The organism is Achromobacter sp. 1012554356 (assembly GCF_059760815.1).
Window position 1 is genome coordinate 1 of record NZ_JCBANC010000015.1, and the last position, 56112, is coordinate 56112.

The window sequence follows — 56112 nt, forward strand, 5'->3', positions numbered from 1 at the left end:
TCTCGTGCCAGTTGTCCAGCGCGAGCCAGAACGAATATTCGCGCGCGCGGACGGGCAACAGGCCTGGCGCAGCGAAGAAGCGGACGCGAACGCGTCTGCCTGAAATCGCCCGGCGCAAGGCCGTCAGGCGAAAAAAACGCGGCGCTGCCCCCGAAGGGTAAGACGCCGCGCTAAAACAACACGTGAACCCGGAGTCATCGGCCGGCACCGATGCCTTCTACCTGGATCACGCGATTCCAACATTCGTGCCTCATACTACTCACGCACGGTCCGACCGTGGCCCGCGCCGGGTCTCTAGTCCCTGCACTGGCTGCAACGTGATCAACGCCTGGCAGTGCGTCCACCCTTGCTGCTGGGAGTGCGTTACTGCCATATCGGCGGTGTTCCTTCCGGATAGCCGCCTGATGAGGAAAGTTTAGGACCTCGGACGCGTTTCCAGTAATTCTTTGTTGATAGTCTTCCATACCAGATTGATATAGGAAGCCCGTGCCTTCCATGCCCCTGCCCCAGCCAACCCTGCGCCATCGCCTCCGTAAGATCCTGGCGTTTTTCCCGCCGAACTGGTGCCTTGCCATCCTGGTGGCCCTCGACGGATACGCCTTCATGCACCCGGTGCTGCGCGAAGTCCGCGCGCGCGAATATTCGTTCTGGCTCGCGCTGGACAACTGGCACGAGATCATGCGCGTGGTCGGCCTGCTGGAGATTCCGCGCCTGGTGCTCGGCGTGGGTCTGCAGGTGATTGCGCTGGGCTTGATACTCAAGGCGCGCATCGCCTGGGCGTTCTCGCTGGTGCTGCTGATCGGCATCGGCACGTTCGCCATATTGGGCGATGGCGGCCGCGCGGGACTGGGCATCTACACGCTGGTCCTGGTGATCGCGCTGGTGGCGTACTGGCGGCGCTTCGATCGCGCCAGCGTGACGGCCGGCTCGCTGTTTGCGCTGGTCAGCGTGCTGTCGCTGATGATCTACGCGGTGTTCGGCACGCTGTACCTGGGCAACGAATTCAATCCGCCCATCCTCGACGCCGGCACCGCGCTGTACTTCTCGATCGTCTCGATGTCCACGGTGGGCTACGGCGACATCGTGCCGCATAGCGGCACGGCGCGCCTGTTCACGGCGTCGATTATCATCCTCGGCATTACCGTGTTCGCCACCTCCGTCAGCGCGATCGCCGGACCGGTGATCGGCGGCAATCTGAAACGGCTCGTCAAAGGCAGGTTTTCTTCGGCCATGAGAAAGAACCACATCATCATCGCGGGCGCGACGCCCCTCGCGCTGAGCGTCTACCAGGGCCTGCGCAGCCGAAACGAAGAAGTCACCGTCATCGTGCCAACGGGCATGGCGCACGACTATCCCGCAGCCGCCGACCTGATCGAAGGCGATCCCTCGAGCGTCGACGTGCTGCACGTGGCGGGTGTCGCGCGGGCGCGCTATGTGCTGGCGCTGCGGGACGACGACGCGGAAAACGCATTCATCGTGCTGGCCGCGAAGGAAGCCACCGGCACGGACGGCGCCAAGACCGTGGCGCTGGTCAACACCAGCAAGCATCTGGAAAAGATCCGCCGGGTGCAGCCCGACCTGGTGTTTTCGGTGCAACTGCTGGGTGCGGAAATGCTGACGCGCGCGATCAACGGCGAACCCATGGACAGCCAGGCCATCACGGACCTGTTCTTTGCCAAGCCGTCAGCCAACGCCAAAACCACTTGAACGCGATTGGGGCTCGCCCACCGGTTCGCCCGGCGGCGCGTGCTCGGCATACCACGTCACGAACTGATCCGACGGCATGGGCCGCGCAAACAGGTAGCCCTGGATGAACGCGACGCCGCGCCCGGTGAGATAGCGGAACTGCAGGTCGGTTTCGACGCCTTCGGCCAGCACCGCCAGGCCCAGGCGATGCGCCAGCGTGATGATGACGTCCAGCACCGGCGCGTCTTCGCCGGTGGGTTCGATGGCATGCACGAAGCCCTTGTCGATCTTCAGGTAATCCACCGGAAAGCGCTGCAGATACGACAGCGAGCAGTGGCCGGTGCCGAAGTCGTCGATGGCCACGCGCACGCCTTGCGCGCGCAGCGCGTCGATGTTGCGCCGGGCCTGGCCGTCGTCGGTGATCAGGCTGCGCTCGGTGATCTCCAATACCAGGGTCGGCTCACGCTGGGCGATGTTGGCCGAGAAGCGCTCGATGTCGACCGCGAACTCGGCGCACGACAGATGCTCGGCGGCAATATTGACCCCGACATGAAAGCCCGGCGGCGTGGCCCAGCCGCGCATGTCGCGCTCGATCAGCGCGAACAGATGGCGCGTCAGCGGGACGATCATGCCATCGGCCTCGGCCGCGGCAATAAAGATGTCGGGCCGCACAAAGCCCACACCGGGCCGCTCCCAGCGCAGCAGCGCCTCGACGCCGCTGCACTGGCCCGTTGCATGACCGTACACGGGTTGGTAATGCACCCTGAATTCATCAGCCCTGATCGCGCGGCGCAACTGCTCCTTGAAGGAACGGCGGTTCGCCTGCTGGCGGTACGCAACCACGGCCAGGCCGAATCCGAGCAGCGCGGCGGCGGGCAGGTAGGTCATCATCAATTGCTGCCACGCCTGCACGACCGCTTCGGGCGGTGCATTGACGCGGATGATCAGGGGCGCGCCCCCATCGGGGTTTATGGTCTCGCTGAAGACGAGTTCTCGGGACGGCCCGTTCGCGCCGTTGGAATCATTGTGGATGGGTGTGCCGCCTTCGCCCACCTGCAGATCGATCCGGTAATCGCGCAGGCTGGCCACGGCGTTCAGCAGGTCCTGCACGTAGCGGCCGTCGACCACCACCACGCCGCTATGGCCTTCGATGCCGGGCCGGCCCAGAAGGATCGCCGGACGCTCGGGCGCGAGCGGCGTGCCGGCAACGGTGAAGAGCCAGCGGTCGGGTGACACGCCGGACGCCCACTTGCGAAAATCCGAGACCGGGAAATCGGACCTGCCGACCGCCGACGAGCAATAGATGCGATCGCCACGAACCAGGATGAGCGATCGGATATACGGATTGAGCGTGCCCCAGCGCTGCAGGTCGGGCAGCGCCTCTTCGCAGGTCAGGGCGGTCAGCGGGGCCATCCGGTCCAGCAGCTGCCAGGCCTGCGCCAGGATGTGCTGCGTCTGCACCCGCACGATGCGCGCGGCCGACTCGGCTTCGAAGCGCTGCTCTTTCTGCGCGTGCCACCACGTCCAGGCGACGCAGGCGATCACCGGCAGCACCAGCGCCAAGGCCACGGGCAGATAACGCCACGAGGGAACGCGTTCCATCAGGCCTGATGTCGGCAAGGGGTCTCCGCGGCAGTTGGGGGCCATTAGTGCAGGTGCATCGTTGCGATGGGACACCATGTGCGGCGCTGCGTCAAGAACTGCGTGTGTGCGTGCGCCTTGCGCAAGGATCGGGTCCGCAACGCTGGCCGTACCACCGCCCGCTGGGCTATCGTTGACTGGCAAGCCCCTCTGCCGACGGCATGAGGCTCGTGTGTATTCGTTTCCCCTTAGCACGCCATTTACAAGGACGGATGATGAAGAAAGCAAATGCCTCCCTGCCCGCCGGCCTGACCGGCGCCAACGTCGCCTTCTGCCAGCGCCTGGCCCAGCTTGCGCAGGAAAGCCAGCAGCGCTGGCTTGAAATGGGCCAGCGTCTGGCCGGCGACACCACCGGCCAATACCTGGCCACCCTCTCCCCCTTGAAACCCGCCGCCAACTGGCAGGACGTTGCGCCCGCCATGGGCGAGCTGGCGCGAAAGCGCTGGCAGACGCAACTGGAAGCCAGCCAGGCGCTTACCCACGCCGCGCTGCAGGAGCAGGCCACCCTGGCCGCCGGCGTGGGCGAAGCGATGTGCGAATGGTTCAAGCAGGCCAACAGCGCGGCGGCCGACAGCTCGCCCTTCGCGCAGATGTGGTCCACGATGACCAACCAGATGGCGGCCGCCTGCGCCGCCATGCAGGACGCCCACCAGCAGGGAGGCCGCCATGACCGTTAAACGAACCGCCCTCATCACGGGCGGGACGGGCTGCCTGGGCCGCGCCATCGCCGTCGCGCTGCACGATGCGGGCCACGACGTCATCGTCACCTACCATTCCAGCGAAAGCGCCACGCGCGAATGGATCAAGGAAGAGGCCGCCAAAGGCCGGACCTTCGCCATGTACAAGGTCAACGTGGCGGACTTCGACGCCTGCCAGGCGCTGGCCCGCAAGCTTGAAGAAGACGGGCGCCAGATCGACATCCTGGTCAACAACGCCGGCATCACGCGCGACGCCAGCCTGCGCAAGATGAGCGCGCAGAACTGGGCCGACGTCATGCACAGCAACCTGGATTCCATGTTCAACATGACGCAGCCGCTGTGCGGCCCGATGGCGGATCGGGGCTGGGGCCGCATCGTGAACATCTCGTCGGTGAACGGCAGCAAGGGCGCGTTCGGGCAGACCAACTACGCGGCTTCCAAGGCGGGCATCCACGGCTTCACCAAGTCGCTGGCGCTGGAAGTCGCCCGCAAGGGCGTGACGGTGAACACGGTGTCGCCCGGCTATCTGGCCACGCGCATGGTGCAGGCCGTGCCGCCGGAAGTCATGCAGGAAAAAATCCTGCCGCAGATCCCCGTGGGACGGCTGGGCGAGCCCGATGAGATCGGCGCGTTGATCGCGTTCATCTGCAGCGATGCGGCGGGATTCATGACAGGCAGCAATGTGGCCATGAACGGCGGCCAGCATATGTATTGATGGCGGTTTGCCGGCGCTGCACGCGCCGCGCCGGCAAACCGCATTTCCTTGATTCATGTCCCGCAACACCGACCTCTTCCTGACCGCGCTGGCCCCCGCCATCTGGGGCAGCACCTATGTAGTCACCACGCTGATGCTGCCGCCGGGCTATCCGCTGACGGTCGCCATGCTGCGCGCCCTGCCTGCGGGGATTCTGCTGCTGTTGTGGGCCCGTGCGCTGCCGCACGGCGTCTGGTGGCTGCGCGTGTTCGTGCTTGGAGCGCTGAATTTTTCGGTGTTCTGGGCGCTGCTGTTCGTCGCCGCCTATCGCCTGCCGGGCGGCGTGGCGGCCACGCTCGGCGCGATCCAGCCGCTGGTCGTGATCGCGCTGGCCCGGCTGCTGTTGGGGTTTCCGGTGCGCGGGCTGTCCGTCTTGGCGGCATTGGCCGGCCTGGCCGGCGTGGCGCTGCTGGTGCTGACGCCGAAGGCGGCGCTCGACCCCGTGGGCGTTGGGGCGGGACTGGCCAGCGCCGTGTCGATGGCGCTGGGCACCGTGCTGAGCCGCCGATGGCAGCCGCCCGTCTCCGCGCTGGCGTTCACGTCGTGGCAGTTGACGGCGGGCGGCATCCTGCTGATTCCCGTCGCGCTGCTGGCCGAGTCGCCCCTGCCGCATTTCACGCTGGTCAACGTCATGGGCATCGCCTGGCTGGGGCTGATCGGCGCGGCGCTGACCTATGTGCTGTGGTTCCGCGGCGTGGCGCGGCTGGCACCTGCGGCGGTGTCGTCACTGGGCTTTCTGAGTCCGCTTTCCGCCACGGTGCTGGGCTGGGCGATCCTGGGCCAAAGCCTGTCGCCGCTGCAATTGGCGGGCATGGCGGTCGTGGTGGGCAGCGTCTGGCTGAGCCAGCGCGCGCAACGCCAAACCGAAGCGCCGATGGTGTCGCGGGCGACGCGCTGAGCTGGGTCCCTTGAAAGCGGGCGGCTGGCGTGTTGTCTTGCGCGGCGATCCAAGTTATAAATAAGAGTTATTCCCATTAACAATCTCGCCGCGCCGCCCGTCCATGGATTCCCCCGCGTACCAGAACATTCAACGGCTTTACGCGGAACACCACGACTGGCTGCTGGGCTGGCTGAACCGTCGCGTGAACAATCGCGCGGACGCCGCCGACCTGACGCAGGACACATTCTGCCGCGTGCTGACGTCGCCGTCGGCCACGCCCATTGCCGAACCCCGCGCCTACCTGCTGACGCTGGCGCGCCGCCTGACCATCGACCTGTGGCGCGCGCGCGACGTCGAGGCCCGCTATCTGGACGCGCTGGGGCACGAGCAGGAACCGGTTGCGGCCTCGCCCGAATTGCTGATGATGCTGAAGCAGGCCGTGCAGGAGATCGATGCCCTGCTCGACGGCCTGCCCGTTCCGGTCAAGCACGCATTCCTGCTGAACCGGCTGGATGGCATGACGCATCCCGCCATTGCCCAGGTGCTTGGGCTGTCGCTGGCGACGGTCGAGCGTCACGTGAAGCGCGCCTTTCTGCACTGCCTGGCCGCGCGCCGCGCCGCGGACGCGCCATGAAGACGCTGTCCGCCGGTGACGCGCTGACCGATCGCGCGGTCGACTGGATCGTGCTGCTGACCTCGGGGCGGGCCTCCGACCGCGACCGACAGCGCTTCGAACACTGGCTGGCCAGCCATCCCGACAACGCGCGCGCCTGGGCCGAGGTCGACGGCCTGATGCAGCAACCCCTGTCCCGGCTGCGTGACGCCACGCGCGACGCCCCGGGCCCGGCACGCGCGGCCCGCACCGCGCTGTTGCAGGCCAACGGGGTGAATCGCCGGCGCGTCTTGAAGCTGGCCATGCTGATGGCGGGCGTCGGCGTGGGCGCGCTGGTCACCGACCGCTACGTGCCGCTGGCCGGCCTGTCCGCCACCTATTCCACCCGCACGGGCGAACGCCGCACTTATGCGCTGGCCGACGGGTCCGTGCTGACGCTGAACGCGCGCTCTGCCGCCGACGTGCATTACGACGACGCGCAGCGCACGGTCGTGTTGCGCCAGGGGGGGCTGTACGCAGACGCGCATGCCGATGCGCGGCCGTTTGTGGTGCGCACGCGGCATGGCGAGGTCACCGCCGCGGCAGCCCGCCTGAGCATCAGCCAGTTCGACGGCTACTCCGTCGCGTGCGCCCTCCAGGACGCGCTGACGCTGCGGCCCCGGCGCGGCGATGCCATGGAATTACTGCAAGGCGCCTCGGCCGCGTTTGACGGCGACCGCGCCTGGGCGCGCGAAGATACCGCGCAGGCCGGTTGGCGCAGCGGCATCCTGAGCGTGCGCGATACGCGGCTGGAAGAGGTGGTGGAACAGTTGCGCGCCTATCAGGCCGGTCTGATCCGGGTCTCTCCCGAGGTGGCGGCGCTGCGCGTCTTTGGCGTGTTTCCGCTGGACGATCCGCGCCGCGCGCTGGAAGCGCTGGGCGACACGCTGCCCATCCGGATACATCGCTACGGGCCCTGGATGACGCTGGTGGACGCCGCCTGAAAAAAATTGGCCAGCAATGAGGGGATTGCAGATCGGTAGCCGTCATGACTTGTGACGCAACCGAAATCCTCTCACTGCTTCCTCTGCCAACATGAAATTTCCCCTGCCCCCCGGCGCCGCGCTCGTCGCCTGCGCGTTGAGCGCCTGCGTGCTGACCCGACCAGTCCACGCCCAGACCACGCCGGCCGCCGCGCAACAAGCCACCCTGGCGTACGACCTTCCGGCCGCGCCCCTGGCCGACACCCTCAGCCGCATCTCGCTGCAAAGCGGCAAGCCCATTTCCGCCGGCGCCGAACTGGTGGCGGGCAAGCAGGCCGCACCCGTGCGCGGCGTGCTGAGCGCCGAAGCAGCCGCCAGACAGGCGCTGGCCGGCACCGGGCTGGAACTCGTCGTCACCCGCAGCGGCGTGTTGACTGTGCGGCCGCTGCCAGCAGCCAGCGCGGTGACCGCGCTGGAACCCGTGGTGGTCACCGCCAACGGCGTGATTCCGCCCAGCGAAGGCACCGGCTCGTACACGATGCCGGAATCGTCGTCAGCCACGCGCATGCGCCTGACGATGCGCGAAACGCCGCAATCGGTCAGCGTCATCACGCGCCAGCAGATGGACGACCAAGGCATCGTGAGCGTCGCGGGCGCGCTGGAACAGACGCCAGGCATCACCGTCGTCCAGGACAACTCGGAAGGCTACAGCTTCTATTCGCGCGGCTTCCAGCTGCAGAACTTCCAGTTCGACGGGCTGCCCAGCCTGTCCAGCGACGGCGGCAACGTCCGCGACAACTACAGCATCACGAACACGGTCATCTATGACCGCATTGAAATCCTGAAAGGCGCAACCGGCCTGGTGAACGGCGCGGGCTATCCGTCCGGCGTCGTCAACTTCATCCGCAAGCGGCCCACGCAGGAGTTTCAAGGCAGCCTGAGCGCGGGCGCCGGCTCGTGGGACCGCTACCGCAGCGAAGTCGACCTGGGCGGACCGCTAAGCGAAAACGGCAAGATCCGCGGCCGCGTGGTCGGCGCGGCCGAAACCCGCGGCAGCTTCATGGATTACGCCAGCGGCAAGGAGTATGTCGGTTACGGCATCCTGGAAGCCGACCTGACGCCGCGCACCAAGGCGTCCATCGGCGTGGACTATCAGCAGAACAAGAACGACGGCACCAGCAACACCCATCTGCCGGCATTCTTCTCGGACGGATCGCAGGTCAGGTTCTCGCGGTCGACCAACCCCGCGGATAAATGGGCGTGGCGCAACCAGGACACGACCCGCGTCTTCGCGGACATCGACCACCAATTCGACAGCGGCTGGCGCGTCAAGCTGGCCGCGGCCCATCGCAACTACAGTTCGCGCGAATTGATCTCCGGCATGAGCAGCGCGCTCATCGACGTGGACACCCACAGCATCGACCACGGCTTCTACACGGGCGGCGCAGCCCGTTTCAACACCGACTCGCGCGAGAACACCATCGACTTCCAGGCGTCCGGTCCCTACACCCTGTTCGGCCGCCAGCACGAACTGGTGCTGGGCTACAACGCCGCGCGCACGCACTCGCAATCGAACCGCTACGACGGCAACACCGATTCGCTGATCGACGACGCCTTCAACTGGAACAACAACGCCGTCGAGCCCGACATGTACGAATGGTGGCTGACGCACAATATTCTGGTGAACCAGAAGATCCTGTACGGCGCGACCGTGCTGCGTCCCACGGATCGGCTTGGTGTCATCCTGGGCGGCCGCTGGACGGATTACGAATGGAGCCTGGACGGCAGTCTGGGTAACGGCCGCAGCTCGCATTACGCCACCACCGTCGACAACAAGTTCATCCCCTACGCGGGCATCACCTATGACCTGGATAGCCGGCACACGGTGTATGCCAGCTATACCGACGTGTTCAAGCCGCAGGCGTATAACTTCGACGCCAACGACCGCCAGTTGGACCCGCTGACCGGCAAGAGCTACGAAATCGGCGCCAAGGGCGAATATCTGGACGGCCGGTTGAATGCCAGCATCGCGCTGTTCCAGCTCAAGCAGGACAACGTCGCCGAACTGGATCCCAGCGGCGCGTCCACGCCGTCGGGCGGCACCGCCTACATCGCGATTCCGGGCGTGACGACGCGCGGCGTCGAACTGGAGGTGTCCGGCGAAGTCATGCCGGGCTGGCAGGTGAATGCGGGCTACACGTACAGCCGCTCGCGCGACCGTGACGGCAAGCGCGTCAGCACCACGCAGCCCGAACACCTGTTCAAACTGGCCACCGCGTACCGCCTGCCGGGCGACTGGCACCGTCTGACCGTCGGCGCGAACATGCTTTGGCAGAGCAATACGTATTTCTCGCAGGAAATCGGCGAGAACAATCATCGGTTCACGCAGGACGCTTTCGGCGTGCTGGGGCTGATGGCGGGCTATGACTTCAGCAAGGACCTGCGCCTGACCGTGAACCTGAACAACGTGCTGGACAAGCACTATTACTCGGGCATGGGCAGCTATAACTCGGTCTTCTATGGCGCGCCGCGCAACGTGTACGCGCAGCTGCGCTACAAGTTCTAAGGCTGATCACGTGGGCGAGGCACGCCGCGTGCGGCCTCCATCTCGGCCCGCAACGACATCGCATCCGGCCGCATGGGCAGCGCCAGCCGCCCCTCGCGGTCGATGGCGCCCCATTCTCCGCCCGTGACGTAACTGTGTTCGCCGTCGCGCGTGCGTTCGATGCGGCAACCCTTGCACACCGCGGCCAGGCCGCCCTCGAAGCGGTCGACCCAATCGTAGGGCGTGGCCAGCACGCGGTTGAGCTGCTTGTCGTAGTAGGCCATGCCGCCGGCCCACGGACCGCGCGTCAGGCCATCCTCGAAATCGTCCGCGCCGTTGTCGTACGTGACCACTGGCACGGCGCGGCCGTCGGGGCGCACCCAGTGCCACGAGCCGTTGGCCGTTGCGGGCGACAGGCCGTCATCGCCGAAATCCATGCGCGCCATCACCGCGGGGCGGAACTCGACACTGTCGTTCGTGGCGCGGGCGCAGTGCTCGACGCGTTCCAGAGAGCCTTCTGCTTCCTTGTCCGCGAAGAAGCAGGAAAGGTCGTATTCGACGGCATGGCCCGAGGTCAAGGCCAGCGAGGTAAGCAGGGCGGCGATCAGCATGCGGGGCATCCTAGCATGGCGGTTGCCAGGCCTTTACCGGCCTGACGCCCCGCAGGCAATGCGATCCCGAAGGACCGCCTGCCGCATCAATTGGTCGTGGCGCCCGAGTCCTTGACCGCCTTGGCCCACGCCGCGATCTCAGTCTGGATGAACTTGCCGAATTCGGCGGTGTTCACGCTGGAGGCGCGCGCGCCCTCTTCCAGCAGGCGCTGCTTGACCTCGGGCGAGGCCAGCGCACCCGTCAACGCCTGATTCAGCGTGGCCACCACCGCGTCCGGCGTGCCGGCCGGCGCAACGATGCCGTGCCAGGACACCGCCTGGAATCCGGGCAAGCCGGATTCAGCCATCGTCGGCACGTCGGGCATCGCGGACGAACGCTCGGGCGAAGTCACGGCCAATGCGCGCAGCGTGCCGGCCTTCACATGGGGCAGGACGCCCGGGATCGTGGTGAACATGAAGTCGATCTGCCCCCCGATCAGATCCGTGATCGCGGGGCTGCCGCCCTTGTAGGGCACGTGCGTGAATTGCAGCTTGGCTTCGCTCTTGAACATCTCGCCCGCCAGGTGCCCCGGCGTGCCGGCGCCCGCCGAGCCCATGTTGGTCTTGTCGCCTTGCGAACGGATGTACGCGATCAGCTCCTGCACGTTCTTGGCCTTGACGTTGGGGCCGACGACCAGCACGTTCGGCACGGTGGCCAGCAGCGTGACGGGTGTGAAGTCCTTGACCGCATCGTAGGAAATTCGCGAGTACAGCGACGGATTGATGCCGTGCGTGCTGGCGGTTGCCAGCAGCAGCGTGTAGCCGTCCGGCGCGGCCGATGCCACCTGCTTGGCGGCGATGGTGCCGTTGGCGCCGCCCTTGTTGTCGATCACGATCGTCTGGCCGAGCGTCTTGGCGGCTTCGGCGGCCACGGTGCGCGCCAGGATGTCGGACGTGCCGCCCGCCGAATGCGGAACGGCCAGCGTGATCGGTTTGGCGGGAAAGGTCTGGGCGTGCGCCGCCGGCAGGGCTGGCGTCAGACAGGCGGCCAGCGCGCAGCGCGCCAGCAAACGAGTGCGGAACATGGATGTCTCCAGGGTTGTAGCCGGCTGCGGCGCCTCGCTCGGGCGCCGTCCGCAGGCAAAAGGGCTGGTCCGGTCAGTCCGAACCGAGCTGCAGCTTGTTGGGCTGGCGCTTTTCGATGGACCACTTCAAGAGCGCGGCCGAACGATAGATGCCATGGGCGAACTTGCCGTAGGGCAAGGTCAAAAACAGCGCCATCACGACGCCAAGATGGATCGCCAGCAGCAGCGCCATCGCGCTGCCGTCGCGGCCGGCCAGCAGCGCCAGACCCGTCGCGCTGGTGAGGAACAACAGGACGATGAAGCCCCGGTCCATCGGCTTTTGCGCCGCGTCGCCCTGCAGGGGATGGCGCTTGAAATTCAGCCACAGCAACCCGGCCGGTCCGATCAGGAGCCCGATGCCGCCCGCGGTGCCCAGCAGCACCGGCGCGCTCAGGATCGGATACGGCGCCTGCTGGTTCAGCAGATAGTGGTAAAGCGTGGCGACACACGTGGCCGCGAAACACAGCATGAAGCCGTAGAACGTGAAATGGTGAAACCGCCTGCGCCACAGCGTGAAGGCGTCGTCGGCGTTGTTGCAACCCTTGCCGTGGCCGCCGTCCAGATAGCGCAGGCGCAGCGCGTCGTGCGCCGCCTCGGCCACCGCCGCGCCCGATGCCGCCCCCGGGCTGACGTTGCGCCAGAAGCGCGTCACGCCCACCGCCAGCGCCAGCATCGAAAAGCCGAACACCACGCCAAACATCAGCGCCAGCGTGTTGTGCGGGAACACGGCGTAGAAGTTGCCCGCCATCGGCTCATGGAAGAGGCCGCCCGCCATCACCACCGCCAGCACCAGGAACAGCGCCAATCCCGCAGCCGTGGCCAGCGACAGCGCGAGGCCATTGCGCTTGTACAGCGTGCCCAGCGCGGCGGGCCACGCGTAGTCGGTGTATGTCTGCACCCGCACCTTGGCCATGGCCTGCGGCACGTTGACGGCAAACTCGTGCGGCGGCGCGTATTGGCACGCGTGCAGACAGGCGCCGCAGTTGTGACACAGGTTGGCCAGGTAGTTCAGGTCGGCCTTGCCGAATTCCAGACGGCGCGTCATGGCGGGGAACACCGCGCAGAAGCCTTCGCAGTAGCGGCAGGCGTTGCAGATCTGCATGACGCGCGCCACTTCGGTCTCGTCATCGGTCAGCGTTTCGGTCAGCGGCTTGACGCCCCTTGCATGAAAATGCACCGGTTGCTCGGAGGGAGCCGGAGCCGGGCTGGACTGACTGGTGGAAAAGGACTGCGCCTCGCGGGCCAGGGCTTCAAGCTGCTTCACGTTGTGCTCCCGCAGGATTCTGGCCGAGCGCCGCAGCGGCGGCGCGGGTGCCGGCAATACGGCCGAAGGCGGTGCCGATGGACATGCCCACGCCCGCCGTATAACCCTTGCCCAGCACGTTGCCGGCCATCATTTCGCCTGCGACAAAGAGGTTGGCGCTGGGCGTATCGTTGAACCGGACGGCGGCGGTGTCGTCCACCTTCAGGCCCAGGTAGGTGAAGGTGATGCCGGGCCGCAGCGCATAGCCGTAGAACGGCGCGGTGTCGATCGGCCGCGCCCAGTGCGTCTTGGCGGGCGTCACGCCTTCGGTATGGCAGTCGTCCAGCGCGGTGTGGTCGAACGTGCCCACGCGGCAGGCCGCGTTGTAGTCCCCGACCGTCTTCTCGAAGGTGGCCGGGTCCAGGCCCAGTTTTTGCGCCAGCTCGGGCAGAGAGCCGGCCTGCACGCCCGGGAAGACCGGCGGCATGAACCGGCCGATCGCCTTGGCGTCGATGATGGAATAGGCGATCTGGCCGGGCTGCATGGCGGTCAGGCGCCCCCAGATCGCGTAACGCTTGGGCCAGAAGTCCTCGCCCTCGTCGTAGAAGCGTTCGGCGTCGCGGTTGACGACCACGCCCAGCGACACGCAATCGATGCGCGTGCAGATGCCGCCGTCGTACAGCGGCGCGCGGGCGTCGATGGCCACACAATGCGATTGGGACGGGTCGCCGATGCCGTCGGCGCCGGCGTCCAGCATGAATTTCAGCAGCACGCCCATGTTGAAGCGCGTGCCGCGGATCAAAAAGTTGTCGGCCGGCCATTCGCCGCGCTCGTTCTGGCCCCAGGCCTCGCGCAGCCATTCGCGGTTGGATTCGAAGCCGCCCGCGGCCAGCACGCAGGCGCGGGCCTCGATGCGTTCTTCGCCGATGCGCGCGGCCACAAAGCGGCCGTCTTCCAGTTCCAGCGCATCGACCGGCGCGTTGTAGCGGATCTGCACGCCCAGCGCTTCGGCGCTGCGGTAATAGGCGTTGACCAGCGCCTTGCCGCCGCCCATGAAGAACGCGTTGGTGCGCGCCACGTGCAGCGCGCCCGACAGCGGCGGCTGAAAGTTCACGCCGTGGCGGCGCATCCAGTCGCGACAGGTGGAGGACTCGCGAATGACCAGCCGCGCCAGGTGTTCATTGGTCAGCCCGCCCGTCACCTTGAGCAGGTCCTGCCAGTATTCTTCCTCGGGATACGCGTCGATCAGCACGTCCTGCGGCGCATCGTGCATGCAGCGCAGGTTGCGCGTGTGCTGGGAGTTTCCGCCCCGCCATTCCTTTGGCGCCGCTTCCAGCAGCAGCACGCTGGCGCCGGCTTCGCGCGCCATCAGGGCCGCGCATAGCGCCGCGTTGCCCCCACCAATCACCAAGACGTCAACCATGCCATCTTCCCCAGTTCAAGGGGCAGACTCTACGCAGCGGCGCGCCGCTGCGATATCAGGCAGGCGTCAACGGGTATTCACGATTCGTGAAGAGCGACCACGGCCCACTTGCCCTCACGGGCCAGGGTGCGGGACACGTCCGCCAGGACCAGCCGGGCCGCCAGCGCCGCGGGCGACAGTTCCTCGTCCGACAGGCTCGCCAGCAGGTTGGAGCGGAACAAGTGCGCATCGTCGATGCGCGCCATCTGCAACTGGCCCGGCGCGATGCGCGCGGTGGCCGAGCTGGGCTGGATCGTCGCCGCGACGCCCTGCTGCACCACGTCCATCAGCAGCGACAGGCCGTCGACCTCGGCCACCACCCGGGGCGTGCGCCCCAGTTGCAGGAAGGCGTTGTTGACCAGCGCGCGCAGGCCGTGGCGGCCGCTGGGCAGCACCAGCGGCAGGTCCGCAATGGCCTCCAGCCGCGTCGTGCCGCCCGGCGGCACGCCCGGCATGCCGGGCCGGGCAAAGAGAAACAGGGGTTCGTCCAGCAGCGGCATCACGCTCCAGCGGCGCGCGGACTCGGCATGGAACACGATGGCCAGGTCCAGCAGGCGGCCGTTGAGCATGTCGGTCAGGTGCCCCGACAGCGCTTCGACCAGATGCAGCCGGATGTCGGGGTAACGCTCGTTCATGGCCTGCAGGAAGGGCGCGCCCAGCACCGCCGCCGTCGTGGACGGCAGGCCGACGCTGACGTGGCCGGCCAGCCGCGCCTGCTGGGCGGCCTGGACGGCGTCGTCGGCGTGGCGCAGGGCCAGCTGCGCCTGCCGGAAAAACGCCAACCCCGCGTCCGTGGGCACCACGCCGCTGGCGCTGCGCTGCAACAGCCGCGTGGACAGTTCGCCTTCAAGGCGGCTGATCTGCTGGCTGAGCGCTGACGTGACCATGCCGATCGACATGGCCGCCCGGCCGATGCTGCCGGCCTCGACCACGCGCACGAAGTAACGGAGCTGGCGCAGTTCCATTGGTCAGCCCGGAATGGTCAATCCCTTGGCGACAGCGGGCCGCGCGACGAACGCGTCCAGCACGCGCGCGACATTCTTGAACGACGAGAAGCCGACGAGGTCGCCGGCGTCGTAAAAGCCCACCAGGTTGCGCACCCACGGGAAGATGGCGATGTCGGCGATGGTGTACTGGTCGCCCATCACCCAGTCACGCCCTTCCAGGCGCTGGTCCAGCACGGCGAGCAGGCGCTTGGACTCGTCCACGTAACGGTCGCGCGGACGCTTGTCTTCGTAGTCCTTGCCGGCAAACCGATGGAAAAAGCCCAGTTGGCCGAACATCGGTCCGATGCCACCCATCTGGAACATCACCCATTGCAGCGTCTCGAAGCGCCCTGCCGTATCCGCCGGGATGAACTGGCCGGTCTTGCTGGCCAGGTAGACCAGGATCGCGCCGGACTCGAACAGGCCCAGCGGCTTGCCGTCCGGCCCGTTCGGGTCGAGGATGGCCGGGATTTTGTTGTTCGGGCTGAGCGACAGGAATTCGGGCGTGAACTGGTCCTTGGTATCGAAGGCGACGCGGTGGACCTCATAGGGCAGCCCGGTCTCCTCCAGCATGATCGAGGCCTTCACGCCATTGGGCGTCGGCAGCGAATAGAGCTGGATGCGGTCGGGATGCTGAGCGGGCCACTTCTTGGTGATGGCAAAGGCGTCTAGGGAGGACATGCGGGGTTTCTCCGGGGAGGCGGGTTGGGTGACGACAATCCTAGCGCAAAACCCGGTGCAAACCCCACCGCAGCGCGGTTGCCGCAAGCGCAATCGGCAGCACCATGCGCCATTGCGCCAGGAACAGTTCCCGCGTGGCTTCGCCGGGCGCCCAGGTATTGCCGAACACCTGCGGCGACGGCGGCGCCAGATACAGGGCCAGGAGCGCGGCGGCGAAGGTCGCAAGAAGGCGCCATGGCAACGATAGCCGCAGCCTGGCCGGGCGCTCGGCCAGCGTCAGCGCGATCACGCCGGCCAGCCCCGCCATGACGGCCTGGGCGTAGAAATCGCGGGGTTCGTAGATATAGGGCGCGTCCGGAATCATCCAGCCGTACGCGCCGGTCGACAGCACGGACGTCAGGCACGCGCCGAAAAGCGCGGCGGCGAAGGACAGGAGGAGCAGGTCCAGGGTACGCAGAAGGAGTTTGAGCATTCGGGGATGACGGGCATGGAAGGTGGCGGGAGGATGCCATAGGTTGACGCGGGGGGTGGGCAGCACGGCGCGCTTTCCGTTTGTGATGCACAATCCGCCTCGCGCCTGCAACGCGGCGCCCTGCCCTGGTGCAGGTCCTTCCCATTACCGACGTGGCGGCCCGCCGCGCCTGGCATCACCGGCAGTCCCCATGAAGCACTCGCAGCAACGTTCCGGGCAATCCGCCGCCCCCGATCTCGCTCACACGACGTCGCACGCAACCTGGCGCGCCTCGGCCTCGGCGCTATGCCTGACGGCCGCGCTGGGATTGACCGCCCCCGCCGCGCACGCCGCGGTCCAGGACACGGCGGCTGACGCAGACGCCCCGAGCCGCACGCGCAGCCTCACCCTGACCCTCATGGATGGCAAGGGCCCCGCCCCCGCGCCCAACATGCCGTACCGCGTCTTCGTGACCGGCTCGAACGACGAGATTCTGGACACGCCCTCCGGCGATGGCATCCTGCACGGCGTCACCGACGCCGAGGGCCGCACGGCGCAGTTCCAGACCTCGCTCCCGCATCTGGAAGAGGACTTCACCCTGATCCGCCGCATCGGCGACGGCCCCTGGGGTCACTTCTTCCAATTGCAAAGAAGCGGCACCACCGAACCCTTGCCCGCCTGGCCATACATCATGACCATGCACCAGCGCTGGGGCGAACAATGGGTGGACCTGGGTTACACCACCCGCCAGGGCGCGACGGCCTACTTCAGCCACGATGTGCCGGCGGGCTCGATTTCGCTGCACATCGACGCGCCGGTCACGCGTGAGGACACGTGCTTTGCCGAGCTGGACGCCGTCAACCGCAAGTTCGCGCAGCAGGACGCTGATGGCGCCCGCGCGCTGATCGGCGCCATGCGCTGCAATCGCAGCGCCGAGCAAAAGCTGGATCTGGCGCGGCTGCTGCTGGCCGCCGGCCAGACCGATCTGGCGCGCCACTGGGTGCTGCAGACCCGCCAGCGGCCGTTTCCGGACATGTTCAAGCCTGTAGCGCCGGCCGACCGGCGCAAGCGGCTGGAGGTGGAACGCCTGCTCGGCATGCCCGATCTGGTGCTGGAGGACTCCAACGCGCTGCAGGCCCGGCAATCTCAAAAACGCGCCGCCGATGCCGCGGACCTGGCGAACAACACCGCCTACTACCTGGCGGACTTTCCGGACTACCTGCCGCAGGCGGAGGAACAGGCCCGCCGCTCGCTGGAGCGCGTTGGCCCGCGTCCGTACAACCAGGGCACGCTGGGCTGGATCCTGGCCCTGCGCGGTCAGACCGACGAAGGCCTGCGTTTGATGCACATCGCCTACCGCGACCTGCCGCGCGACGAAGAAATGGTGGCCGACTACGGCCTGGCGCTGTGGCGCAGCGGCCAAACAGCCCAGGCGACGCGACTGTGGGACGAGGCGCAGCGCGAATGCGTGTGGGGCGTGCGCATGCACGCAGCATTGCGCGAAGCGGGATACCCCCACCCGTACTTTCAGCCCGCGGATTCCGACCCCGTGAATGAATATCGCGCGCGCTGCGCCAAACCACGCATCAAGGCCAAAACCGCAGGCCTATAATCCGCCCATACGCTGCGAGCCACGCGCCTGCTTAGGGGCAGACGCAGGAGACCTCCATGACATCCTCCCTGAAGCGCCTGCTTTCCCTTCTTGCCGCCACCCTGCTTCTGGCCGGCTGCGGCGCCGGCCCCGGCGGCCCGCCGCACCCCGGCGCGGCCAATCCATACAGCAACGGCGGTTTTCATGATGCCGGCCCCAACTATCCCAATACGGGACGCTGACGCCGGCGCTGCGGCGTCCCCAACCGCATAACAGCTTTGCGCTCGCGGGCCCCTCCCGCAGCGCCCGCCAACTCCTAGACTGCCTGCACATACCGCAGTCAAGGAGAAGGCTTTGCAGCCGCTGTTATCGAATCTCAAAGTGCTGGACCTGAGCCGCATCCTGGCCGGTCCCTGGGCCAGCCAGATCCTGGCCGACCTGGGCGCTGACGTCATCAAGGTCGAGCGGCCGGGCCAAGGCGACGACACCCGCACCTGGGGTCCGCCCTTCCTGAAGGATGAAGACGGCCAGGACACCCGCGACGGCGCCTACTTCATCGCCACCAACCGCGGCAAGCGCTCCATCACGATCGACCTGCAGACGCCCGAAGGCCAGGCGCTGGTCAAGGACCTGTGCCGCGACGCGGACGTGGTGCTGGAGAACTACAAGGTCGGCACGCTGGCGCGCATGGGGCTGGATTACGACGCGCTTTCCAAGATCAATCCGCGCCTGGTGTATTGCTCGGTCACTGGCTTCGGCCAGACCGGACCGCGCGCCGCCGAACCCGCGTACGACTTCCTGATCCAGGCGATGGGCGGCCTGATGAGCGTCACGGGCGAACGCGACGACCGGCCCGGCGGCGGTCCCCAGAAGGTGGGCGTGCCGATCGTGGACCTGACCACCGGGGTGTATGCCGCGCTGGGCATCGTGGCCGCGCTGCTGCGCCGCGCGCAGACCGGCAAGGGCGAATACATCGACGTTGCGATGCTGGACGTGCAGGTGGGCCTGCTGGCCAACCAGGCCATGAACTTCCTGCTGGGCAACAAGGTGCCGCGCCGCACAGGCACCGCGCACCCGAACATCCAGCCGCAGCGCACGTTCGCCTGCGCCGACGGCGACATCGTCATCGTGGTGGGCAACGACGGGCAGTTCGCCACGCTGTGCGGCATGCTGGGCAAGCCCGAACTGGCCCAGGACCCGCGCTACCTCACCAACAGCCAGCGCGTGAGAAACCAGGAAACGCTGGATCCCATCCTGGACGCGATCTTCGCCACCGAACCGCGCGCCCACTGGCTGGCGGCGCTGAAGGCGGCGGGCGTGCCGGCGGGATCGATCAATACCGTGCCCGAAGTGTTCGAAGACCCGCAGGTCGTGCACCGCGCCATGCTGCGGCGCCTGCCGCATCCGGCCGCGGGCTCGGTGCCGCAGGTGATGAACCCGTTGCGCTTCGGCAGCTCGGCGCTGCGCGCCGACGCCGCGCCACCGCTCCTGGGCCAGCACACCGCCGACGTGCTGGCGGAGCTGGGACTGTCCGCCGAGCAGATCCAGGACTACCGCGACCGCAAGATCATCTGAACAACAAAGGAGAGAGACATGAGCATGCCGGAGAACCTGGCCGGGCCCTATACGGCGCTGGACGTCACGATCGCCGACGGCGTCGCCACCATCCTGCTGGCCAACCCGCCCGTCAACGCGCTCAGCACCGAGATGATGAACGAGCTGTGCTGGGTGCTGGACCGCATTTCGGAGACGCCCGAGGTGCGCGCGGTGGTGCTATCGGGCCAGGGCAAGACCTTCTGCGCGGGCGCCGACCTGAAGAACCGCTCGGCCACCATCAAGGGCCCCGGTGATCTGCCGCAACACTCGCGCCGCACGCGGGAGTGCTTTCATGCGATCCGCGAATGCGCCAAGCCCGTGGTGGGCGCAATCAATGGCGCGGCGCTGGGCGCGGGACTGGCCATCGTGGCCTCCTGCGACATCCTGCTCGCCGCCTCCACCGCCGTCGTGGGTCTGCCGGAGATCAACGTTGGACTGCTGGGCGGCGGCCGCCACGGCATGCGGCTCTTTGGCCACTCGCGCCTGCGCCGGATGATGCTGACGGGTCTGCGCGTGGACGGCGACGAGCTCTACCGGCTGGGCATCGTCGAAGCCAGCGTGCCCGCCGACGCACTGATGGACCATGCCATGGAACTGGCGCGCGAGCTGGCCTCCAAGAGTCCGCTGGCGACCGTGCTGGCCAAGCAGACGCTGAACGCCATCGAAGACATGAGCCTGCGTGACGGCTACCGCTACGAACAGGACATGACGGCGGCCATCGCCAAGACCGCGGATGCGCAGGAAGCGCGCCAGGCGTTCCTGGAAAAGCGCGCGCCTGTGTTCCAGGGCAAATAAGGAGGCCGACATGACTCGTGCATTGGAAGGCGTGAGGGTACTGGACCTAAGCCGCGTGTTTTCCGGGCCGTGGGCCGCGCAAATGCTGGCCGACTTCGGCGCCGACGTCATCAAGGTGGAGCGCCCGGGACGCGGCGACGACGTGCGGCACCAGGGCTATCCCATGCCGGACCGCGACGGCAAGCCCAGCCGCGAAACCTCTTCCTTCGTCGCGATGAATCGCGGCAAGAAGTCCCTGACGCTGGACATCTCGCGGCCCGAGGGCCAGGAGTTGGTTCGCCAGCTGGCGCAGAAGGCCGACATCGTCATCGAGAACTTCAAGGCGGGCGATCTGCGGCGCTACGGGCTGGACTACGCCTCGCTGTCCGCCCTGAATCCGCGGCTGGTGTATTGCTCCATCACCGGCTTCGGCCAAACCGGCCCCTACAGCCACCTGCCGGGCTACGACCCGATCTTCCAGTCGATGAGCGGCCTGATGAGCGTGACGGGTGTGCCGGACGGTGAGCCGGGCGCGGGGCCGGTCAAGGCCGGCTATTCCGTGTCCGACCTGACCGCGGGCTTTTACGCGGTGTCGGCCATCCTTGCCGCGCTGCGCCACCGCGACCAGATTTCGGGCGTGGGCCAGCACATCGATCTGGCGTTGCTCGATGCGCAGATCGCGGCCATCTCGCACATCGGCATGAACTACCTGGCCAGCGGCAAGCTGCCCGCACGCATGGGCTCGGCCTCGCAGATCACCGCGCCGTTTCGCGCCTTTGCCTGCCGCGACGGGCACCTGATGGTGGCCGTGGGCAATGACTCGCAGTTCCGCAGCTTCTGCAACGTGATCGGTTTGCCCGCGCTGGCGGACGACCCGCGCTTTGACACCAACCCCAAGCGCGCGGCGGCGCAGGCCGACCTGTCGCGGCTGATCGAGCCGGCGATGCTGGCGCGCACGGTCACCGATTGGAACCAGGCCCTGGCGGCCGCCAACGTGCCCTGCGGTCCGATCTACACCATGGATCAGGTGTTCGAGGACCCGCAGGTGCGGCACCGCGAGGTGCTGGGCAGCGTCGACCATCCCGCGCTGGGCGCCATGCCTGTCGTCCGGAACCCGATTCACTTCTCCGCCACACCGATCGCCATCGGCCTGCCGCCGCCCATGCTGGGCGAACACACGGCCGACATCCTGCGTGGCGAGCTGGGCCTGTCCGATGCGGCCATCGAACGCCTGCATGCCGAGGGCATCGTATGAACGCCATCGACCACGAACTGATTGAAGAAATCCGCGACAGCGCGCGCGATTTCCTGCAGCGCCGCGACCAGCGGCAACGCAAGCGTCGCGCCGCGGGCGGCGATCGCGCCTACTGGCAGGAAATCGCCGCGGTCGGCTGGCTGGGGATGAGCGTGCCGGAGGCGCTGGGCGGCCTGGGACTGGGCTGGCATGCGATGGCGGGCGTGCTGGAGGAAGCGGGCCGCGCCCAGCTCCCCGAACAGCTCGTCGGCGCAGGGGTGCTGAGCACGGCGCTGTTGGCTCGTATCACGCCGGCGGACGACACCGCCTTCCGTGACCGGCTGCTGGCGGACGTGTGCAGTGGCGAGCGAAGGGTGGGCGTCGCGTGGCAGGAAACGGAAGGCCAGCTCGAAGCCGGAGAATCGGCAGGCGCCTTTGGCGTCACCGCGACCGCCCGCGAAGGCGCCTATGTGCTCAACGGCGAAAAGCGCCACGTCGTTGCGGGCGCAGACGTGGACGGCTGGCTGGTCACGGCCGACGGCGAAGCGGGTTCCGCCCTGTTCTATCTGCCGGCCGGCACGCCGGGCGTGACTGTGCATGCGCACGAGCGCGCGGACAGTACACCCGCATGCCACCTAGCGATCGAATCCGCCGTGGTGGCGCAGGACGCGCTGCTGGCGCGCGAGGGCGTGCTGGACGCTGTCGACGAAGCCCTCGACTACGGCCGCCTGATGCAATCCGCCGAGCTGGTGGGCATCGCGCGGCAGGTGCTGGCGGACTCGGTCGCCTACCTGAACACGCGCAAGCAATTCGGCCAGACGCTGTCGTCGTTCCAGGCCCTGCAGCACCGGCTGGTGGACGCCACGATGCAGGTGGAACTGGCGTCCAACAGCCTGCTCGATGCGCTGAACACCCTGGCGGCGGCGCCGGATGACGTGAAGGCGCGCAAGGCAGCGGCCAGCCGGGTCAAGGCCCGCGCGGCGCGCGCCGGCATCGGGGCGTCGCGCCTGGCCATCCAGTTTCATGGCGCCATCGGCTACACCGACGAATGCGATGTCAGCCTGTACTTTCGCAGTGCGTTGCACCTGGGCGCCTGGCTGGGCAACGCCACGGCGCATCGCCAGCGCTACGCCGCGCTGGCGGCCGATCCCGCGCCCGAGGCGGACGATTCGATGGACCAGGCGTGCGGCACGGACTTCCCGCGCGATGCGGACTGGAACGCCATGCCGGAAGCAGAATTCCGCGCGCTGCTGCGCCGCTTCTTCCGCGCGCACTATCCCGACCACCTGCGGCACGTCCCCTGGCGGCTGCATTGGGATGAGATCAAGGCGTGGTACTTCACGTTGTCGCGCCAGGGATGGATTGCGCCGTCATGGCCGCGCGAGCACGGCGGCATGGCGCTGTCGCCGGCCCGGCAGATCGCGTTCATCGAGGAAGCCGAACGCTACGGCGTGGCGCGCGCGCCGGACCAGGGCCTCGTCATGCTGGGCCCCATCCTCATCCGCTACGGCACCGAGGCGCAGCGCGCGCGCTTTCTGCCCGGCATCCTGTCCGGCGAGGCGGTCTGGGCGCAGGGCTACTCCGAGCCCGACGCCGGCTCGGACCTGGCCGCATTGCGCTGCGAGGCGGTGATCGAGGGCGACGAGCTGGTCGTCACGGGCCAGAAGACCTGGTCGACACTGGCGCAGGACGCGACGCACATGTTCATGCTGGTTCGCACCGACAAGACCGTCAAGAAACAGGCGGGCATCAGCTTCCTGCTGGTCGATCTGAACAGCCCCGGCGTCAGCCGCCGGCCGATCCGCACGCTATCGGGCCACGAGGAGTTCTGCGAGGTGTTCTTCGATCAGGTCCGCGTGCCGCGCGGCAACCTGGTGGGGGAACTGAACGCGGGGTGGGGCATCGCCAAGGCGCTGCTCGGCTTCGAGCGCCTGTTCAGCGGCAGCCCCAAGCATGCCAGCCATGCCTTGCAGCAGATCTTCAGCCTTGCACGGCAACGCGGACTGCTGGCCGATCCGGCGTTCACGGACCGGCTGGCCGAGTTGCGGCTCGATAGCGCCGACCTCACCGCCATGTACCGCGTCTTTGCGGACATGGCCAAGGCCGGACGCCCGCTGCCGCCGGAACTTTCGCTGCTGAAGATCTGGGCGACCGAAACGCACGAGCGGCTGGGCGCCCTGCTGATTCAGATCGCCGAGGAATATGGCGGCGCGGCGATGCACCTGGGCTATGGCAACGGCAACGTGCAGGCGCTGGCGCCTTACGTCAACGCGCTGGCGGCCACCATCTTCAGCGGCACCAACGAGATCCAGCGCAACATCTACGCCAAGCAGGTCCTGGGCCTGCAAGGCGCCTGACAACGACAACGCGCCGGCCCCGAGCCGGCGCACCCGGAGAGAGACACATGAAGCAAGCAACCGCACTGACGGTGGCGGCAATGATCCTGGGCGGCGTCGCCGCGCCCGCCACGCACGCCGCGCAGCCCTGGCCCAGCCAGCCGATCCGCCTGATCGTGCCCTACCCGCCCGGCGGCTCGGTGGACAACCTGGCGCGCCTGCTGGCCCCATCGCTCGGCGAGCGCCTTGGCCAGACCATCGTCATCGAGAACAAGGCCGGCGCCAGCGGCACCATCGGTGTCGACGCCACCGTGCGTGCCGCGCCCGACGGCAATACCTTCGGCTTTGGCGTGCCGGGCGCGATCACCGGGTTGCCTCACGTCATGAAGGTGCCGTATGACGTCTCCAAGATCCAGTACGTGTCGCTGGTGGCGCGTATTCCGCAGGTCATCATGGTCAATCCGTCGTTGCCGGATACCACCCTGGCCGCCTTTGTCGAAAGCGCCAAAAAGCAGCCCGGCAAATACAACTACGGCTCGGCTGGCAATGTGACCACCCCGCATCTGGGCGGGGAACTGCTCAAGCAGCAGACCGGCATCGACATCATGCACGTGCCCTACAAGGGCGCCGCGCCCGCAGTGACGGCGCTGCTGTCCAACGAGGTGCAGATGTTCCCCGGCGACGCATCGGCCGCGCTGGGCTTCATCAAGGCGGGCAAGCTGCGCGCGCTGGCCGTGGCCAGCCCGGAACGATTCGAGGGCCTGCCCGACGTGCCCACCACCAAGGAGGCGGGCTTTCCCGGCATCATCGTGGAATCCAATTACGGCGTCATCGCGCCCACCGGCACGCCCAAGGACATCGTGGACAAGATGTCGGACGCGATCGCGAAATCGCTGGCCGACCCCGTGCTGCGGCAGAAGATGATCGACCAGGGCGCCATCCCGGTCGCGACGACGCCCGATGCCTATCGCGCCTTGATGGAGGCGGAATCGAAGAAGTGGGGCGAGGTGATCAAGCGCGGCAAGCTGGGACTGCAATAACGCCATGCCCGCGCGCTTTTGCCGTACGCTTATGCCGATTCCCACGACCGCCGACCGCCGCCATCGACCATGCCATCAGCAAAAGCCACGGGCCTGAGCCTGGATCTGACCGCCGACCTGCACAAATGGCGAGCCTTCCTGGCCATCGCGGAACTGGGCAGCATCACACGGGCGGCGCTGTACCTGGACCAGGACCAGTCGGTGCTGAGCCGCCGCATCAATGCGCTTGAACGCGAGTGCAATGCGCGGCTCTTCAACCGCACCGGGCGCGGCGTGAACCTGTCCGAGGTGGGCGAGCGTCTGTTCCCGCTGGTGCAGACGCTGCTGGGCGACGCCGAACGGCTGGAGCTGGAACTGAACGGCGAGGCCCGCGAACCGGCTGGCGAGGTCACGCTGGGCCTGTTGCCCTCGACCGCGCACCCGCTCATCCGCCGGCTGTTTTCCCGGCTGCGCCAGCAATTTCCCAAGGTGCATCTGAAGATCCTTGAAGGCTCCAGCGGCCAAATCGAGGAATGGCTGACCGACAGCCGCGTGGACATCGCCATCCTGTACCGCTACGGCGACAAATGCCCGGCCGGCGAACAGGCGTTGGCCTCTGTGGATTCATACCTGGTCGGCGCGGCAGGCGACGCGCGCACGCAGGCCGGCGAAGTGACGTTTGATCAACTGGACGGTCTGCCCTTCATCCTGCCTGGCGCGCCCAACGGTCTGCGCAATGCCCTGGACGGCCTGGCGCGGGCGCGCAAGATCACGATCGCGCCCCTCATCGAGGCCGACTCGCTTCCGCTGATGAAATCCATCGTGGAGCACGAAAAGATGTACACCGTGCTGCCGCTGCACGCCGTCTGGCAGGAGGTTCAGGAGGGCCGCCTGAGCATCGCCGCGCTGCGCGATCCCACGGTGAGCCGCATCATCTCGATGGCGTTCTCGCGCACAAAGGGACCCGGACGCACGGTTACGGAAGTCGCCACGCAGATCGAGGCGCTGGTGCGCGAGATCGGCGGTGAAGGCGTCTGGCACGCCAGCCCATAAAGGGCCCGGCGTGCGCGTGCCGTCGGCTATTCGAAGCCGTACAGGCGCGCCGGATTATCCACCCAGACCTTCCTGCGCAGCGCATCGTTGCCCAGCCAGTCGTGCGCCAGGTCGACCAGCGCATCGGCCGACGGCGCCGCCGCGCCCATGCGCACGAAGGGCCAGTCCGAGCCCCACAGCACCTGATCCGGATTGGCCGCCGCATAGGCATCGTGGATGCCGCGCGCGTTGTCGTAGTCGGGTGCTGCGCCCACGCGGCATACCGTCAGCTTCATCCAGATCCGGCCCTCGGCCAGCAGCCCGCGCAGCATCTGAAACACCGGATCCTGCTCGCCGCGCGCGGGGATCACGCTGCCCATGTGGTCGATCACCAGCGGCAGGTCCAGCTGCGCAAGCGCGGGCAGGTGACGCAAATAGGTGTCGCACGGCGCCCATAGCTGCGCGTGCAGGCCGAACTGCTTCATGCGCGGCGCAAGCGCTGCGACCTGGTCAAAACCCACACTGCCGGGAAACAGGTTGCCGGCGGGATCGCGCGCCTCGACAAAGCGCAGGCCGCGCACGCCGCCTTCGTACAGGGTCCGCAACTGCGCGTCGGTGACGCCCGGGTCCGCCACGGCGATGCCACGCAGCCGCCCCCCGCCTTGCGCCACGGCATCCAGCAACGCATCCGGGTTCGTACCGTAAGGCGCCGGCTGCACCAGCACGCCCCGCGCCGCGCCCAACGTGTCCAGCATGCGCAGATAGCGCGCGGCGGGCGCGTCCGGCGCGGCATAGGACGAGGGATGCTGCAGGGGAAATCGGTCATAGGGACCAAAAACGTGGCAATGCGTGTCGCACGCCCCCGCCGGCAGCGCATGACGGGGCGTCACGGGCATCCGCGGCGTCTCCACGTTGTCCGGCACGTAGGCGCGCGCCTGAGCGCCCGCTTTTGAATTGCCGGCGGCGCTCATGATGGGCTCCCGGCCAGCGGCGCCAGGCGGCTGAGCGCCGGCGCTCCGTCCTGTTGCGGCGTATCGAGCGGCGGCGGCGCATCGTCCGGCATCGGGATCTCGTGCGCGTTCAGCGTCATGGACACCATCGTGTAATAGCCGATCACGGCGGTCAGCTCCACCACGCCCACGGCGGCCCAGCGTTCCACGGCCTGCGCATACAGCTTCGGATCAACCTGTCCCGTTTCCTGGATCTGGCGGGCGAATTCGTAGACGATCTCGTCGTCGCGGTTGTCGAACACGGGCGTCGTGCGGGCCTGGATGGCATCCAGAACGGCATCCGCAACGCCGGCGGCACGAGCCGCCTGCGCATGGATGTGCCATTCGATCTGGCTGTTCCAGCGGCGCGCCGTCACCACGATGGCAAGCTCGCTGACGCGCGCGGGCAGGCTCGTGCCAAAGCGCAGCAGCGCGCCCAGCGCCTGCCAGCGTTCGGCAAGCTCAGGGCTGTGCAGCGCGGCGCGCAAGGGGCCGACCAGGCGGCCGCGCGGACCGGAGACGATCTTCTCGTACACGCGCTTCTGGTCGTCGGTCATGCTGTCGGGCGTGGGCAGCGGGATACGGCTCATCATCGTCCTCTCTCTAGGGGGTTTCGTCGGGCTGCGTGCGCATCACGGACGGCCGCGCGGCAAATCGCGCATGCCAGGCCGCCAACGCCGGATGATCGTCGCGCCAGGCGATGTCCGGGAAACGATAGTCCATGTAGGACAGCGCGCAGCCAATGGCGATCAGGCCCAGGTCGAAGCGGCTGGCCTGCAACGCCGGCGCTTCCGCTTCCAGCGCGGCCAGCACGGCTTTGGTCTTCAGCGCGAAGGCGTCCAGCCAGGCGGGCGTCTGGCGCTCGGCGGGCTTGTTGCGTTCCTGGCGGAACAGCAGCAGCGCGTCCAGGAAACCGTCTCCCAGGGCCTGGCGGCGTTCGGCGGTCAGGCGCGCCTGAGCATCGTCCGGCAACAGCCCGCAGCCCGTCAGCGCGTCCAGGTAGGCGCAGATGACGCGCGAATCGTACAGCGCCGTGCCGGCGTCCAGGACCAGCGTCGGCAGCTTGATCAGCGGATTGTCGGGCACCAAATCCAGGTTGGGCTTGTCCATCGCGACCGGCGTGCGCACCAGCGCCACGCGGTCCTCGATGCCGGCCTCGTGAATGACGATCATCACCTTGCGCACGAAGGGCGATCGTGGCGACCAATGCAGTTTCATCGACAGGCTCCAAAAGGGTTCAAGGTCTGCGGGGCATTCAATGCCCCTGCGCGGGCCGCACGGCGGGATCGTTGGCCGCGTCGGGTGTGCGCATCTGAAAGAGATCGCTGGTGTGCGCGTACCAGCCTGCGCCGTGCATGCGGCCCAGCAGGCGCAGCGCGGGCGTGTCCACGTAGAATTTTTCGGCGTTGAGCAAGGCGTCGTCGCGCAGGTAAAGCGCCACCACGCGCGCCAGCACGATCACGCGCTGCGGTGCCGCATCCAGCACCTGCCAGACCTCGCATTCCAGCGCCGCTGGGCTTTGCGCGATGCGCGGCGGCGCCACGAGCAGCGACGGCTCGGTGGACAGGCCCGCACGCGCCAGTTCGTCGATGCCGGCGTCGTAGTCCAGGCTGGTGTGGTTCATCTGCTCGGCCAGTTCCGCCGACACCAGGTTGATCACGAACTGCCGCGTCTCAAGGATGTTGCGCGAGGTGTCCTTCAACTGCCCGCCGCGCGGACCGATGCCCAGCGCGACGATGGGCGGATCGCTGCTCACCACGTTGAAGAACGAGAACGGCGCCGCGTTGCGCGCGCCCTCTTTTGACTGGCTGACCACCCAGGCGATGGGCCGCGGCACGACCACGCTGGAAAGCAGCTTGAAGGCATCGGCCGAGGCCAGCTTGCTGAAATCGAAGTTCATGGCGCGGGATGGTGGATGTTCATTTGGCCAGCAGCCCCAACGTGCCGAGCAGCCGCTGCATGTCGGCGCGGTCCTTCTGCACGTAGGCGTCGGCGTCCTTGGGCGACAACGCCATCAACTCTATCGCCTGGTCCTGCATGACCCGGCGGTAGTCGGGATCGTCGTTCACGCTTCGGACGGTGTCGCTGAGCTTTTGCACGATGTCCGCCGGCGTGCTGGCCGGGGCGGCCAGGCTGTACCAGGTGGCGGCCTGCGCGCCTTTCACCCCGGCCTCGTCCAGCGTCGGCACGTCGGGCAACAGCGGCGAGCGCTTGTCGGCCGCATACGCCAACGGCACCAGCCGGCCCTGGCGGATGAACGGCAGGCTGGCCGACAGGTTCAGCATGGCCAGGTCGATCTGCCCGCCCACCGCGTCGTTGATCGCGGGCGACGCGCCGGCGTAGGGAATGTGGTTGAGCTGCACGTGCGCGGCCTGCTGGAAGAGTTCGGCGCCCAGGTGCGTGGCGCCGCCCACGCCGGCCGAGCCATAGCTGAGCTTGCCCGGTTCGGCCTTGGCGCGGGCAATCAGGTCCGGCACCGTCTTGATGCCGCGCGACGGGTTCACGACCAGCATGATCGGCTGCACCGCCACCACCGAGCAGAACGCAAACCCGTCGACGCCGTCGTACACCGTCTTCTGCATCAACGGCGTCACGACGTGGCCAGCCGAGGTGCCCAGCAGCAGCGTATAGCCGTCCGGCTTGGCACGCGCCACGAACCCCGTGCCGATGGACGCGCCGCCGCCCGGTTTGTTCTCGACCACGACGGGCTGGCCCAGCCGCTTCTCCAGCGCCCGCGCCAGACTGCGCGCCACGACGTCGGCGGGGCCGCCGGCGGCGTAGGGATTGACCAGCGTGATGGGGCGTTCGGGATAGGCGGCCGCGGCCGGCGCGGAGACGGACGCGATGGACAGGGCGGCTGCGGCCGCCAGCAGGGAGGAGATCATCGAGGGCATGGTCGTTCCATTCAAGAGACGGGACACGGGCGGGCCGGCGGTCAATCCGCGCGTGCCCCGGACGCTTCGATGATTCGCGCCCACTTCTGCGTATCGGCACGGATCCGTTCGGAGAACGCCTCGGGCGTGCTGTACGTGGTCTGGATGCCGTACCCCGCCATGCGCTCGACCATCTGCGGCGCCGTCATCACGTCCTTGATATCCGCGTTGAGCCGGTCGATGATCGCGCGCGGCGTGCCCGCGGGCGCCAGCACGCCGGACCACAGGCTGACCTCGTAGGACTCGAAGCCCGGCGACTCCGCGATCGTGGGAACGTCGGGCAACGCCGCCAGCCGCTTCTGGCTTGTCACACCCAGCGCCTTGACCTTGCCCTGCTTGACCTGTTCGACGAAATTGGACGAGGTGTCGATCATCATCGAGATGCGACCGGCCATGAAGTCATTGATGGCCCCGGAGGTGCCCTTGTACGGAATGTGGCGGATATCCACCCCCGCGGTGGACTTGAACATCTCGCCCGCCAGATGGCTGGTGGTGCCGTTGCCCGAGGAGCTGAAGGTCAACTCGCCCGGCCGTTTGCGGGCCAGTTCCGCCAGCTCTGCCACGGAGTTCACGCCCAGTTCCGGATTCACCACGAGCAGGTTGGCCGTCAGGTTGGTCAGCGAGACCGGCGCAAAGCTCTTTTGCGGGTCGTAGCGCAGCTTGGCGTACAGCGACGGGTTGATGGTCAGCACGCCCATCGTGGAGTACAGCAAGGTGTAGCCGTCGGGCGCGGCGGTCGCCACCGCTTCCGCCCCGATCGAGCCGCCTGCCCCGCCCCGGTTTTCGACGACGACGGACTGGCCCAGCTTCTCGCCCAGCCCTTGCGCCAAGGCGCGGGCCATCAGGTCGGTGGCCCCGCCTGCCGGAAAGGGAACGACCAGCCGCAGGGGCCGGTCGGGATAGGAACCCGCGGCGCCCGCCGCGGAAATCAGGCCCATGCCGAGCCACAGGCTGACCGCGGTCAGCGCGCTTGCCATTCTCATGCTGTCTCCAAACGTCGTTCTTGTGTTTGAAGCATGGTAGGCGCGCGGCGGGGCCGGGGCTATGCGCGGGATCGCATATCTGTTTTGCGGACGGGCGGGACGGCGGGCTCAGCCGGGTTGCGCCAGCAGCCGCTGGATTTCCGCCTCCGTTTCCTTGTACCGGCCCTCGCCGAAGTGGCTGTAGACGACCTTGCCCTGCTTATCGATCAGGTAGGCGGCCGGCCAGTACTGGTTGCGATAGGCGGTCCAGGTGGCGTAGCGGTTGTCCTGCGCCACCGGATACGTGATGCCGAAGCGTTGCAGTGCCTTTTCGACATTCGGAGTGGACCGTTCGAACGGAAACTCCGGCGTATGCACGCCCACGACGACCAGGCCCTGGTCCTTGTACTTCTGATACCAGCTCGTGACGTACGGCAGCGTGCGGATGCAGTTGATGCAGGTGTAGGTCCAGAAATCCACCAGCACCACCTTGCCGCGCAGCGATTCCATCGTCAGCGGCTCGCTGTTGAGCCATTTTTCGATTCCGGTGAATTCCGGGGCCGGGGGTGCGGTGGCCGGCGCGGCCTGAGCGGCGCCTTGCATCAGGGAAGCGGCGATCAGCGCGCCCAGGGCAATCTTCTTGAACGTGGCAAACATGGTTTTCTCCTTGAGGGTCAGGCGAAGAGGTTGGCAATCCAGGCGTACGCCAGGACGTCGTACTGGAAGTAAATGGCGATGGCAGTCAGGACGAGCAGCACACCGAAGCCCTGCTGCAGGCGCTGCGTGTAGCGCGACAGGCCGCGCACCCGGGTGGCGATGGCCTGCCCGCCGTAGGCGATCACCAGCATCGGGACGCCGGCGCCGATGGCAAACACCAGCAGCAGCGTGCTGGACTGCACGAGGTCCTGCGCCTTGGCCGCCAGCACCAGGATCGAGGCCAGCACCGGCCCGGCGCATGGCGTCCACACGGCGCCCAAGGACAGGCCCAGGACAAAGCCGCCGGCGTTGCCGCTGCCCGTGCCGCCCGCCGCCGCCAGGCGCTGCAACGGGCCGCCGACGCGGGCGATCAGCCGGTCGTAAGGTTCGGGCCAGATCCGCACCAGGCCGAACAGCGCCAGGAGGACGATCGAGGTCGAGCGCACGGCCTCGTGCACGTGCTCATTCAGGTTGGAAATCAGGCTGAGGGCAATGCCCAGGCCGGCGAACGCCAGCACGAAGCCAGACACGACGAACAAGGGGCGCAGGCGGTCTGACCGTTCCAGCGAGGTGCCGAGCAGCACGGGAAGCAGGGGCAGCACGCACGGAGACGCGATGGTCAGCATGCCGGCAAGCAGAGCAATGGGGGTGTTGATCAGGTCCATGGGGGTCGTCCTTTGGAAAGTGACCCCATTGCACCCGCGGCACGTATCCGGCATGTGCCGGATCGGCGGATTTTTTCAAGCGCGTGTATCCGCCGCCAGGGCGTATACAGTACGACACACTCCGCGGGCGGCCCGGCGCTATAACCCGATCACACCTTGCACCGGAGTTCCTCATGAAACGCTTTCTTGCCGTCCTGCTGCTGCTCTTTGGCGGCTTCACCGCCGAGGCCGCCAAGCCCTTCCAATGCCAGCTCATCTCCAACAGCCGCCCGCGCCGCGATCCCCTGCCCCCGGGCGAGCGCTAGGCCTATAGAATTCCGAAACCCGCCGGCGCGCCGGGCGCGCCATCACCCACCAAGAAGGCACCCGCAGATGGACCACATAGACCACGTCATGATCGTGGACGACGATCGGGAGATTCGCGAACTGGCCGGCGGCTTCCTGCGCAAGAACGGCCTGACCGTCACGCTGGCGGCCGACGGGCGGCAGATGCGGTCGCTGCTTGAGAATATGACGGTCGATCTGATCGTGCTGGACATCATGATGCCCGGCGACGACGGCCTGGTGCTGTGCCGCGAGCTGCGCAGCGGCAAGCACCGGCGCATCCCGATCCTGATGCTGACCGCGCGCAGCGACGACATGGACCGCGTGCTGGGCCTGGAGATGGGCGCGGACGATTACCTGGTCAAGCCGTTCGTGGCGCGCGAGCTGTTGGCGCGCATCAAGGCCATCCTGCGCCGCACGCGCATGCTGCCGCCCAACTTTCAAGTCACCGAGCCGGGCCGCGAAATCGCCTTCGGCAACTGGCGGCTGGACACCACGGCGCGCCACCTGCTGGACGCCGAGGGCACCATCGTCGCGCTCAGCGGCGCGGAATACCGGCTGTTGCGCGTCTTTCTGGACCACCCGCAGCGCGTGCTGAACCGCGACCAGCTGTTGAACCTGACGCAGGGCCGCGACGCCGACTTCTTCGGGCGTTCGATCGACCTCCTGGTCAGCCGGCTGCGCCAGCGTCTGCGCGAAGACGCGCGCGAACCCATGTACATCAAGACCGTGCGCAGCGAAGGCTATGTGTTTTCCGCCGCGGTCGACGTCTCGGAAGGCGGACAGTGACCACCGCCGCGCCCCGCCGCCCCGCCTGGCCCCGCACGCTGGTCGCGCGGCTGTTCCTGATCTTCGTGGCGGGATTGATCCTGGCGTACGGTCTGTCGTTCGCGTCGCTGTTCTACGAACGCTACAGCGCCACCCGCAACATGATGCTGGGCGACCTGGAACGCGACGTCGCCATCGCCATGGACATCCTGGACCGTCTGCCCGCCGACGAGCGCGCCGCCTGGCTGCCGCGCCTGTCCAGCAACAACCGCCAGTATCTGCTGGGCGACGGCAAGGCCAACCAGCCGCTCTCGTTGGATGCCGCGCGCACCGCCGCGCAGTCGATCGAGGCCGCGCTGGGCCCGGAGCGTCCCGTCACGGTGCGCGCCATGGCGGACGATCCGCGCCACATTCAGGCGCGCGTCGTGCTGTCCGACGGCCAGCCCGCGATTCTGGATATCGAACTATTGCGGATGCGGCCGGCGCCGTGGCTGTTTGGCGTGCTGGGCGTGCAGCTGCTGCTGCTGGCCGGCTGCGCCTGGATGGCGGTGCGCCTGGCCGTGCGCCCACTGACCCGCCTGGCCCGCGCGGCCGAGGAACTGGATCCCGATCACAAGAGCCCCTTGCTCGACGAGGCAGGCCCCGCCGAAGTCGCGCACGCCGCCGTCGCCTTCAACGCCATGCAGGACCGCATTGCCGCGCATCTAGCCGAGCGCATGCAGATGCTGGGCGCCATCTCCCACGACCTGCAGACCCCCATTACCCGCATGAAGCTGCGCACGGAGTTCATGGATGCGTCTACCGACCGCGACAAGCTGGCGCAGGACTTGAACGAAGTGGAGCGGCTGGTGCGCGAAGGCATCGACTACGCCCGCAGCGCGCACGGCAAGACCGAGCAGCCGGCGCGGATCGACCTGAATGCCTTTCTGGATAGCCTGGTGTGCGACTACCAGGACACGGGCAAGGATGTGTCTCTGTCGGGCGACGCTGTTCCGCCGCTGTTGACGCGTCCCCATGCACTGCGGCGCATCCTGGGCAATCTCATCGACAACGCGCTGAAATTCGCGGGCGCCGCCGAGGTGCGCGTGGCGGCGCTGCATGATTCGACGTTGTCCATCCACGTGCTGGATCGCGGGCCGGGTATCCCGGCGGCCGAACTGGACGCCGTGCTGCAACCGTTTTACCGGCTGGAAAGCTCCCGCAACCGGGACACGGGCGGGACGGGCCTGGGCCTGGCGATCGCGCATCAGCTCGCTGAGGCGCTGGGCGGCAGGCTGATCCTGTCCAACCGCGAGGGCGGCGGCCTGTCGGCGGAGGTCAGGATCGCGCCGCTCGCCACGTAGTTTCAAACGTCAGGCGTCGCGCAGCGCGCCCGACTGCAGCAGCGGCTTCAGAATGCCGGCAGAGTACAGCCGCGCCAGGTTCACGAGGAAGTCCGTGAAATCCGTCTTGGCCGCGTGATCGGCGCTGTCGGAAATCACGCGCATCACGGCAAACGGCACGCCGAACTCGTGGCACACCTGCGCCATCGCCGCGCCTTCCATTTCCAGGCACAGCGCATCGGGCAGGCGATTTCGCAGCTCGTGCGCCAGATCGTTGTCGTTGACGAAGATGTCGCCGGTCGCGATCAGGCCATGATGGACCCGCGGCTGCGCGGCCGCGCCCGGCAAACCGCCCTTGGCCGCGAAGTCACGCGCGCTATCCAGCAGCAATGCGCTCAGCGCGGCATCGGCGTCGAAGCGCTCGCGACCCAGCAAGGGAATTTCGTGCCGCCCGAACAGGGGCCGCGCGTCCATGTCGTGCTGCATCAGGGCATCGGCCACGACCACGTCGCCCACGCGCACCTGCGGATGCAGCCCGCCCGCCAGGCCCGTGAACAGCACGCGCGACACGCCGAATTCCTGGATGACGATGGACGCCGTCGCGGCCGCGGCCACCTTGCCGATACGGCTGAGCGCAATGACGCAGGGCGTGCCCCACAGCGTGCCCACCTGAAAATCGCGCATGGCGATGCGGCGCGTCTCCGCGCCGGGTTCCATGGCCGCCAGCAGGTCGGCAATTTCTTCGTGCAGCGCGCCCAGAATGGCGAGACGTCCCATGTGTGTGCTTTCCGTGGTTGTTGCTTGATCGTTGCTTGACGCAGCCCGTGCCGCCAGCGCGCAACATACTCCAATGCCGCCGCGCCCGCCAATGACGGCGGTTTGTATCGCAGCGTATCTGGGCGGGCTCTGGATACGCGGTGATGCCATCCCGCCCCGGCGCCGACACATGACCGATACAGCCGCTTGATGCAATGCAGGCTCTTAACCCCTGGCACGGCCACGCCGCGCCGACCATCCTGGAGTCATCATGGCCAAGCAACTCGAGCAGGTCCTCTACACCGCCCACACCCACACCACCGCCGGCCGCGAAGGCGCGGGCCGCAGCAGCGACGGCGCGCTGGACGTCACGCTCAGCACGCCCGGATCCGCCAAACCCGGCACCAATCCCGAACAGCTTTTTGGCGTGGGCTACTCGGCCTGCTTCATGGGCGCGATCAAGCGCGCCGGCGCCACCCACGGCATCACCGTGCCGCGCGACATCGCCATCGACGCCAGCGTATCGCTGGGCAAGGTCGATAACGGCGCCAACTTCGCGCTTGGCGTCACACTGGCCGTCTCGCTGCCGGGATTGACCGGGGAGCAGAAGCAGTTGCTGGTTGAATCGGCGCACCAGCTGTGCCCGTACTCGCGCGCGATTCGCGACAACATCGATGTGCAGTTTCAGATTGTCTGACGCGGGTTTGAGCGTCTTGGGAGGCGGCCTGCGGGCCGCCTTTTTCTTGCGTCGGGCGGATACTGTTTGGCGCTGCGTGGATACCATCCTTTGGCGTTTTGGTTTGCTACTGATTCCGTAGTAAGGGCGTACTCCCGAAATTGGGGCACGGGCCGTTTCGCCTACAACGCACTTCTTTGACATCACAGAGCTAGGCAAAAAGGCGGTGTACGGATTTGCAGCAGGGAAACCCCGCGCCCTGACGAAATGCCCGCCCGTGCTAGCTTGCCTCACGCAGGCGTTGTGCCAGCCGGCAGCATGGGTATCGCAAGCCTTTATCTGTGTGTGGGGAGACGATCATGGTGAAGAACCTCGCCGTATTCTTCGACGGCACGTGGAACGAACCCAACGACCGCACCAACGTCTACGAGCTCTTCAAAGCCGCGCCCGAGACCAGCACTCAGGAAACGATCTACATCGAAGGCGTCGGCACGCAAGGCCAGGGCCTGTGGTCGGCCATCGACAAATTCATGGGCGGCGCGTTCGGCGCGGGCCTGTCGGCCAACATCCGCGAAGGCTACCGCTGGCTAAGCCAGCGCCACCAGCCCGGCGACCGCATCTTCCTCTTCGGCTTCAGCCGCGGCGCCTACTCCGCCCGCAGCCTGGCGGGCATGGTGCGCAAATGCGGTCTGCTCAACGAGGCCACCGAAGACCACGTCTCCGAGGCCTACGCGCTGTACCGCGACGACTGCGAACCCTCCTCGCCCGAGGCCGCCTCGTTCCGCGAACGGTTCTCCCGCGAAACCGACCTGCACTTCGTCGGCGTCTGGGACACCGTCGGCAGCCTGGGCATCCCCGTGGGCGGCGTATCCTTCCCCGGCTTCTCCAGCTTCTACAACTTCCACGACACGGAACTGAGCAACCACGTCCTGAACGCCTACCACGCCATCGCCACCAACGAATACCGCGAGCCCTACTTCCCGACCCTATGGACCCGCCGCGCGGGTTCGCCGCCACGGCCGGCGCACCTGCCCGTCGAGCAACGCTGGTTCATCGGCGCGCACTCCGATGTGGGTGGCGGATATCAGGATGGGAGCTTGCAGACGCTGCCGGCGTCGTGGCTGCAGGAAAAGGCAAGACAGGCGGGGCTGGAGACGGGGACGGTGCAGCGGATCTCGACCGATTACGAACAGTGCGAACCGCATGATTCGTACAAGGAGTTCACGGAGAAGGTGCCGATTCCGGTGAAGCGGCGGCCCAGGGTGTGGGATCGGGAGACGGTGTTGAATCTGACGATCGATGATCGCTTGCTTGGGAGGTTTGAGCGGAATCAGGCGTTTCTCAAGGAGTATCCGGATTTCAGGGATGCGTTGGGGAAGTTGGAGGTGGGGCGGTAGATTCACTCGCCAGGACCATATTCACCAAACTGTCCAGTTTGAATAGTTGGATCCTGCCGCGCAGCAGATCGGCAATGCGACGCTGTGTCACGCCGAACAGCTGCGCAGCCTGCACCTGAGTGATTTCGGACTGCTTCACGCGATTTGTCAGCACCATCATCAAGGCAGAGCGCAACTTCATGCTTTCCGCTTCCATCGGCGTGTTCTCGATGGCGTCCCACACGCTTGAAAACAACAGGCGCTGCGCACCGGCAACACTTGATTCGTCGGACATGTAATCACTCTATTGACTGAAAAGTGAAAAATGTCGCCGGGCTCGACTTTAGTGTCGATGGGATTTGGTCTGAATCAGCGACCGTTCTGCGCAGGATCACCCCGCCACGTACCCCAAAGCCACACTGGCTGCCAGCGCCTCGCGCTTTACCGCGGCCACCACTGCCCCACCCTCGGACACATCAAATCCGCCCGTCGCACCCAGCGCGGTCAATACCGCGCAGACGCGTCCGGTATGGTCATACAGCGGCGCCGACACGGCGCTGATGCCGCGCAGATTGGTGTCTTTCACCGTGGCGCACCCCGCTGCCCGCACATCGCGGCGCAAGACGCCGATGGGGTCGTCCCGATCCAGCAGCGCGCGCTGCTCAGTCGGTGCGCCGGCCAGTTCGGCTTCCGCCAGCGCCCGCACGGGCGCTTCGTCCAGCAATCCCAGAAAAGCCCGCCCCGTCGCCGACCACAGCATCGACAGCACCGAGCCGACGCGCACGTTCACGGTGACGGGCAAACCAGGCTCCTCGAAGCGCACGATGGTTGGGCCCTTGTTGCCCATGACGGCGATGAAGCAGGTGACGGCCAGGCTTTCGCGCAGGCGAACGAGCGCGGGTTCGCCGATGCGTAGGGGGTCGGCCTGGCGCATGGCGGCCACGCCGACGTAAAGCGCTTCGAGGCCCAAGTGGTACTGCTGCGTCGCCACTTCCTGGTCGACCAGTCCTTCCGCGATGAGACTCATGAGGTAGCGGTGCACCTTGGCGGGGCTTTCGCCGACGTGGGCGGCCAGCGCGGTGAGGCTGGCGCGGCCGCCCAGGCGTGCAAGCCCTTTCAGGACGGACATGCCGGTTTCCGCGGCCTGGACCCGCTGCCGGCGTTCGCGAGGCCGGACGGCCGGGGCTTCGGCGGATTCAAGATCAGACGCGAGGTCGGATTCGGGCGGCAAGGCGGCTTTGCTCATGGGGGAATACAGCTCCGAGGGCAGGCGCTCGCCGGCAAACGAGGGACCGAAAGCCTGGAGCGGCACTAAGGTTAACCCTTCTTCAAAAATTACGCATTGCGTATATGCTTTACGCAAATAAGGAATGCACTTTTGACATTTCACAACGAGGAGACTTGTCCATGCGCAGTGTTAAACACCACATCCTGGCCGGCCTGATGGCCCTGCCCCTCTTGGCTTGTGCCAGCGCGTCCGCGCAGCAGGCGGCTGCCGATTACCCGTCCAAGCCCGTGCGCTGGATCGTGCCGTATGCCGCAGGCGGCGGGTCGGATTTCCTGGCGCGCAGCATCGGGCAAGGCCTGACCGGACGCCTGGGCCAGCCGGTGGTGATCGAGAACAAGCCGGGCGGCAACACGGCAATCGCGGCGTCGGAAACGGCGCGTGCCCCGGCCGACGGCTACACGATGTTGTCCGCCGACAACGGCACGCTGGTGTTCAACCCCGCCCTCTACAAGAAGCTGTCGTATGACCCGGCGAAGGATCTGGCGCCGGTCACGCTGATGGGACGGTTTCCGATGATCCTGGTGGTCGGTCCGGCGATGAAGGTGAACTCGGCCAAGGAATTCCTGGCCGAAGCCAAGGGACGCAAGGAAGGCCTGGACTACGCCTCGGCCGGCGCGGGCAGTCCGCACCACCTGGCAATGGAGTTGCTGAAGGTCGAGGCGGGGCTGACGATGACCCACGTGCCGTACCGTGGCGCCTCGCCGGCCCTGGCGGATGTCGCCGGCGGTCAGGTGCCCGCGATGATGGTGGACCTGGCTGCGGGCGCCGGCTTCATCAACGGCGGCAAGGTCAAGGCGCTGGCGGTCGCCAATCCGACGCGTCTGCCGCAATTGCCCGACGTGCCGACATTCGCCGAGATCGGCCTGAAGAACGTGGAAGCCGCCGCGCAGGTCGGCGTGGTGGTGCCCGCCGCGACACCCAAGCCGGTGATCGAGGCCCTGAACAAGCAGGTGGTCGCGACCATCAATGATCCGGCCACGCGCCAGCGGCTGGTCGAGTTCGGCATCGAGCCTATCGGCAACACGCCCGCGCAGTACGCCGAGATGCTGACGGCCGAACGTGCCCGCTGGCAGAAGCTGATCAAAGATCTGGGCATCACGCTGGATTGAGCATTACGCGGGGATGAGCGTCATGCCGGCCTAGGCATCACGCTCGACCGCATCACGTTGAACCCCGCATCACCGGCCCGCCGCATCCAAAGCCGCAAGCATGTGCCGCACCCCGCGGCGGGCCCGCAAGACGAACACACGGAACGACCTCATGAACCAAGCATCCGCCACGCCGCGCCCCTCGGGCTGTCCCATCGATCACGCTGCGCTGTCCGCCGCGCAAAGCCCGACGGGCTGTCCGGTCAGCCCGCGCGCCGCCGAGTTCGACCCCTTTGGGGACGGCTATCAGCAGGACCCGCCGGAATATGTGCGCTGGGCGCGCGATCAGGAGCCGGTGTTCTACAGCCCGCAACTGGGCTATTGGGTCGTGACGCGCTACGACGACATCAAGGCGATCTTCCGCGACAACATCACGTTCAGCCCGTCGATCGCACTGGAGAAGATCACGCCGACGGGGCCGGAGGCCAACGCGGTGCTGGCGTCGTATGGCTATGCGATGAACCGCACGCTGGTGAACGAGGACGAGCCCGCGCACATGCCGCGGCGCCGCGTGTTGATGGATCCGTTCACGCCCGAGGAATTGAAGCATCACGAACCCATGGTGCGTCGCCTGACGCGCGAATACGTGGACCGCTTCATCGACGACGGGCGCGCCGATCTCGTCGATCAGATGCTGTGGGAAGTGCCGCTGACCGTGGCGCTGCATTTTTTGGGCGTCCCGGAAGAAGACATGGACCTGCTGCGCCAGTATTCCATCGCGCACACAGTGAACACCTGGGGCCGCCCGAAGCCGAAGGAACAGGTTGCCGTTGCGCATGCAGTCGGCAATTTCTGGCAGCTGGCCGGCAAGATCCTGGACAAGATGCGGCAGGATCCGTCGGGCCCCGGCTGGATGCAATACGGCCTGCGCAAGCAGCAGACGCACCCGGAGGTGGTCACCGATTCGTACCTGCATTCGATGATGATGGCCGGCATCGTGGCGGCGCACGAGACCACGGCCAACGCGTCGGCCAACGCGATCAAGCTGCTGCTGCAGCATCCGCAGGCCTGGCGCGAGATCTGCGAGGATCCGAACCTGATTCCCAATGCGGTCGAGGAATGCCTGCGCCACAACGGCTCGGTCGCGGCCTGGCGGCGGCTGGCCACGCGCGACGTGGAGATCGCGGGCGTCGCCATTCCAGCGGGTTCGAAATTGCTGATCGTGACGTCGTCGGCCAATCATGACGAGCGCCAGTTCGGCGATGCCGATCTGTTTGATATCCGCCGCGAAAACGCGAGCGATCAGCTCACCTTTGGTTATGGCTCGCACCAGTGCATGGGCAAGAACCTGGCGCGCATGGAGATGCAGATCTTCCTTGAAGAACTGACCCGCCGCCTGCCGCATTTGACGCTGTCCGAGCAGGCCTTCACCTATGTGCCCAACACGTCATTCCGCGGGCCGGAACATCTGTGGGTGGAATGGGATCCGGCGCAGAACCCGGAGCGCGCGAACCCGTCGCTGCTGGAAAGCGGGCATCCGGTGCGCATCGGCGAACCGTCTTCGCACGCCATCACCCGCCCGGTCGTGGTGCAAAGCGCGGAAGCGGCAGCCGACGGCATTCTGCGGCTGCGCCTGGTGTCACCGGACGGCAAGCCCCTGCCCCGCTGGTCGCCCGGATCGCATATCGATGTGGAATGCGGCGATACCGGTCTGTCGCGTCAATACTCGCTGTGCGGTGACCCGGCCGAGACCGGCGTGTTTGAAATTGCCGTGCTGCGCGAGGCGGATGGCCGTGGCGGGTCGGCGTGGATGCACGCGAACGCCACGCCCGGCGCGCGCCTGCGCATTCGCGGTCCGCGCAATCACTTCCGGATGGACGAGTCGGCCCCGAAGCTCATCCTGATAGCGGGCGGCATCGGCATCACGCCGATCAGCGCCATGGCGCGGCGTGCGCGGGAGTTGGGGCTGGATTATGAATTGCATTACAGCGGGCGCTCGCGCGGTTGCATGGCGATGGCGGACGAACTGGCGGCGCTGCACGGCGACCGGCTGCATCTGCACGTCAAGGACGAAGGCAGCCGCGCCGATTATGCGGCCCTGCTTGCCGAACCGCGCGCGGGCGCACAGGTCTATGCCTGCGGACCGCAAGGCCTGCTGGACGCGCTGGCTGGTTGCTGCGCGGCTTGGCCGGAGGATGCGCTGCGGGTGGAGCACTTCCATTCCACACTTGGGACGTTGGATCCGTCGAAGGAACAGGCGTTTGAAGTTGTGCTCAAGGATTCGGGCATCGTCATCACCGTGCCTGCGGACCAGACGCTGCTGACGGCATTGCGTGGCGCCAATATTGATGTGCAGAGCGATTGCGAGGAAGGGTTGTGCGGCTCGTGCGAGGTGCGCGTTCTGGAAGGCGACATCGACCACCGCGACGTGGTGCTGACTCGGGCGGAACGCGAGGCGAATAACAAGATGATGGCGTGCTGCTCGCGGTCTTGCGGGGGGAAGAAGGTGGTGTTGGAGCTGTAGGCGGCTGGGGTGGCTGATGGCGGTGTCAGACACCCGGGTGAGGTCATGCTGGGCTTGCTGCGGTGGCGCAGGGGTGTCAGACACCTGGAGACTGACTAAGGAAGAAGGTGGTGTTGGAGCTGTAGGCGGCTGGAGTGGGCTGATGCCGGTGTCAGACACCCGGGTGAGACCATGCTGGGCTTGCCGCAGTGGTGCAAGGGTGTCTGACACCTGGAGACTGACTAAATGAGGTGTCTGACACCCTGGTGAGACGGTGCCGGGCTTGTTGCGGTGGTGCAAGGGTGTCAGACACCTGGCAGACCTGGCAGCGACTTGGCAACGCGCGCACCCGCCGCAAAAAAACGCCCCGGCCTTTACGCCGGGGCTATCCCTGCACCACACACTGCTGCTTGCTCTGTCCGTCCCGATCAGTTCGGGAACACCTTGATCTGGTCGCTCTTCAACACATCAGGCGTCAGGCTCTTTTCGATCCACGCCATCGACGTATCCGTCACCCCCGGCGTCACCAGTTCGGCCGGCACGATGGTGATGTCGGCCAGGACCTTGAATGGGTACTTGTCGCTCTTCTTGGTGACGCCGAACAGTTGCGCTTCCAAGGCTTGGCCGTCGGCGCGGTGCATTTTCACTTCGCGGCCGTAGCCCTTGAAGCTGACGTCGTGCATCGCGGCCGCGACCTGCTCAGGCGTGGGCCAGTTGCCGCCGTTGTCCTTGATGGCCTTTTCGTAGCCGGCCTTCAGGCCGTAGATGCCTTGCACCATGTGATAAACCGAGTAGATCGGATAGGCGCCGGTCTTGTCGTGGAATTTCTTCACGAAGGCCTGGTGCTTGGGATCGTCCTTGGTTTCGGGATGCAGGAAGTAGTGATCGCCACGCGCGCCGACCAGGACGCCTTCGGGCAGGGCATTGCCCAGGCGTTCCAGCGAGCTTTCGGCCAGCGACAGCACGAAGGTCGAGTTCTTGAACAGGTTGCGTTGCGAGGCCTGACGCACGAAGTTGTCCAGGTCGCCGCCCCACGAGGTGGAGACGATGACGTCCGGGCGCAGCGCCTGCAGGCGGCTGATTTCGGTGGAGAAGTCGGCGGCGCCGAACTTGGGGAACATCTCGGCGACGACCTTGACGTCGGGCTTGAACTTCTTGAGCGCGGCCAGGAAGATGTCGCGCGAATCGCGGCCCCAGGCGTAATCCTGGTTGACGATGGCGATTGTCTTGAAGTCGGGCTTGACCTTCATCAGGTACAGCACCTGCGCGACCATCTCGGTGGTGGCGTTGGCCTGCGTGCGCACGACGTACTTGTATTTCTTGCCTTCCAACGCCTTTTCCGTGCCGCAGTCCCACAGCACGTTCAGCACCTTCAGGTCCTCGGCCACGGGCGCGACGATGTTGCAGTGGCCGCTGGAAATGGCCGACAGCATCACGCGCGTGCCGCCTTCGGCCAGGCGCCGGTATTCGGACAAGAGCTTTTCGCCGCCGCCGCCTTCGTCGATGTAGCTGGGCACGATCTTGACGCCGTCGATGCCGCCGCCCGCGTTGATCTCTTCGATCAGGATGTCGGCCGCATCGCGCGCCGGCACGCCGAACACGGACGCCGAGCCCGACAGGAAGGTCGAGATGCCGACGTTCAGTTCCTTGGGTTTGTCGGCGGCGATGGCCAGCGTGGCCAGGCCCGACAGCAGGGTGGCGCCCAGCAAGGCCGCCAGTCTTGAGGTCTTCATGGTGTTGTCTCCAGTGTTGTTGATCGGGTCTGTGCCCTTAGAAAACGATGGCGTCGCGCAGGCTGCCGCCGGTGGCGAGGTGATCGAACCCCTCGTTGATCTGGTCCAGCGAAAACGATTGGCCCATCATCCTGTCGACCGGCAGGCGGCCGGCCTTGTACAGGTCGATGTAGCGGCCGATGTCGATGGCGGGCACGCCCGAGCCCAGGTAGCTGCCCCGGATCTCGCGCTCTTCGCCCACCATTTGCGACAGCGACAGCGGGAAGCTGAACTTGGGATTGGGCAGGCCGGACGTGACCGTGGCGCCGCCGCGGCGCGTGAGCTTGTAGGCGGTCTCGAAGGCGGGCACGGCGCCCGCCATGTCAAAGCCGAAGTCCACGCGGCCGCCGGCCAGATCCATGAGGTCGTCGTCGGTCTTGACCTGCTTCGGGTTGACGAGGTGCGTGGCGCCCAGCTCTTTCGCCAGCGCCAGTTTTTCGTCGCTGAGGTCGATGGCGACCACGCGGCGCGCGCCCGCGGCAACGGCGGCCAGCAGCGCGCTCAGGCCCACGCCGCCCAGCCCGACGATCGCGGCGGTGTCGCCCACCTTGATGCGCGCGCGGTTGATGACGGCGCCGGCGCCGGTCAGCACGGCGCATCCGAACAGCGCGGCCTCGCGGTGGGACAGTTCGACATTCACCTTGACGCACGAGCGCCGCGACACCACGGCGTATTCCGCGAAGCAGGACACGCCGGTGTGATGGTTGATGTATTCGTCGCCGATGTGCAGGCGGCGCTCGCCGCCCAGCAACGTTCCCTTGGTGTTGGCCACCGCGCCCGGTTCGCACAGCGCGGGCCGGCCTTCCATGCAGGGGTTGCAGCAGCCGCAGCTGGGCACGAACACCATGGCAACGTGATCGCCGGCCTTCAGGTCCGTGACGCCCGGCCCGGTTTCCACGACTTCGCCGGACGACTCATGGCCCAGCACGATCGGCACGCCGCGCGGCCGGTCGCCATTGATGACGGACAGGTCCGAATGGCACAGGCCGGCCGCACGGATCCTGACCAGCACTTCACCGAACCCGGGCGGGTCCAGCTCGATATCCGCGATGGTCAGGGGCCGGGTCTGCGCATACGGTCCTTCGACCCCCACTTGCCGCAATAACGCCGCTTTGATTTTCATGCGTCTTCATCCACAGAAGTGATCCGGACCGCGGGCGGTCGCGGCATCCGGCACGCCGCGACCCCGCGGCAAGCCGGCGTCCAAACCTATACCGTGCGCCCGCCGTCGACGGGGAATTCCACGCCCGTGATGAACTCGGCGGCATCGCTGGCCAGAAACAGCGCGGCCGCGGCCACGTCGGACGGCTGGCAGAAGCGGCCGAGCGGAATGGTCGACACGAACTTCGCGCGGTTCTCGGGGGTGTCGGGCAAGCCCATGAAGAGTTCGAACATGCCGGTCACGCCCATGACCGGGCAGATGGCGTTGACGCGGATGCCTTCGCCACCCAGCTCCACGGCCATCGACTTGGACAGCACGTTGACCGCGCCTTTGGACGCGTTGTACCAGCTGAGGCCCGGGCGCGGACGGATGCCGGCCGTCGACCCGATGTTCAGGATCACGCCGCGCTTCTGGCGGCGCATGACGGGCACGACGGCCTGGGCCATGTGATAGATCGACTTCACGTTGATGTCGAACATACGGTCGAAGGTAGCCTCGTCCACGTCCAGCATCGGCTGGTTCTTGTGGGTGATGGCAGCGTTGTTGACTACGATGTCCACAGTACCGAATTTGTCGAGCGCGGCGCGCACCACGTTGTCGATGTCGGCGCGGCTGGACACGTCGGCCTTCACGGCCAGCGCGGCGTCGCCGATTTCGGCCGCCACGCGGTCGGCGGCCTCTTTATTGATGTCGGCGATCACGACCTTGGCGCCTTCCTTGGCGTACAGCTTGACGATGCCCTCGCCGAAACCGTTACCGCCGCCCGTGACGATCGCAACCTTGCCTTGCAACTGGCTCATTTCTTGTCTCCGTATTGTGCGCGGCGATCACTCGCCATAGAACTGAATCAGAGTCTTGGTCGTGCTCATCTCTTCCAGCGCGATGAAGCCTTTTTCCCGGCCGTGGCCGCTTTTCTTGACGCCGCCGAATGGCAGTTCGACACCGCCGCCCGCGCCGAAGCCGTTGATGTAGACCTGGCCGCACTTGATGCCGCGCGCCACGCGCTGCTGGCGTCCGCCGTTCTCGGTCCAGACCGCGCCCAACAGGCCGTAATCGGTGGCGTTGGCCAAGCGGATCGCCTCGGCCTCATCCGCGAAGGGCAGCGCGACCAGCACCGGCCCGAAGATCTCCTGCGTCAGCAGGTCGCTGTCATGGCTGGTGGCGGCGAAAAGCGTGGGTTTGACGAAATAGCCGCCCTGCGGCACGCCATCGGCAATGCCGCCCTCGGCCGCGACCTGCAGGCCCTCGGACAGGCCCTTGGCGATGTAGCGGTTGACGCGGTCGTACTGCGCCTTGTTGACGACGGGCCCGCACGTCAGGTCCATGTCCGGCGTGCCGGCACGCACCTTCGAGAACTCCTCGCCCAGCGCCTTCATGAAGTCGTCGTAGATGCCCTTTTGCACCAGCAGCCGGCTGCCCGCCGTGCAGGTCTGGCCGGTGTTGTGGACGATGCCCTTGACGATGGCCGGAATGGCGAGCTTGTAGTTGGCGTCGTCAAAGACGATGTGCGCCGACTTGCCGCCCAGTTCCAGCACGCACTTGACCGCGTTGAGCGCGGCGGCCTGCTGGACCAGCACGCCGACTTCGTTCGAGCCGGTGAAGGTGATGAAGTTGATGCCGGGATGGCGCGACAGCGCAGCGCCGGCCTCTTCGCCCAGCCCCGAGACGATGTTCAGCGCGCCCGGCGGAAAGCCGACTTCCAGCGCCAGTTCGGCCACGCGGATGATCGACAGGCACGCGTCCTCGGCAGGCTTGACCACCGCCGCGTTGCCCATTGCAAGCGCCGGCGCCACGCTGCGGCCGAACATCTGCGCGGGGTAGTTCCACGGAATGATGTGTGCGGTGACGCCCAGCGGCTCGCGGATGAGCTGCACCGAATAGTCCTTCTGGAACGGGATGGTCTGGCCGTGCACCTTGTCGGCCGCGCCGCCGTAGAACTCGAAGTAGCGAGCCAGCACGGTGATGTCGCCGCGCGCGGTGGACATGGGCTTGCCGGTATCGCGCGATTCCAGTTGCGCCAGTTCCTCGTGGTGCGCCAGCACGCTTTCGCCCAGGCGCATCAGCAGGCGGCCGCGTTCCAGCGCCGTCATGTCGCCCCAGGAGCCTTCCAGCGCGTCGCGGGCGGCTTGCACGGCCGCGTTGACGTCGGCCTGCTGGCCGCGCGGAATGGTGGTGAACACCTCGCCGTCTACGGGGGAAACGACCTCGATCGTGCGCCCGTCCTGGGCATCGACCTGGCGGCCGCCGATAATCATCTGCGTCATGGGAATGTCTCCGTGGGGTATCAGTTCAGCGTGATCGAGCCGCGCTCGATCGTCCATATCTGGTCGGGGATGTCGCCCAGCAGCTTCACGTTGGATTCGGTGATGACCACGCACAGGTCGGGCTGCATTTCCTTGAGCCGGCCCAGCGCCTCGGTGTAGTCGCGCGCCAGCTTGGGCGCGAGCCCCTGAAAGGGTTCATCCAGCATCAAGAGCCGCGTGCCGACCATGACGGCCCGTGCCAGCGCCACCATCTTGCCCTGCCCGCCCGACAGCGCGGAGCCGGACCGCTTGAGCATCGGCTCCAGTTGCGGCACCACCTTCAGCACGGTGTCCATGCGAGCCTGAATCTCGGCCTTGGACTGGCCCTGCACCTCGCACGGCAGGTGCAGGTTTTCCTCGACGGTCATGGTCGGGAAGATGACGCGGTCTTCGGGCGCGTAGCCCACCTTCATTGCGGCGCGCTTGTGGCCGGGCAACGCGGTGAGGTCGGTGCCGTCGAATGCAATCTTGCCGGAGCGGATACGCGTCAAACCCATGATGGTGCGCAGCAGCGTGGTCTTGCCCGCGCCATTGCGCCCGACGATGCCGATGGTGCGGGACGCTTCGAAGCTGGCGCTGACGTCGCGCAGGATGCGATTGCCCGCCAGGTCGACGTTGATGGCCGATAGATTCAACATGGTTCAGGCCCCCAGCACTTCGCTTCTGATCTGCGGATTATTCAAGACTTCCTCGGGCGATCCGTCCGCGGCCACCTTGCCCGCGATCCAGGCCGCCACGCGGGTGGCGTAGCGCGACACGATGTCCACGTCGTGCTCGACGAACCAGCTTGTCACGCGGCGCTCGTCCAGCGCGTGCATCACGGTTTCCATCAACGCGAACTTGTCTTCCGAAGCGACACCGCTGGTGGGCTCGTCCATGATCAGCAGCTTGGGCTGCAGCGCCAGCGCCATCGCCACGTCCAGCAGCTTGCGCTTGCCTTCGGGCAGCTCGATGCAGGCTTCGTCGGCGTCGGGCAAGAGGCCCACCAGCTCCAGCGTGGCGTCCACCTCGCGCGCGTCGATGGTGCTTTCCAGCGACCGGAACCAGCTCAGTTCCTTGTTGCGGCGAGCGGCCGCGATCTGTACGCACTGGCGCACGGTGTGTTCGGTGAACAGCTGCGGCAGCTGGAACGAGCGCCCCATGCCCAGGCGCACGATCTTGCGCGGCGCCATGGCGGTGACGTCCTTGCCGTCGAAATAGACCTTGCCCTTGGCGGGCGTCAGGTACCCCGTGCAGATGTTGATGAACGTGGTCTTGCCCGCGCCGTTCTGGCCGATCACCGCCAGGCGTTCGCCTTCGTGCAGTTCGAAGTTGATGTTGTCGGCGGCCACCACGCCGCCGAAGGCGAGGTACAGGTCGGTGGTTTGAATGAGGGGTTTCATCATCAGTTCCTTGCTGCGACCTGCACGGGCGCCTGCGCGCGGCGTTGCGCACGTTCACGCGATTTGATGCGCTTGGTGATCTGGCCCACGAAGCCGGTGGGGAACATGAAGATGACCAGGATCAGCGTGAGGCCCAACAGGAACTGCCAGAGACCCGGGAAGTAGGCGGCGGACACGAGCTTTACGGATTCAAAGCCCACCGCGCCCAGGAATGCGCCGGCGGCATGGCCCGCGCCGCCCAGGATGGTGATGAAGACGAATTCGCCCGAGCGCAGCCACGAGCCGATTTCCGGCGTGACCAGCCCTTGCATCAGCGCAAGGATCGCGCCCGAAAAACCCACCACCACCGCCGACAGCAGATAGCCCTTCCACATGATGAAGTACGCGGAAAACCCCAGGTATTCGATCCGCGTTTCGTTGGTCTTGATGGCCGACAGCGCCTGGCCGCTGCCCGAGCGGAAGTAACGCTGCACCCACCACGCCAGCACCAGCGACAGGACCAGCGTCAGCACCAGCAGCGCGCGTTCGAAGGATTCGCGCTCCATCACGATGCCGGCCATGGTCGGGCGCACGATGCGCATGCCGTCGGAGCCCCCGGTCAGCGTGTAGAGCTTGCCCAAGAGCGCAAACAGCACCATGCTGAGCGCCAAATTCAACATGCCGAAGAAGATGCCGCGGTAACGCACCACGAACAGGCCGATGACGACGGCGGCGACAAAACTGGCGACAACGCCGGCCAGGATCAGCGCCAGCGCATCCAGGCCGGGCATGGCCTTGGCCAGAAACGCCACGGTGTACGCCGAGATGCAGGCAAACATGGCGTGGCCGAACGAGATCTGGCCAGCGCGCGCCATCACCGACACGCCCAGTGCGGCAATCGCATAGGTCAGGCCGATGACGATGGGCGTGATCGTCCAGGAATAGGTGTAGCCAAGGAACAGCGTGAACAGCGCGGCCAGCAGGCTGAGGACAGGGACTTTCATCAGATCGTCCTCGCTTGAGCAACGGTGAACAGACCGTGCGGGCGGATGATCAGCACCAGCACCATGATGATGTAGGGCACGGCAACTTCCAGCTCCGGCGCGGCGTACACAGCGATGGCGCGGATGATGCCGATGAGCAGCGCGGCGATCAGCGCGCCGGTGATCTGGCCCAGCCCGGCGGTGGCGACCACCGCGAACGACAGCACCGTCATGTCGGTGCCGGCGCCTGGCACGAGCGATGTGGTGGGCGAGGCCAGCGCTCCGCCCAAGGCGCCGAGGATGGTCGCGATCACGAAGGTGACGTAGCCGATCTTCTTGGCGTTGATGCCGAGCGACGTCGCGACTTCGCGGTGGTGTGTGGTTGCTACCGTCTGCTTGCCCAGCTTGGTGTGGCGCAGGAAGAATTCCAGGCACACGTAGGCCAGCAGCGCCGTGGCGGGCACCACCACCAGCTGATACGTGGTGTAGGTGATGTCCCCGATCTCGATGTTGCCCAGCCGGTTGACGACTTCGCTGGCGCTATAGGGCTGCGCGCCCCACAGCAGGCGCTGGATGTCTTCCAGCATCAGGAACGCGCCGAAGGTAAGCAGCAGCTTGAGGATGGGGTCGTAGTTCTGGGCGCGGCGGATCAGGACGAATTCCATGATGCTGCCCAGCAGCAGCCCGACCGCGATGGCCGCCACGAACAACGCCGCGAAAAGAAGGATGGGAGAGTCGGTCTTGGGGGCCACGAACATGACGAGGCTGGCTGCGGCATAACCGCCGAAGGCGTAGAACGCGCCGTGGGCGACGTTCAGTATCCCCATCACACCGAACACCAGGGTTAACCCCATCGATACCAGGAACAGCAGACTGGCGTATGCCACGCCGTCCACCAAGGCGAGAGGCAGTAGATCCAAGGTCAAGCGTCTTCTCCCAATACGCTGAGCACGGACGCGACGAACCGTCAGGAGCGCGCGGCGTGCGGGCTTGCGCCCGGGCGCGCCCGGCGCGCCCTTGTCTCGTTATCAACCTTTCCGTGCCGTCTTGCGCAGGCTGCGCAAGGTGCCGGAAGGCCCTTTTATTGCAGGCTGCAGACCCGTCCCGCTACCGCTTTGGGCCTGCCCGCCTGTCTATGTTTGCGAAGTATAGGTAGGGGTTTATCGGCGACCTATTTATCTTTGTGCAAGGCGGGTTTAACAAGCGGTGGAGTGGCGGCGGACGCCCCCAGCGCCGCCAGCGGCGCCCGGGTTTGATAGTCCGGGATAATCCGGATCTGCGCCTCATCCGGCAGTCGTACATAACGGCCTAATCCATCTGGCGCCAGCGCGCCGACGTCCAGCTTCGCCAAGCTCGCGCCCGTGGCATCGCGCACGTCGATGCGCAGTTGCGGCGGCGCGAGGCCATAGGTTTCGCCGTCCTGCGGGGGCAGCGTGCGGTCGCTGCGCGCCTGTGAAAACAGCGCGATGAAGTCGGCCGCGTCAAAGCCTGCGGCGGCGCCCGGCGGCGTGGCGGTCCAGCCCTGCGGGCCGCGCGCCAATTGGACGGTTCCCGCGGGACCTGCCAACGTCACCTGCGCGGCCATGCCGGGCTCCCAGGCGTAAAGTCTGGCGGGCTTGCCGCGGTCGTCGTGCAGATGGGTATGACCGTCGTGATGCGCCGGCGATTCGGCGGCCTCGTGCCATTGCCACACCGACAGCGCAATGCCCGCTGCCAGCAGCGCCGGCCATAGCGCGCGGCGCGCATTCAACGCCGCCTCCACCACAGCAGCAGCCCCGTCAGCAACGCAAGCAGCGGCAACGCGACCGTGCTGGTCCAGAACACCGCGCGCATCTGGCGGTTGGTCAGTTCCACGCGGCGGTTCTCGTAGTGACGGGGCCGGATCGTCAGGAGCGCGTCTTCGCCCGCCAGCAGGGTGACGGCATTGGTGAACAGCGCGCCGTTGCCCAGTGTCGCGAAATGCCGGTTGATCGCGAAATCGCTATCGCCCGCGACCAGCAGCGTGGGATGCGCGGCCCCGTCCGCATTGGCCGCCTGCGCGTTGCGCGTGGCCAGCGCCATCAGCGTGTAGCGTGACGGCGGCTGGCCGGGCACCTGCGCATCGGCGGAGGTCTGCGCCAGCGGCGTCACCACCACGCCGGGCGGCAGCGCGTCGCCCGCGGGTTCCAGGCCGGCCGCGCCCGGAAAGAAGCTAAGCGGCAAGCCGCGCGTCATCTTGTGCCGCGTGTAGTCGCTGACGGCGGGACTGCCGGGATCGTTGCGGTAATGGCTGCCCGCATCGGCCAGCGCGCCCGGCGCCAACGCGATGCCGAAGTCGGACAGCAGACCGTCCAGGCCGTGCCGGGTATCGGGTTCCAGGAGCAACAGCGTCTTGCCCCCCGCGCCGGTCCAGCGGCGCAGCGCCTGGGCGTCATCGTCGCCAAACGGCGTGCGCGGACCGGCCGCCACCACGACAGCGCAGCGCGGCAATGCCTGCGCCAGGCTGCCCGCGCCCACCGCGCGCGTCGAAAACCCCAGCGTCTGCAACGCGTTGCGCGCCATCGCCATGCCGTGTTGTTCATGCACCTCGACACGCGCCACCAGGTTCTCGTCGTGATCGTGGTCTTCCAGGTCGTCCAGTGAAGTCAGGCTGTCGAGCGGCGCTTCGCGATGGCCCTGCGTGAAGCAGACGGTCTGCGCGCCGTTCTGGCTGATGCGGATGAGCGCATTGGTGAAGTCGGTTTCGGTGCCGCCGTTGATGGTAGTGCGCCGCTCGCCCGAGGCCAGCACGGCGCTGCCCGCAAACTGGATGCCGGCGGCGCGCGCTTCGGCCGGTCGCAGTGCGGGGTCGACCCCGCGCACGCGGATCAACGGATTCTCGCGTTCGTACTGGCGCAGCAGCTCCAGCGCGTCGACCATGCTTTTGTTGCGCAGGTCGTAGAACCAGGTCACCTCGACGGGCTGGCGCACCTGCCGCGCGACCTCCAGGCTTTCGGGGGCCAGGCTGTACACGCGCTGCGCGGTCAAATCGATGCGGCCCAGATTCCGCGACGCCCACAGGTTCAGCGCCAGCAGCAACGCGGCAACGGCCAGCACGGGCAGCCACAACACCAGCCGCCGCCCGGCGCGGCGCACGGCGGGGCTCATCGCAGCCTCCAGCGTTTCAGGTTGACCGATGCCACCATCAGCGCCAGCACCGCCACGCTGGCCAGCGTGACGGTGGCGGGACCGGGCAGCACGCCCCGGATGAAGTCCACGTGCTGCGCCGACAGCGACAAGGCCTGAAAGAACGGCGACAGCGCCGGAAACGTATCCAGCGCCGCCGGATAGTCGATGAACCACAGCAGCACAAGGATGCCCCACGTGGCGCTGGCGGCGACGATCTGGTTCGAGCAGGCGCTGGACACGGCAATGCCGATCGCCAGGAACAGCGCGCCGTACAGGAACACGCCGATGTACCCGCCCACGATGGGACCGTAGTCCGGTTGGCCGTACCAGGCCAGCGGCAGCACCGCCGACATCGTACCGGCCAACATCAGCGCCAGCATGGTCAGCCCCGCCGCGAACTTGGCGGCGACCAGCGTGACGTCCGACAGCGGCAGGGTCAGCAACAGCTCCAGCGTGCCCTGGCGCGCCTCTTCGGCGAAGGCTCGCATGCTGACCAGTGGCATCACCAACATCAGCAGGATGGTCATGTTGTGAAACGCCGTCACCATCTGCCCGGTGCTGACGAAGAACAGGTTGAAGCTGAACAGATAGCCCGACAGGGCCCAGAACACCGCCACGACGGCCAGCGCCACGGGCGAGCCGAAGTCGGTGCGCAGTTCCTTGCGGTACAACGCCGCGAAGCCCTTCATGCGCGTCTCCGTAATGGGGGATCGTTGGGCGCGAGCGCCGCCAGCAGGCGGGCTTCGACCGCTTCGTGCGCGGGCAGCACGGCGCGCAGTTCCGCGTGCGCCAGCGCGGTGCGCATCACGGCGTCGCAGGCGGCCGCGCTGGTGGCCGCGTGGGTGGCCACATTTGCACCGGGCGGGTCCCACGTGACGCGCCACTTGCTGGTGCCGGCATCCAGCAGCGTGATGTCCACGGCCTTCACGCCCGGGCACGCGGACAACGCCGCGTGCAATGCGGCATGCCCGGCGGTGGGCAGGGACAGCTGCAATTGCAGCGCGGCCCGCGATTCGCCCAGCGGCTGGTCCTCGATCAGCCGGCCTTGCCGCAGGATGGCGATGCGCGAGCACAGCGCCTCGACCTCCTGCATCAAGTGGCTGCTGAACACCACTGCGCGGCCTTCGGCGCAGCGCCGGATCATTGCGCGCGCTTCCACGATCTGCACGGGATCCAGGCCGTTGGTGGCTTCGTCCAGCAACAGCACCGGCGGGTCGTTCAGCACCGCCTGCGCCAGCCCCACGCGCTGGCGCTGCCCCTTGGACAGGCGGCCGATCACCGAGCGCGCCACGCCTTGCAGATCGAAGCCGTCAATGGCGCGTTCGATGGCCAGGCGGCGCGCGCTGGCGCCGCCCTGCACTTTGACGCCCGCGCCAAATTCCAGGTATTGCGTGACCGTCAGCGCGTCATAGAGCGGCGCGCGTTCGGGCAGATAGCCGATGTCGACGTTGCCGCGGCCCGGTGCGGGCTCGCGCCCCCGGATCGTGATGCGCCCGCTGTCGGGTGTGTAGAAGCCCGCCATCAGGCGCAGCGTGGTGGTCTTGCCGCTGCCGTTCGGTCCCAGCAGGCCCAGGATCTCCCCCGGCCTGACGGACAGGCTGAGGGATTCCAGGACCTGGCGGGATCCGAACGACTTGCAGACCTGGTGCAAGGCGACGGCGGGCTCCATGGCGCGCCTTAGTCGAACACTTTGGTTTTCGCGTTCTGCGCGTGCTGCTCCGCGTCATGGCTGTACCAGAGCTGCCCCTGGCGCGCGTCGCGAATCCGCTTGAGGCGGTCGATGGCCTGCATGGACGCCGCCGTGTTCCAGGTGATGCCCGGAATGACGCCCGCTTCGTTTTCACCGGTATAGATGGCGTCGGCCGCCAGCAGCACGACGCCGGTCTTGGGCAGCTTGACCTGCAGCGATTGGTGGCCCTGCGTGTGGCCCTTGGTGTCCAGCAGCACGATGGTGCCGTCGCCGAACAGATCGAAGTCGCCCTCGACCTGGATGAAGTCATAGTCGCGCGTGGTGTCGAAGTCCTTCATGACGTAGGCCGCGCGCTGGAATTTCTCGGGCCACCAGGCGGCGCGCAGCTCGGCTTTCTGCACGACGTGCTTGGCCTTGGGGAACATCTTGATGTTGCCGGCGTGATCCAGATGGAAGTGCGAGTACACGACGTACTTCACGTCGCTCACGTCAAAGCCGGCGGCCTTGAGCTGGCGGTCGATGACCTCGTCGCGGCCCTGGATGGAATTGAACGCGCCGCACAGCCCCTGTCCCCAGTAATTGGCGCAGTTGCCGTCGGCCGTGGCCTGGTTCATGCCGGTGTCGAACAGCACCAGGCCGCGCGGATGCTGGATCACGTAGGCAGGCACCGGAATCTTGATCTTGGTGCCCACGTCGACCATGGCGGTCATGAAGCCTTTGTCCAGTTCGATCTTGCCCACCGACAGTTGCATCAGCTTCACGTCCACCGGCGGCGCATCGGCGGCGTGCGCCCATCCGCCCGCCATGACCGCCACCGCCCCAACCATTGCCTTCCAGCTCTTGCTCATTGTTGTCTCCTCGGACCAACAGGGGGAAGCCGCAGCCCGGACGGCGCGGCCGATCAGCAAGCTCCCGGTGTGTCCCGGGTTCACAACGTCGACAGGGTGTTTTCCGTGCGAAGGCGCCTTGCGGCGGGCCGCGATCAATGCGCGCGACCGGAAACGGCATCTGGCGGCCGTTTTCTCTGTTGCGCACTCTGACGCAGCCCGGTTTGGCTGCCAATTAAGGATTTGTGAAGCAGGGCTTCGCGGCGCGCGAAGTGGGGGGAACCCTAGTACCGCGCCTGCAGTTCGGCAAACGACGCCAGCTCTCCGGCCAGCGCGCTCGCCATGACCGTGGGCGGGCTGGCCAGCCAGACGCTGCCGGGCCCCGATCTGCCCGGAAAATTCCGGTTGATGGCGCTGATCGTCACCTGCGACGCCTCGGTCGACGACCCCGGCCCGCAATTCGCGCACGCGCCGCACGACGGCTGCAGGATGCGCGCGCCCACAGCGGCAAAGGTCTTGTCGTAGCCCTGCGCCACGCAGTAGTCGCGCACGGCCGTGGTGCCGTATTGCAGATACAGCGTCACGCCGTCCGGCAACCGCAGTCCGCGCGCCACGGCCCACGC

General features: G+C 66.9%; 55 protein-coding genes (1 of these 55 only partly in view). 22 read left to right on the forward strand and 33 right to left on the reverse strand.

All coding sequences use genetic code 11. From position 1 onward, the window contains the following. The first annotated feature begins 495 nt into the window (after positions 1-495). On the forward strand, positions 496-1707 hold the full coding sequence (gene kch / locus AC6LJW_RS09745) for a voltage-gated potassium channel protein (RefSeq protein ID WP_056559106.1): 1212 nt from the start codon (positions 496-498) through the stop codon (positions 1705-1707). Here the strand turns inward: kch and AC6LJW_RS09750 are convergent. Further along, complete coding sequence (locus AC6LJW_RS09750) at positions 1684-3288, reverse strand: EAL domain-containing protein (protein WP_056559109.1); 1605 nt, start codon at positions 3286-3288, stop codon at positions 1684-1686. The genes kch and AC6LJW_RS09750 overlap by 24 nt on opposite strands. Before the next feature lie 254 nt (positions 3289-3542). Between AC6LJW_RS09750 and AC6LJW_RS09755 the strand changes: the two genes are divergently transcribed. The 6 genes from AC6LJW_RS09755 to AC6LJW_RS09780 all read left to right on the forward strand — a co-directional run bounded on the left by AC6LJW_RS09755 (position 3543) and on the right by AC6LJW_RS09780 (position 9800). Next, positions 3543-4004 (forward strand): hypothetical protein, encoded by a 462-nt coding sequence (locus AC6LJW_RS09755; protein WP_369818902.1) that lies wholly within the window; start codon positions 3543-3545, stop codon positions 4002-4004. Next, positions 3994-4740: an acetoacetyl-CoA reductase gene (gene phbB, locus AC6LJW_RS09760; protein WP_498087147.1), complete on the forward strand. Its 747-nt coding sequence runs from the start codon at positions 3994-3996 to the stop codon at positions 4738-4740. Before AC6LJW_RS09755 ends, phbB begins: the two co-directional genes overlap by 11 nt. Before the next feature lie 55 nt (positions 4741-4795). Beyond that, positions 4796-5677 (forward strand): EamA family transporter, encoded by an 882-nt coding sequence (locus AC6LJW_RS09765; RefSeq protein ID WP_498087148.1) that lies wholly within the window; start codon positions 4796-4798, stop codon positions 5675-5677. 103 nt (positions 5678-5780) lie between these two features. Continuing rightward, positions 5781-6293 (forward strand): sigma-70 family RNA polymerase sigma factor, encoded by a 513-nt coding sequence (locus AC6LJW_RS09770; RefSeq protein WP_056559122.1) that lies wholly within the window; start codon positions 5781-5783, stop codon positions 6291-6293. Continuing rightward, positions 6290-7255: a DUF4880 domain-containing protein gene (locus AC6LJW_RS09775; protein WP_427987500.1), complete on the forward strand. Its 966-nt coding sequence runs from the start codon at positions 6290-6292 to the stop codon at positions 7253-7255. The genes AC6LJW_RS09770 and AC6LJW_RS09775 overlap by 4 nt, the downstream gene beginning before the upstream one ends. Before the next feature lie 91 nt (positions 7256-7346). Then, the gene (locus tag AC6LJW_RS09780; protein ID WP_498087149.1) at positions 7347-9800 is read left to right on the forward strand and encodes a TonB-dependent siderophore receptor; all 2454 of its coding nucleotides are present in this window, start codon (positions 7347-7349) and stop codon (positions 9798-9800) included. On the opposite strand, the gene AC6LJW_RS09785 is transcribed toward AC6LJW_RS09780, so the two are convergent. From AC6LJW_RS09785 to AC6LJW_RS09815, 7 genes are all read right to left on the reverse strand, one after another. Further along, positions 9797-10390, reverse strand: a complete 594-nt coding sequence (locus tag AC6LJW_RS09785) for a WG repeat-containing protein (RefSeq protein ID WP_498087150.1) — start codon at positions 10388-10390, stop codon at positions 9797-9799. The two genes, AC6LJW_RS09780 and AC6LJW_RS09785, sit on opposite strands and share 4 nt — an antisense overlap. 86 nt (positions 10391-10476) lie before the next feature. Beyond that, positions 10477-11454 (reverse strand): Bug family tripartite tricarboxylate transporter substrate binding protein, encoded by a 978-nt coding sequence (locus AC6LJW_RS09790; RefSeq protein ID WP_056559130.1) that lies wholly within the window; start codon positions 11452-11454, stop codon positions 10477-10479. Between the two features lie 73 nt (positions 11455-11527). Then, positions 11528-12757, reverse strand: coding sequence for a tricarballylate utilization 4Fe-4S protein TcuB (gene tcuB / locus AC6LJW_RS09795; RefSeq protein ID WP_498087151.1), 1230 nt, complete (start codon positions 12755-12757; stop codon positions 11528-11530). After that, positions 12744-14159 (reverse strand): FAD-dependent tricarballylate dehydrogenase TcuA, encoded by a 1416-nt coding sequence (gene tcuA / locus AC6LJW_RS09800; RefSeq protein WP_498087152.1) that lies wholly within the window; start codon positions 14157-14159, stop codon positions 12744-12746. The genes tcuB and tcuA overlap by 14 nt, the downstream gene beginning before the upstream one ends. A gap of 77 nt (positions 14160-14236) precedes the next feature. After that, positions 14237-15163, reverse strand: coding sequence for a LysR family transcriptional regulator (locus tag AC6LJW_RS09805; protein ID WP_498087153.1), 927 nt, complete (start codon positions 15161-15163; stop codon positions 14237-14239). Positions 15164-15166: 3 nt separating this feature from the next. Further along, positions 15167-15865: a glutathione binding-like protein gene (locus tag AC6LJW_RS09810; protein WP_056559142.1), complete on the reverse strand. Its 699-nt coding sequence runs from the start codon at positions 15863-15865 to the stop codon at positions 15167-15169. A gap of 40 nt (positions 15866-15905) precedes the next feature. Continuing rightward, positions 15906-16337: a hypothetical protein gene (locus AC6LJW_RS09815; protein ID WP_498087154.1), complete on the reverse strand. Its 432-nt coding sequence runs from the start codon at positions 16335-16337 to the stop codon at positions 15906-15908. A gap of 190 nt (positions 16338-16527) precedes the next feature. On the opposite strand from AC6LJW_RS09815, the gene AC6LJW_RS09820 reads away from it, so the two are divergent. The 8 genes from AC6LJW_RS09820 to AC6LJW_RS09855 all read left to right on the forward strand — a co-directional run bounded on the left by AC6LJW_RS09820 (position 16528) and on the right by AC6LJW_RS09855 (position 25919). Beyond that, positions 16528-17928 carry a tetratricopeptide repeat protein gene (locus AC6LJW_RS09820; protein ID WP_498087155.1) on the forward strand — a complete coding sequence of 467 codons (1401 nt, stop codon included), beginning with the start codon at positions 16528-16530 and terminating at the stop codon, positions 17926-17928. Positions 17929-17984: 56 nt separating this feature from the next. After that, positions 17985-18149 (forward strand): hypothetical protein, encoded by a 165-nt coding sequence (locus tag AC6LJW_RS09825; RefSeq protein ID WP_162253536.1) that lies wholly within the window; start codon positions 17985-17987, stop codon positions 18147-18149. A 112-nt stretch (positions 18150-18261) separates the two neighbouring features. Further along, a complete protein-coding gene (locus tag AC6LJW_RS09830; protein WP_056559148.1) occupies positions 18262-19482 on the forward strand; it encodes a CaiB/BaiF CoA transferase family protein in 1221 nt (406 codons plus the stop codon). An 18-nt stretch (positions 19483-19500) separates the two neighbouring features. Continuing rightward, positions 19501-20298 carry an enoyl-CoA hydratase/isomerase family protein gene (locus AC6LJW_RS09835; protein WP_427987491.1) on the forward strand — a complete coding sequence of 266 codons (798 nt, stop codon included), beginning with the start codon at positions 19501-19503 and terminating at the stop codon, positions 20296-20298. Between the two features lie 10 nt (positions 20299-20308). Continuing rightward, positions 20309-21532 carry a CaiB/BaiF CoA transferase family protein gene (locus AC6LJW_RS09840; protein WP_498087156.1) on the forward strand — a complete coding sequence of 408 codons (1224 nt, stop codon included), beginning with the start codon at positions 20309-20311 and terminating at the stop codon, positions 21530-21532. After that, positions 21529-23868, forward strand: a complete 2340-nt coding sequence (locus AC6LJW_RS09845; RefSeq protein WP_498087157.1) for an acyl-CoA dehydrogenase family protein — start codon at positions 21529-21531, stop codon at positions 23866-23868. The genes AC6LJW_RS09840 and AC6LJW_RS09845 overlap by 4 nt, the downstream gene beginning before the upstream one ends. A 47-nt stretch (positions 23869-23915) precedes the next feature. After that, positions 23916-24887, forward strand: coding sequence for a Bug family tripartite tricarboxylate transporter substrate binding protein (locus AC6LJW_RS09850; RefSeq protein WP_498087158.1), 972 nt, complete (start codon positions 23916-23918; stop codon positions 24885-24887). A gap of 69 nt (positions 24888-24956) precedes the next feature. Next, on the forward strand, positions 24957-25919 hold the full coding sequence (locus AC6LJW_RS09855; protein ID WP_498087159.1) for a LysR family transcriptional regulator: 963 nt from the start codon (positions 24957-24959) through the stop codon (positions 25917-25919). A gap of 26 nt (positions 25920-25945) precedes the next feature. Here AC6LJW_RS09855 and AC6LJW_RS09860 read toward each other — a convergent pair whose 3' ends face one another. The 8 genes from AC6LJW_RS09860 to AC6LJW_RS09895 form a co-directional block, all read right to left on the reverse strand. Continuing rightward, entirely contained in the window at positions 25946-26869 is a 924-nt protein-coding gene (locus tag AC6LJW_RS09860) for an amidohydrolase family protein (RefSeq protein WP_498087160.1), read from the reverse strand. Next, the gene (locus AC6LJW_RS09865; RefSeq protein WP_498087197.1) at positions 26866-27477 is read right to left on the reverse strand and encodes a carboxymuconolactone decarboxylase family protein; all 612 of its coding nucleotides are present in this window, start codon (positions 27475-27477) and stop codon (positions 26866-26868) included. The genes AC6LJW_RS09860 and AC6LJW_RS09865 overlap by 4 nt, the downstream gene beginning before the upstream one ends. A 13-nt stretch (positions 27478-27490) precedes the next feature. Further along, positions 27491-28105, reverse strand: coding sequence for a glutathione S-transferase family protein (locus tag AC6LJW_RS09870; RefSeq protein WP_498087161.1), 615 nt, complete (start codon positions 28103-28105; stop codon positions 27491-27493). A 37-nt stretch (positions 28106-28142) separates the two neighbouring features. Further along, on the reverse strand, positions 28143-28787 hold the full coding sequence (locus AC6LJW_RS09875) for a flavin reductase family protein (RefSeq protein WP_056559167.1): 645 nt from the start codon (positions 28785-28787) through the stop codon (positions 28143-28145). 19 nt (positions 28788-28806) lie between these two features. Then, positions 28807-29772, reverse strand: coding sequence for a tripartite tricarboxylate transporter substrate binding protein (locus tag AC6LJW_RS09880; protein ID WP_498087198.1), 966 nt, complete (start codon positions 29770-29772; stop codon positions 28807-28809). Positions 29773-29822: 50 nt separating this feature from the next. Next, on the reverse strand, positions 29823-30803 hold the full coding sequence (locus AC6LJW_RS09885; protein WP_498087162.1) for a Bug family tripartite tricarboxylate transporter substrate binding protein: 981 nt from the start codon (positions 30801-30803) through the stop codon (positions 29823-29825). A 108-nt stretch (positions 30804-30911) separates the two neighbouring features. Beyond that, the gene (locus tag AC6LJW_RS09890) at positions 30912-31439 is read right to left on the reverse strand and encodes a thioredoxin family protein (protein WP_498087163.1); all 528 of its coding nucleotides are present in this window, start codon (positions 31437-31439) and stop codon (positions 30912-30914) included. 17 nt (positions 31440-31456) lie between these two features. Then, a complete protein-coding gene (locus tag AC6LJW_RS09895; RefSeq protein ID WP_056559175.1) occupies positions 31457-32143 on the reverse strand; it encodes a cytochrome c biogenesis CcdA family protein in 687 nt (228 codons plus the stop codon). A 173-nt stretch (positions 32144-32316) separates the two neighbouring features. Here AC6LJW_RS09895 and AC6LJW_RS09900 point away from each other — a divergent pair, with 173 nt between their 5' ends. From AC6LJW_RS09900 to AC6LJW_RS09910, 3 genes are all read left to right on the forward strand, one after another. Continuing rightward, a complete protein-coding gene (locus AC6LJW_RS09900) occupies positions 32317-32448 on the forward strand; it encodes a hypothetical protein (protein WP_255357157.1) in 132 nt (43 codons plus the stop codon). A gap of 67 nt (positions 32449-32515) precedes the next feature. Then, the gene (locus tag AC6LJW_RS09905; RefSeq protein WP_056559178.1) at positions 32516-33256 is read left to right on the forward strand and encodes a response regulator; all 741 of its coding nucleotides are present in this window, start codon (positions 32516-32518) and stop codon (positions 33254-33256) included. Then, positions 33253-34578 carry a sensor histidine kinase gene (locus AC6LJW_RS09910; protein ID WP_498087164.1) on the forward strand — a complete coding sequence of 442 codons (1326 nt, stop codon included), beginning with the start codon at positions 33253-33255 and terminating at the stop codon, positions 34576-34578. The genes AC6LJW_RS09905 and AC6LJW_RS09910 overlap by 4 nt, the downstream gene beginning before the upstream one ends. Before the next feature lie 9 nt (positions 34579-34587). Here AC6LJW_RS09910 and AC6LJW_RS09915 read toward each other — a convergent pair whose 3' ends face one another. Beyond that, a complete protein-coding gene (locus AC6LJW_RS09915; protein ID WP_286939572.1) occupies positions 34588-35334 on the reverse strand; it encodes a 5'-methylthioadenosine/adenosylhomocysteine nucleosidase in 747 nt (248 codons plus the stop codon). 250 nt (positions 35335-35584) lie between these two features. Here AC6LJW_RS09915 and AC6LJW_RS09920 point away from each other — a divergent pair, with 250 nt between their 5' ends. Next, positions 35585-36010 (forward strand): organic hydroperoxide resistance protein, encoded by a 426-nt coding sequence (locus AC6LJW_RS09920; RefSeq protein ID WP_498087165.1) that lies wholly within the window; start codon positions 35585-35587, stop codon positions 36008-36010. Between the two features lie 338 nt (positions 36011-36348). Then, positions 36349-37386 (forward strand): T6SS phospholipase effector Tle1-like catalytic domain-containing protein, encoded by a 1038-nt coding sequence (locus tag AC6LJW_RS09925; RefSeq protein WP_427987479.1) that lies wholly within the window; start codon positions 36349-36351, stop codon positions 37384-37386. Here the strand turns inward: AC6LJW_RS09925 and AC6LJW_RS09930 are convergent. Both AC6LJW_RS09930 and AC6LJW_RS09935 read right to left on the reverse strand, forming a co-directional pair. Further along, positions 37349-37660, reverse strand: coding sequence for a helix-turn-helix domain-containing protein (locus AC6LJW_RS09930; RefSeq protein WP_498087166.1), 312 nt, complete (start codon positions 37658-37660; stop codon positions 37349-37351). The genes AC6LJW_RS09925 and AC6LJW_RS09930 overlap by 38 nt on opposite strands. 96 nt (positions 37661-37756) lie before the next feature. After that, the gene (locus AC6LJW_RS09935; RefSeq protein WP_427987477.1) at positions 37757-38611 is read right to left on the reverse strand and encodes an IclR family transcriptional regulator; all 855 of its coding nucleotides are present in this window, start codon (positions 38609-38611) and stop codon (positions 37757-37759) included. Positions 38612-38772: 161 nt separating this feature from the next. On the opposite strand from AC6LJW_RS09935, the gene AC6LJW_RS09940 reads away from it, so the two are divergent. Then, positions 38773-39762, forward strand: coding sequence for a Bug family tripartite tricarboxylate transporter substrate binding protein (locus tag AC6LJW_RS09940; RefSeq protein ID WP_498087167.1), 990 nt, complete (start codon positions 38773-38775; stop codon positions 39760-39762). A gap of 151 nt (positions 39763-39913) precedes the next feature. Beyond that, positions 39914-42265, forward strand: coding sequence for a cytochrome P450/oxidoreductase (locus tag AC6LJW_RS09945; RefSeq protein WP_498087168.1), 2352 nt, complete (start codon positions 39914-39916; stop codon positions 42263-42265). Between the two features lie 407 nt (positions 42266-42672). Here AC6LJW_RS09945 and AC6LJW_RS09950 read toward each other — a convergent pair whose 3' ends face one another. The 14 genes from AC6LJW_RS09950 to AC6LJW_RS10015 form a co-directional block, all read right to left on the reverse strand. After that, entirely contained in the window at positions 42673-43977 is a 1305-nt protein-coding gene (locus AC6LJW_RS09950) for an ABC transporter substrate-binding protein (RefSeq protein WP_498087169.1), read from the reverse strand. Positions 43978-44014: 37 nt separating this feature from the next. Beyond that, positions 44015-45139 carry a zinc-dependent alcohol dehydrogenase family protein gene (locus AC6LJW_RS09955; protein WP_498087170.1) on the reverse strand — a complete coding sequence of 375 codons (1125 nt, stop codon included), beginning with the start codon at positions 45137-45139 and terminating at the stop codon, positions 44015-44017. Positions 45140-45225: 86 nt separating this feature from the next. Then, a complete protein-coding gene (locus tag AC6LJW_RS09960; RefSeq protein WP_427986508.1) occupies positions 45226-45978 on the reverse strand; it encodes a glucose 1-dehydrogenase in 753 nt (250 codons plus the stop codon). A 27-nt stretch (positions 45979-46005) separates the two neighbouring features. After that, the gene (locus AC6LJW_RS09965) at positions 46006-47442 is read right to left on the reverse strand and encodes an aldehyde dehydrogenase family protein (RefSeq protein ID WP_498087171.1); all 1437 of its coding nucleotides are present in this window, start codon (positions 47440-47442) and stop codon (positions 46006-46008) included. A gap of 20 nt (positions 47443-47462) precedes the next feature. Next, positions 47463-48119 (reverse strand): ABC transporter ATP-binding protein, encoded by a 657-nt coding sequence (locus AC6LJW_RS09970; protein ID WP_056559215.1) that lies wholly within the window; start codon positions 48117-48119, stop codon positions 47463-47465. A 3-nt stretch (positions 48120-48122) separates the two neighbouring features. Then, the gene (locus AC6LJW_RS09975) at positions 48123-48863 is read right to left on the reverse strand and encodes an ABC transporter ATP-binding protein (protein WP_056559219.1); all 741 of its coding nucleotides are present in this window, start codon (positions 48861-48863) and stop codon (positions 48123-48125) included. 2 nt (positions 48864-48865) lie between these two features. Beyond that, positions 48866-49846: a branched-chain amino acid ABC transporter permease gene (locus tag AC6LJW_RS09980; RefSeq protein ID WP_056559223.1), complete on the reverse strand. Its 981-nt coding sequence runs from the start codon at positions 49844-49846 to the stop codon at positions 48866-48868. Then, the gene (locus tag AC6LJW_RS09985) at positions 49846-50751 is read right to left on the reverse strand and encodes a branched-chain amino acid ABC transporter permease (protein WP_056559226.1); all 906 of its coding nucleotides are present in this window, start codon (positions 50749-50751) and stop codon (positions 49846-49848) included. The genes AC6LJW_RS09980 and AC6LJW_RS09985 overlap by 1 nt, the downstream gene beginning before the upstream one ends. A gap of 245 nt (positions 50752-50996) precedes the next feature. Continuing rightward, a complete protein-coding gene (locus AC6LJW_RS09990; RefSeq protein ID WP_235512002.1) occupies positions 50997-51575 on the reverse strand; it encodes a DUF4340 domain-containing protein in 579 nt (192 codons plus the stop codon). Next, positions 51572-52951, reverse strand: a complete 1380-nt coding sequence (locus AC6LJW_RS09995) for a GldG family protein (protein ID WP_427986608.1) — start codon at positions 52949-52951, stop codon at positions 51572-51574. Before AC6LJW_RS09995 ends, AC6LJW_RS09990 begins: the two co-directional genes overlap by 4 nt. Further along, positions 52948-53661: an ABC transporter permease gene (locus AC6LJW_RS10000; RefSeq protein WP_056559234.1), complete on the reverse strand. Its 714-nt coding sequence runs from the start codon at positions 53659-53661 to the stop codon at positions 52948-52950. The genes AC6LJW_RS09995 and AC6LJW_RS10000 overlap by 4 nt, the downstream gene beginning before the upstream one ends. Then, positions 53658-54641 carry an ABC transporter ATP-binding protein gene (locus tag AC6LJW_RS10005; RefSeq protein WP_498087172.1) on the reverse strand — a complete coding sequence of 328 codons (984 nt, stop codon included), beginning with the start codon at positions 54639-54641 and terminating at the stop codon, positions 53658-53660. The genes AC6LJW_RS10000 and AC6LJW_RS10005 overlap by 4 nt, the downstream gene beginning before the upstream one ends. 8 nt (positions 54642-54649) lie before the next feature. Beyond that, complete coding sequence (locus tag AC6LJW_RS10010; protein ID WP_498087173.1) at positions 54650-55510, reverse strand: N-acyl homoserine lactonase family protein; 861 nt, start codon at positions 55508-55510, stop codon at positions 54650-54652. A 263-nt stretch (positions 55511-55773) separates the two neighbouring features. Beyond that, positions 55774-56112, reverse strand: partial view of an aconitase family protein gene (locus AC6LJW_RS10015; protein ID WP_056559241.1) — the 3' portion only. Its footprint extends 1653 nt past the window's final position; the window shows 339 of its 1992 coding nt (coding positions 1654-1992); the start codon falls outside the window, past its right edge; its stop codon occupies positions 55774-55776.

Bases quoted from the DNA above. Each gene is read 5' to 3' on its own strand.
- kch (WP_056559106.1), top strand. From the start codon at position 496: ATGCCCCTGCCCCAGCCAACCCTGCGCCATCGCCTCCGTAAGATCCTG.
- AC6LJW_RS09750 (WP_056559109.1), bottom strand. From the start codon at position 3,288: ATGGAACGCGTTCCCTCGTGGCGTTATCTGCCCGTGGCCTTGGCGCTG.
- AC6LJW_RS09755 (WP_369818902.1), top strand. From the start codon at position 3,543: ATGAAGAAAGCAAATGCCTCCCTGCCCGCCGGCCTGACCGGCGCCAAC.
- phbB (WP_498087147.1), top strand. From the start codon at position 3,994: ATGACCGTTAAACGAACCGCCCTCATCACGGGCGGGACGGGCTGCCTG.
- AC6LJW_RS09765 (WP_498087148.1), top strand. From the start codon at position 4,796: ATGTCCCGCAACACCGACCTCTTCCTGACCGCGCTGGCCCCCGCCATC.
- AC6LJW_RS09770 (WP_056559122.1), top strand. From the start codon at position 5,781: ATGGATTCCCCCGCGTACCAGAACATTCAACGGCTTTACGCGGAACAC.
- AC6LJW_RS09775 (WP_427987500.1), top strand. From the start codon at position 6,290: ATGAAGACGCTGTCCGCCGGTGACGCGCTGACCGATCGCGCGGTCGAC.
- AC6LJW_RS09780 (WP_498087149.1), top strand. From the start codon at position 7,347: ATGAAATTTCCCCTGCCCCCCGGCGCCGCGCTCGTCGCCTGCGCGTTG.
- AC6LJW_RS09785 (WP_498087150.1), bottom strand. From the start codon at position 10,390: ATGCTGATCGCCGCCCTGCTTACCTCGCTGGCCTTGACCTCGGGCCAT.
- AC6LJW_RS09790 (WP_056559130.1), bottom strand. From the start codon at position 11,454: ATGTTCCGCACTCGTTTGCTGGCGCGCTGCGCGCTGGCCGCCTGTCTG.
- tcuA (WP_498087152.1), bottom strand. From the start codon at position 14,159: ATGGTTGACGTCTTGGTGATTGGTGGGGGCAACGCGGCGCTATGCGCG.
- AC6LJW_RS09805 (WP_498087153.1), bottom strand. From the start codon at position 15,163: ATGGAACTGCGCCAGCTCCGTTACTTCGTGCGCGTGGTCGAGGCCGGC.
- AC6LJW_RS09810 (WP_056559142.1), bottom strand. From the start codon at position 15,865: ATGTCCTCCCTAGACGCCTTTGCCATCACCAAGAAGTGGCCCGCTCAG.
- AC6LJW_RS09815 (WP_498087154.1), bottom strand. From the start codon at position 16,337: ATGCTCAAACTCCTTCTGCGTACCCTGGACCTGCTCCTCCTGTCCTTC.
- AC6LJW_RS09820 (WP_498087155.1), top strand. From the start codon at position 16,528: ATGAAGCACTCGCAGCAACGTTCCGGGCAATCCGCCGCCCCCGATCTC.
- AC6LJW_RS09825 (WP_162253536.1), top strand. From the start codon at position 17,985: ATGACATCCTCCCTGAAGCGCCTGCTTTCCCTTCTTGCCGCCACCCTG.
- AC6LJW_RS09835 (WP_427987491.1), top strand. From the start codon at position 19,501: ATGAGCATGCCGGAGAACCTGGCCGGGCCCTATACGGCGCTGGACGTC.
- AC6LJW_RS09840 (WP_498087156.1), top strand. From the start codon at position 20,309: ATGACTCGTGCATTGGAAGGCGTGAGGGTACTGGACCTAAGCCGCGTG.
- AC6LJW_RS09845 (WP_498087157.1), top strand. From the start codon at position 21,529: ATGAACGCCATCGACCACGAACTGATTGAAGAAATCCGCGACAGCGCG.
- AC6LJW_RS09850 (WP_498087158.1), top strand. From the start codon at position 23,916: ATGAAGCAAGCAACCGCACTGACGGTGGCGGCAATGATCCTGGGCGGC.
- AC6LJW_RS09855 (WP_498087159.1), top strand. From the start codon at position 24,957: ATGCCATCAGCAAAAGCCACGGGCCTGAGCCTGGATCTGACCGCCGAC.
- AC6LJW_RS09860 (WP_498087160.1), bottom strand. From the start codon at position 26,869: ATGAGCGCCGCCGGCAATTCAAAAGCGGGCGCTCAGGCGCGCGCCTAC.
- AC6LJW_RS09865 (WP_498087197.1), bottom strand. From the start codon at position 27,477: ATGAGCCGTATCCCGCTGCCCACGCCCGACAGCATGACCGACGACCAG.
- AC6LJW_RS09870 (WP_498087161.1), bottom strand. From the start codon at position 28,105: ATGAAACTGCATTGGTCGCCACGATCGCCCTTCGTGCGCAAGGTGATG.
- AC6LJW_RS09875 (WP_056559167.1), bottom strand. From the start codon at position 28,787: ATGAACTTCGATTTCAGCAAGCTGGCCTCGGCCGATGCCTTCAAGCTG.
- AC6LJW_RS09880 (WP_498087198.1), bottom strand. From the start codon at position 29,772: ATGATCTCCTCCCTGCTGGCGGCCGCAGCCGCCCTGTCCATCGCGTCC.
- AC6LJW_RS09885 (WP_498087162.1), bottom strand. From the start codon at position 30,803: ATGAGAATGGCAAGCGCGCTGACCGCGGTCAGCCTGTGGCTCGGCATG.
- AC6LJW_RS09890 (WP_498087163.1), bottom strand. From the start codon at position 31,439: ATGTTTGCCACGTTCAAGAAGATTGCCCTGGGCGCGCTGATCGCCGCT.
- AC6LJW_RS09895 (WP_056559175.1), bottom strand. From the start codon at position 32,143: ATGGACCTGATCAACACCCCCATTGCTCTGCTTGCCGGCATGCTGACC.
- AC6LJW_RS09900 (WP_255357157.1), top strand. From the start codon at position 32,317: ATGAAACGCTTTCTTGCCGTCCTGCTGCTGCTCTTTGGCGGCTTCACC.
- AC6LJW_RS09905 (WP_056559178.1), top strand. From the start codon at position 32,516: ATGGACCACATAGACCACGTCATGATCGTGGACGACGATCGGGAGATT.
- AC6LJW_RS09915 (WP_286939572.1), bottom strand. From the start codon at position 35,334: ATGGGACGTCTCGCCATTCTGGGCGCGCTGCACGAAGAAATTGCCGAC.
- AC6LJW_RS09920 (WP_498087165.1), top strand. From the start codon at position 35,585: ATGGCCAAGCAACTCGAGCAGGTCCTCTACACCGCCCACACCCACACC.
- AC6LJW_RS09925 (WP_427987479.1), top strand. From the start codon at position 36,349: ATGGTGAAGAACCTCGCCGTATTCTTCGACGGCACGTGGAACGAACCC.
- AC6LJW_RS09930 (WP_498087166.1), bottom strand. From the start codon at position 37,660: ATGTCCGACGAATCAAGTGTTGCCGGTGCGCAGCGCCTGTTGTTTTCA.
- AC6LJW_RS09935 (WP_427987477.1), bottom strand. From the start codon at position 38,611: ATGAGCAAAGCCGCCTTGCCGCCCGAATCCGACCTCGCGTCTGATCTT.
- AC6LJW_RS09940 (WP_498087167.1), top strand. From the start codon at position 38,773: ATGCGCAGTGTTAAACACCACATCCTGGCCGGCCTGATGGCCCTGCCC.
- AC6LJW_RS09945 (WP_498087168.1), top strand. From the start codon at position 39,914: ATGAACCAAGCATCCGCCACGCCGCGCCCCTCGGGCTGTCCCATCGAT.
- AC6LJW_RS09950 (WP_498087169.1), bottom strand. From the start codon at position 43,977: ATGAAGACCTCAAGACTGGCGGCCTTGCTGGGCGCCACCCTGCTGTCG.
- AC6LJW_RS09955 (WP_498087170.1), bottom strand. From the start codon at position 45,139: ATGAAAATCAAAGCGGCGTTATTGCGGCAAGTGGGGGTCGAAGGACCG.
- AC6LJW_RS09960 (WP_427986508.1), bottom strand. From the start codon at position 45,978: ATGAGCCAGTTGCAAGGCAAGGTTGCGATCGTCACGGGCGGCGGTAAC.
- AC6LJW_RS09965 (WP_498087171.1), bottom strand. From the start codon at position 47,442: ATGACGCAGATGATTATCGGCGGCCGCCAGGTCGATGCCCAGGACGGG.
- AC6LJW_RS09970 (WP_056559215.1), bottom strand. From the start codon at position 48,119: ATGTTGAATCTATCGGCCATCAACGTCGACCTGGCGGGCAATCGCATC.
- AC6LJW_RS09975 (WP_056559219.1), bottom strand. From the start codon at position 48,863: ATGAAACCCCTCATTCAAACCACCGACCTGTACCTCGCCTTCGGCGGC.
- AC6LJW_RS09980 (WP_056559223.1), bottom strand. From the start codon at position 49,846: ATGAAAGTCCCTGTCCTCAGCCTGCTGGCCGCGCTGTTCACGCTGTTC.
- AC6LJW_RS09995 (WP_427986608.1), bottom strand. From the start codon at position 52,951: ATGAGCCCCGCCGTGCGCCGCGCCGGGCGGCGGCTGGTGTTGTGGCTG.
- AC6LJW_RS10000 (WP_056559234.1), bottom strand. From the start codon at position 53,661: ATGAAGGGCTTCGCGGCGTTGTACCGCAAGGAACTGCGCACCGACTTC.
- AC6LJW_RS10005 (WP_498087172.1), bottom strand. From the start codon at position 54,641: ATGGAGCCCGCCGTCGCCTTGCACCAGGTCTGCAAGTCGTTCGGATCC.
- AC6LJW_RS10010 (WP_498087173.1), bottom strand. From the start codon at position 55,510: ATGAGCAAGAGCTGGAAGGCAATGGTTGGGGCGGTGGCGGTCATGGCG.